The organism is Pseudodesulfovibrio thermohalotolerans, from assembly GCF_021353295.2.
GTDB classification, from domain to species: domain Bacteria; phylum Desulfobacterota; class Desulfovibrionia; order Desulfovibrionales; family Desulfovibrionaceae; genus Pseudodesulfovibrio; species Pseudodesulfovibrio thermohalotolerans.
Window position 1 is genome coordinate 3,019,182 of record NZ_CP120635.1, and the last position, 56,173, is coordinate 3,075,354.

At 61.7% G+C, this 56,173-nt stretch carries 58 protein-coding genes, 1 tRNA gene and 1 pseudogene (1 of these 60 running past the window's edge); 19 read left to right on the forward strand and 41 right to left on the reverse strand.

Annotation, left to right across the window (positions count from 1 at the left end; all coding sequences use genetic code 11):
• The 18 genes from LF599_RS14115 to LF599_RS14205 all read right to left on the reverse strand — a co-directional run.
• Positions 1–1,519, reverse strand: partial view of an ATP-binding protein gene (locus LF599_RS14115; RefSeq protein WP_279521222.1) — the 5' portion only. The gene continues 425 nt to the left of window position 1, outside the view; 1,519 of the gene's 1,944 nt are visible here — the first part of the coding sequence; the start codon lies at positions 1,517–1,519; its stop codon lies off the left edge, out of view.
• 150 nt (positions 1,520–1,669) lie between these two features.
• Positions 1,670–2,365: a DUF1573 domain-containing protein gene (locus LF599_RS14120; RefSeq protein ID WP_279521223.1), complete on the reverse strand. Its 696-nt coding sequence runs from the start codon at positions 2,363–2,365 to the stop codon at positions 1,670–1,672.
• Between the two features lie 137 nt (positions 2,366–2,502).
• Positions 2,503–3,198: a DUF1573 domain-containing protein gene (locus LF599_RS14125; protein WP_404823712.1), complete on the reverse strand. Its 696-nt coding sequence runs from the start codon at positions 3,196–3,198 to the stop codon at positions 2,503–2,505.
• A gap of 9 nt (positions 3,199–3,207) precedes the next feature.
• Complete coding sequence (locus LF599_RS14135) at positions 3,208–3,669, reverse strand: cytochrome c family protein (protein ID WP_279521224.1); 462 nt, start codon at positions 3,667–3,669, stop codon at positions 3,208–3,210.
• A gap of 13 nt (positions 3,670–3,682) precedes the next feature.
• Complete coding sequence (locus tag LF599_RS14140) at positions 3,683–3,979, reverse strand: ComEA family DNA-binding protein (protein ID WP_279521225.1); 297 nt, start codon at positions 3,977–3,979, stop codon at positions 3,683–3,685.
• A 19-nt stretch (positions 3,980–3,998) separates the two neighbouring features.
• Complete coding sequence (locus tag LF599_RS14145) at positions 3,999–4,202, reverse strand: hypothetical protein (RefSeq protein ID WP_269943524.1); 204 nt, start codon at positions 4,200–4,202, stop codon at positions 3,999–4,001.
• Positions 4,203–4,211: 9 nt separating this feature from the next.
• Entirely contained in the window at positions 4,212–4,364 is a 153-nt protein-coding gene (locus LF599_RS14150; protein ID WP_269943523.1) for a hypothetical protein, read from the reverse strand.
• Between the two features lie 13 nt (positions 4,365–4,377).
• Entirely contained in the window at positions 4,378–5,538 is a 1,161-nt protein-coding gene (locus LF599_RS14155; protein ID WP_269943522.1) for a putative sulfate exporter family transporter, read from the reverse strand.
• Positions 5,539–5,568: 30 nt separating this feature from the next.
• Positions 5,569–8,475, reverse strand: coding sequence for a hypothetical protein (locus LF599_RS14160; RefSeq protein WP_269943521.1), 2,907 nt, complete (start codon positions 8,473–8,475; stop codon positions 5,569–5,571).
• 304 nt (positions 8,476–8,779) lie between these two features.
• Complete coding sequence (locus LF599_RS14165) at positions 8,780–10,078, reverse strand: (Fe-S)-binding protein (RefSeq protein ID WP_279521226.1); 1,299 nt, start codon at positions 10,076–10,078, stop codon at positions 8,780–8,782.
• A gap of 95 nt (positions 10,079–10,173) precedes the next feature.
• Positions 10,174–11,079 (reverse strand): universal stress protein, encoded by a 906-nt coding sequence (locus tag LF599_RS14170; RefSeq protein WP_269943520.1) that lies wholly within the window; start codon positions 11,077–11,079, stop codon positions 10,174–10,176.
• Positions 11,080–11,103: 24 nt separating this feature from the next.
• The gene (locus LF599_RS14175) at positions 11,104–12,024 is read right to left on the reverse strand and encodes a CoB--CoM heterodisulfide reductase iron-sulfur subunit B family protein (protein ID WP_279521227.1); all 921 of its coding nucleotides are present in this window, start codon (positions 12,022–12,024) and stop codon (positions 11,104–11,106) included.
• Positions 12,021–12,590, reverse strand: coding sequence for a 4Fe-4S dicluster domain-containing protein (locus tag LF599_RS14180; protein ID WP_279521228.1), 570 nt, complete (start codon positions 12,588–12,590; stop codon positions 12,021–12,023). Before LF599_RS14180 ends, LF599_RS14175 begins: the two co-directional genes overlap by 4 nt.
• 31 nt (positions 12,591–12,621) lie before the next feature.
• On the reverse strand, positions 12,622–16,053 hold the full coding sequence (locus tag LF599_RS14185) for a 4Fe-4S binding protein (RefSeq protein WP_279521229.1): 3,432 nt from the start codon (positions 16,051–16,053) through the stop codon (positions 12,622–12,624).
• A 16-nt stretch (positions 16,054–16,069) separates the two neighbouring features.
• A complete protein-coding gene (locus tag LF599_RS14190; RefSeq protein ID WP_279521230.1) occupies positions 16,070–17,200 on the reverse strand; it encodes a Coenzyme F420 hydrogenase/dehydrogenase, beta subunit C-terminal domain in 1,131 nt (376 codons plus the stop codon).
• A gap of 18 nt (positions 17,201–17,218) precedes the next feature.
• Positions 17,219–17,644, reverse strand: a complete 426-nt coding sequence (locus tag LF599_RS14195; RefSeq protein ID WP_269943514.1) for a hydrogenase iron-sulfur subunit — start codon at positions 17,642–17,644, stop codon at positions 17,219–17,221.
• A complete protein-coding gene (locus LF599_RS14200; protein WP_279521231.1) occupies positions 17,634–19,679 on the reverse strand; it encodes a CoB--CoM heterodisulfide reductase iron-sulfur subunit A family protein in 2,046 nt (681 codons plus the stop codon). The genes LF599_RS14195 and LF599_RS14200 overlap by 11 nt, the downstream gene beginning before the upstream one ends.
• Before the next feature lie 25 nt (positions 19,680–19,704).
• Complete coding sequence (locus tag LF599_RS14205) at positions 19,705–19,974, reverse strand: transposase (RefSeq protein WP_269943513.1); 270 nt, start codon at positions 19,972–19,974, stop codon at positions 19,705–19,707.
• A gap of 588 nt (positions 19,975–20,562) precedes the next feature.
• On the opposite strand from LF599_RS14205, the gene LF599_RS14210 reads away from it, so the two are divergent.
• Complete coding sequence (locus LF599_RS14210; RefSeq protein ID WP_279521232.1) at positions 20,563–21,972, forward strand: sigma-54-dependent transcriptional regulator; 1,410 nt, start codon at positions 20,563–20,565, stop codon at positions 21,970–21,972.
• Between the two features lie 39 nt (positions 21,973–22,011).
• On the opposite strand, the gene LF599_RS14215 is transcribed toward LF599_RS14210, so the two are convergent.
• Positions 22,012–23,337 (reverse strand): amidohydrolase, encoded by a 1,326-nt coding sequence (locus LF599_RS14215; protein ID WP_279521233.1) that lies wholly within the window; start codon positions 23,335–23,337, stop codon positions 22,012–22,014.
• A 213-nt stretch (positions 23,338–23,550) separates the two neighbouring features.
• Between LF599_RS14215 and LF599_RS14220 the strand changes: the two genes are divergently transcribed.
• Entirely contained in the window at positions 23,551–23,892 is a 342-nt protein-coding gene (locus LF599_RS14220; protein WP_269943508.1) for a hypothetical protein, read from the forward strand.
• A gap of 122 nt (positions 23,893–24,014) precedes the next feature.
• Here the strand turns inward: LF599_RS14220 and LF599_RS14225 are convergent.
• The 11 genes and pseudogenes from LF599_RS14225 to LF599_RS14275 all read right to left on the reverse strand — a co-directional run.
• Positions 24,015–24,326 (reverse strand): annotated as a pseudogene (locus tag LF599_RS14225) (Spx/MgsR family RNA polymerase-binding regulatory protein); the annotation flags it as partial.
• A gap of 297 nt (positions 24,327–24,623) precedes the next feature.
• Entirely contained in the window at positions 24,624–25,301 is a 678-nt protein-coding gene (locus LF599_RS14230) for a polyphosphate polymerase domain-containing protein (RefSeq protein ID WP_279521234.1), read from the reverse strand.
• A complete protein-coding gene (locus tag LF599_RS14235; protein WP_279521235.1) occupies positions 25,301–26,233 on the reverse strand; it encodes a DUF4956 domain-containing protein in 933 nt (310 codons plus the stop codon). The genes LF599_RS14230 and LF599_RS14235 overlap by 1 nt, the downstream gene beginning before the upstream one ends.
• The gene (locus tag LF599_RS14240; RefSeq protein ID WP_279521236.1) at positions 26,230–28,314 is read right to left on the reverse strand and encodes a CotH kinase family protein; all 2,085 of its coding nucleotides are present in this window, start codon (positions 28,312–28,314) and stop codon (positions 26,230–26,232) included. Before LF599_RS14240 ends, LF599_RS14235 begins: the two co-directional genes overlap by 4 nt.
• Positions 28,315–28,614: 300 nt before the next feature.
• A complete protein-coding gene (locus LF599_RS14245; RefSeq protein WP_269943500.1) occupies positions 28,615–28,746 on the reverse strand; it encodes a hypothetical protein in 132 nt (43 codons plus the stop codon).
• 53 nt (positions 28,747–28,799) lie between these two features.
• Positions 28,800–29,459, reverse strand: a complete 660-nt coding sequence (locus LF599_RS14250) for a DUF362 domain-containing protein (protein ID WP_279523104.1) — start codon at positions 29,457–29,459, stop codon at positions 28,800–28,802.
• Entirely contained in the window at positions 29,363–29,764 is a 402-nt protein-coding gene (locus tag LF599_RS14255; protein ID WP_279521237.1) for a cupin domain-containing protein, read from the reverse strand. The genes LF599_RS14250 and LF599_RS14255 overlap by 97 nt, the downstream gene beginning before the upstream one ends.
• A gap of 140 nt (positions 29,765–29,904) precedes the next feature.
• Entirely contained in the window at positions 29,905–30,486 is a 582-nt protein-coding gene (locus LF599_RS14260) for an aldo/keto reductase (RefSeq protein ID WP_279521238.1), read from the reverse strand.
• A gap of 131 nt (positions 30,487–30,617) precedes the next feature.
• Positions 30,618–31,355: a carboxymuconolactone decarboxylase family protein gene (locus LF599_RS14265; RefSeq protein WP_279521239.1), complete on the reverse strand. Its 738-nt coding sequence runs from the start codon at positions 31,353–31,355 to the stop codon at positions 30,618–30,620.
• Between the two features lie 9 nt (positions 31,356–31,364).
• Positions 31,365–31,841: a (R)-mandelonitrile lyase gene (locus tag LF599_RS14270; RefSeq protein WP_269943495.1), complete on the reverse strand. Its 477-nt coding sequence runs from the start codon at positions 31,839–31,841 to the stop codon at positions 31,365–31,367.
• 109 nt (positions 31,842–31,950) lie between these two features.
• A complete protein-coding gene (locus tag LF599_RS14275) occupies positions 31,951–33,138 on the reverse strand; it encodes an iron-containing alcohol dehydrogenase (protein WP_279521240.1) in 1,188 nt (395 codons plus the stop codon).
• A 227-nt stretch (positions 33,139–33,365) separates the two neighbouring features.
• On the opposite strand from LF599_RS14275, the gene LF599_RS14280 reads away from it, so the two are divergent.
• Complete coding sequence (locus tag LF599_RS14280; RefSeq protein WP_279521241.1) at positions 33,366–34,304, forward strand: AraC family transcriptional regulator; 939 nt, start codon at positions 33,366–33,368, stop codon at positions 34,302–34,304.
• 519 nt (positions 34,305–34,823) lie between these two features.
• Here LF599_RS14280 and LF599_RS14285 read toward each other — a convergent pair.
• The 4 genes from LF599_RS14285 to LF599_RS14300 form a co-directional block, all read right to left on the reverse strand.
• A complete protein-coding gene (locus LF599_RS14285) occupies positions 34,824–35,075 on the reverse strand; it encodes an HlyD family secretion protein (protein ID WP_269943492.1) in 252 nt (83 codons plus the stop codon).
• A gap of 134 nt (positions 35,076–35,209) precedes the next feature.
• The gene (locus tag LF599_RS14290) at positions 35,210–35,488 is read right to left on the reverse strand and encodes a hypothetical protein (protein ID WP_269943491.1); all 279 of its coding nucleotides are present in this window, start codon (positions 35,486–35,488) and stop codon (positions 35,210–35,212) included.
• A gap of 1,262 nt (positions 35,489–36,750) precedes the next feature.
• A complete protein-coding gene (locus tag LF599_RS14295; RefSeq protein WP_279521242.1) occupies positions 36,751–38,055 on the reverse strand; it encodes an RHS repeat domain-containing protein in 1,305 nt (434 codons plus the stop codon).
• A 38-nt stretch (positions 38,056–38,093) separates the two neighbouring features.
• Positions 38,094–38,537: a hypothetical protein gene (locus LF599_RS14300; RefSeq protein ID WP_279521243.1), complete on the reverse strand. Its 444-nt coding sequence runs from the start codon at positions 38,535–38,537 to the stop codon at positions 38,094–38,096.
• 407 nt (positions 38,538–38,944) lie between these two features.
• Here LF599_RS14300 and LF599_RS14305 point away from each other — a divergent pair, with 407 nt between their 5' ends.
• Entirely contained in the window at positions 38,945–39,874 is a 930-nt protein-coding gene (locus LF599_RS14305) for a site-specific integrase (protein ID WP_279521244.1), read from the forward strand.
• A gap of 77 nt (positions 39,875–39,951) precedes the next feature.
• Here the strand turns inward: LF599_RS14305 and LF599_RS14310 are convergent.
• Positions 39,952–40,027, reverse strand: a tRNA-Ala gene (locus tag LF599_RS14310).
• Between the two features lie 137 nt (positions 40,028–40,164).
• On the opposite strand from LF599_RS14310, the gene LF599_RS14315 reads away from it, so the two are divergent.
• From LF599_RS14315 to LF599_RS14345, 7 genes are all read left to right on the forward strand, one after another.
• The gene (locus LF599_RS14315) at positions 40,165–41,163 is read left to right on the forward strand and encodes an ABC transporter permease (protein ID WP_279523105.1); all 999 of its coding nucleotides are present in this window, start codon (positions 40,165–40,167) and stop codon (positions 41,161–41,163) included.
• Positions 41,160–42,002: an ABC transporter permease gene (locus tag LF599_RS14320; protein ID WP_269943636.1), complete on the forward strand. Its 843-nt coding sequence runs from the start codon at positions 41,160–41,162 to the stop codon at positions 42,000–42,002. Before LF599_RS14315 ends, LF599_RS14320 begins: the two co-directional genes overlap by 4 nt.
• A complete protein-coding gene (locus LF599_RS14325; protein ID WP_279521245.1) occupies positions 41,999–42,472 on the forward strand; it encodes a GNAT family N-acetyltransferase in 474 nt (157 codons plus the stop codon). Before LF599_RS14320 ends, LF599_RS14325 begins: the two co-directional genes overlap by 4 nt.
• A 253-nt stretch (positions 42,473–42,725) precedes the next feature.
• On the forward strand, positions 42,726–44,339 hold the full coding sequence (locus LF599_RS14330) for a DNA repair protein RecN (RefSeq protein ID WP_279521246.1): 1,614 nt from the start codon (positions 42,726–42,728) through the stop codon (positions 44,337–44,339).
• Between the two features lie 71 nt (positions 44,340–44,410).
• Positions 44,411–45,001, forward strand: coding sequence for a MarC family protein (locus LF599_RS14335; RefSeq protein WP_279521247.1), 591 nt, complete (start codon positions 44,411–44,413; stop codon positions 44,999–45,001).
• Between the two features lie 87 nt (positions 45,002–45,088).
• A complete protein-coding gene (locus LF599_RS14340; RefSeq protein ID WP_269943485.1) occupies positions 45,089–45,850 on the forward strand; it encodes an acyl-[acyl-carrier-protein] thioesterase in 762 nt (253 codons plus the stop codon).
• Positions 45,847–46,278 carry a GNAT family N-acetyltransferase gene (locus LF599_RS14345; protein WP_279521248.1) on the forward strand — a complete coding sequence of 144 codons (432 nt, stop codon included), beginning with the start codon at positions 45,847–45,849 and terminating at the stop codon, positions 46,276–46,278. The genes LF599_RS14340 and LF599_RS14345 overlap by 4 nt, the downstream gene beginning before the upstream one ends.
• Here the strand turns inward: LF599_RS14345 and LF599_RS14350 are convergent.
• The 6 genes from LF599_RS14350 to LF599_RS14375 form a co-directional block, all read right to left on the reverse strand.
• Positions 46,268–47,263: an HD-GYP domain-containing protein gene (locus LF599_RS14350; protein ID WP_269943483.1), complete on the reverse strand. Its 996-nt coding sequence runs from the start codon at positions 47,261–47,263 to the stop codon at positions 46,268–46,270. The two genes, LF599_RS14345 and LF599_RS14350, sit on opposite strands and share 11 nt — an antisense overlap.
• A gap of 172 nt (positions 47,264–47,435) precedes the next feature.
• A complete protein-coding gene (locus LF599_RS14355; protein ID WP_279521249.1) occupies positions 47,436–48,350 on the reverse strand; it encodes a hypothetical protein in 915 nt (304 codons plus the stop codon).
• Between the two features lie 25 nt (positions 48,351–48,375).
• Positions 48,376–49,332: a tetratricopeptide repeat protein gene (locus LF599_RS14360; protein WP_269943481.1), complete on the reverse strand. Its 957-nt coding sequence runs from the start codon at positions 49,330–49,332 to the stop codon at positions 48,376–48,378.
• Between the two features lie 91 nt (positions 49,333–49,423).
• Entirely contained in the window at positions 49,424–50,200 is a 777-nt protein-coding gene (locus tag LF599_RS14365; RefSeq protein WP_279521250.1) for a hypothetical protein, read from the reverse strand.
• Positions 50,184–50,756 (reverse strand): glycogen-binding domain-containing protein, encoded by a 573-nt coding sequence (locus LF599_RS14370; RefSeq protein ID WP_279521251.1) that lies wholly within the window; start codon positions 50,754–50,756, stop codon positions 50,184–50,186. The genes LF599_RS14365 and LF599_RS14370 overlap by 17 nt, the downstream gene beginning before the upstream one ends.
• On the reverse strand, positions 50,749–51,306 hold the full coding sequence (locus LF599_RS14375) for an RNA polymerase sigma factor (RefSeq protein WP_279521252.1): 558 nt from the start codon (positions 51,304–51,306) through the stop codon (positions 50,749–50,751). The genes LF599_RS14370 and LF599_RS14375 overlap by 8 nt, the downstream gene beginning before the upstream one ends.
• A 143-nt stretch (positions 51,307–51,449) precedes the next feature.
• Here LF599_RS14375 and LF599_RS14380 point away from each other — a divergent pair, with 143 nt between their 5' ends.
• The 8 genes from LF599_RS14380 (at position 51,450) to obgE (ending at position 56,057) form a co-directional block, all read left to right on the forward strand.
• Positions 51,450–51,971, forward strand: a complete 522-nt coding sequence (locus LF599_RS14380) for a nitroreductase family protein (RefSeq protein WP_279521253.1) — start codon at positions 51,450–51,452, stop codon at positions 51,969–51,971.
• Positions 51,971–52,591, forward strand: coding sequence for an MBL fold metallo-hydrolase (locus LF599_RS14385; RefSeq protein ID WP_279521254.1), 621 nt, complete (start codon positions 51,971–51,973; stop codon positions 52,589–52,591). The genes LF599_RS14380 and LF599_RS14385 overlap by 1 nt, the downstream gene beginning before the upstream one ends.
• Before the next feature lie 47 nt (positions 52,592–52,638).
• Positions 52,639–52,836, forward strand: a complete 198-nt coding sequence (locus LF599_RS14390) for a hypothetical protein (protein ID WP_269943477.1) — start codon at positions 52,639–52,641, stop codon at positions 52,834–52,836.
• The gene (locus LF599_RS14395) at positions 52,837–53,448 is read left to right on the forward strand and encodes a flavodoxin family protein (protein WP_279521255.1); all 612 of its coding nucleotides are present in this window, start codon (positions 52,837–52,839) and stop codon (positions 53,446–53,448) included.
• 8 nt (positions 53,449–53,456) lie between these two features.
• Complete coding sequence (locus LF599_RS14400) at positions 53,457–54,185, forward strand: ComF family protein (RefSeq protein ID WP_279521256.1); 729 nt, start codon at positions 53,457–53,459, stop codon at positions 54,183–54,185.
• 134 nt (positions 54,186–54,319) lie between these two features.
• Entirely contained in the window at positions 54,320–54,631 is a 312-nt protein-coding gene (gene rplU, locus LF599_RS14405; RefSeq protein ID WP_279521257.1) for a 50S ribosomal protein L21, read from the forward strand.
• 20 nt (positions 54,632–54,651) lie between these two features.
• Positions 54,652–54,921, forward strand: a complete 270-nt coding sequence (gene rpmA / locus LF599_RS14410) for a 50S ribosomal protein L27 (protein ID WP_269943475.1) — start codon at positions 54,652–54,654, stop codon at positions 54,919–54,921.
• Positions 54,922–55,028: 107 nt separating this feature from the next.
• Complete coding sequence (obgE, locus tag LF599_RS14415) at positions 55,029–56,057, forward strand: GTPase ObgE (RefSeq protein WP_269943474.1); 1,029 nt, start codon at positions 55,029–55,031, stop codon at positions 56,055–56,057.
• Positions 56,058–56,173: the final 116 nt, after the last annotated feature.

Consider the following 56,173-nt stretch of genomic DNA (forward strand, 5'->3'; position numbering starts at 1 on the left):
CGTCCCGGATCAAGTCGCTCACCTCAAGGGTCCCCATGCTCATGGGCTTGGGCGTGGCCGCTTCGAGCAGCCCCTTCGTGATCTCGCCCGCGCGGATGGCGTTGCGCTGCACGGCCAGAAGCCCGTCCTTGACGTCCGACGCAAGGCCCTCCTCGAACATGAGGTCCTCGGCATTGGCCTGAATGACCCCCAGCGGATTGTTGATCTCGTGAGCCAGGGAAGCCGCCATCTTGCCTATGATGCCCAGCCGCTCAGACTGGATGAGTTCCTCCTCCATGCGATTGCGCTCGGTCACGTTGCGCGCGAACAAACAGGCCAAGAGTTGTGTCCGGACCGGCCCCTGGATAATCCGCCCGGCCACCTCCACCTCCATGGGCTGGCCCGCTGTGCCGACCATTTCCAGTTCGTGCTTGTCGCAGCCGTCATTGAAAACCTTCTTCAGGAAGGCCCCGATCTCGTCGGCATACTCGCGGGTGGTCAACTGTTGCAGGTACACCTCGCCCCCGGGCTCCGGGAAACGGAGCGAATGCCGGGCGCGCTCGTTGGCGTGGAGCACATGCCCCTCCTCGTTGACGAGGAAGATCATATCCGGCGAGGACTCGATCAGGTCGCGGTAACGCTGTTCTGTGCGGCGGAGGTCCTGTGTCACCCGGTCCACCCGCCTCTTCAGGGCGACGTTCCAGACAACGATGGCGATAAAAATGATCCCGGCGGCGGCGGACACTATGGCCACGTACTTGGCGTACCGCCGGACGCCGTCGGTGATGGTCGGCTTGCCGAACCACTTGTCGCGCAACTGGTCGGCCAGCCCCGCCTCCTGAAGACGATGGTAGGCGTCCCGGATTTTCGGCGCCAGATCGGGGTCCCGCCGGGAAACGATGATGCCCAGGGGGCTCTCCCCGAGGACCACGCCCTTCTTGAGGATGTTCGGGATCTGGTAGCGGTCGATGAGATCGTCGGCCACCCGCTCGGACGGAGCCACGAACACGTCCATGACCCCCTGGCTGACCATTGTCAGGGCCTCCAGGGGCGAACTAAGCCAGATAACGTCGTCGTTCAGCTTGATCTCCGAACTGTAAGGCGCGGAGGAGATGGCCACGACCTTCTTGTTCTCAAGATCGCGCAGACAGGTCACGGAACGACAGTTCTGGTTGACATAGAGATGGTGGCGCAGGCTGATGCCCACCGGAATCCAGACGGCGTTCAACGCCCGTGCCGTCTCCTCCGAATCGTGGGCCAGGATGTCCACCGTGCCCTTCATGAACATCTCGCGCCGCTTGCCCAGATCGTGAATGGCGCGAAATTCCATGTCCACGCCCATCAACTTGCCGAGCATGACCATCTCGTCCACGGAATAACCCCGCACCCCCTGCTTGCCGTCCTTGACGGCAAGAAAGGAAAAAGGCGGGGAGATGGCCCGGGTGCCGACGTGATAGACCGAACGGGCAAAGGCCTGCCCCTGGAAAAAAATCGGGAACAAGGCCAGGAAAAGCAAAATGGGGAAAACGATGCGTCGCATGGAAGTGAACTTATCGCAAAGCGGCCCGACGCGCCACCGTGGCGGGACAGGGTCCCGAAAACGCCGGAGCCCCCCGGCAGAAGGAGTGCCGGGGGAGCTCGGTGAGAGGAGGTTGATGATGTGTCGGTTCATCATTGTTCTCATGAAACGCTATTTCACGGCGCCGATCAGCACCGCCTTGTATCCCTTGCCGATGTCGTTGCGCGCATCGGAGTAAACCAGGACCATGTCCAGGAACCGCCCGGGCTTCAGCCCTTCCAGGGTGACGGCGATGTCGGCGGACTGTCCGGCCGGAACGGTCAGCTTGCCCTCCCAATACGTCTTCTTGAACTTTTGGGACTTGAGGGCCGTGACCTTCATGGGCGCGTCGCCCGCGTTGGTCACTGTCAGCGACACCTTGTTGGGCTTGGCTGCGGTCAGGGTCCCGAGCTCGACCTTGCGCGGGTTGACCTCCATGACCCCCATGGGGATCGGGTCGACGTAACCCACGATATGGATAACGTCCTCGGTCTTGCCGTTGTCGCCGCTAAACACATGGACGGTCTTGTCGAACTTTCCGGGATACTTAAATGTATGATACGTGATGACCATGGTGGCCGTCTCGCCCGGGGCCAGCCTGGTCTTGTCCAGCTTCGTGGAGGTGCAGGCGCAACTGGTGGAAACGTTGGCCACCACGGCTTCGGTCGAGGACGCGTTGGTCAGGGTGACGGTCTTTTGCGCGTCCGGGCCTTCCTGCATGTTGCCGAATTCGACTTTGAGGTCGCTTATCCTGAGCTGGCCCGCCGAAGCGGTTCCGGCCAGACAGACAACAAGGGCGAAAGCCAGTGCGATAATACGATGTTTCATGATGATCTCCTTTGTTGGCCCCGGCGTTCACAGTTCGGGCCTCTCGGTCCTCGTCTCCCCGGCGCGGATTGCGCCGGGGAGGTAACGCCGTGAACAAAGTTCATGAAACACGGAGTTCGGCACTGCTTTGCCGGGAGTTATTCCACGTTGCCTATGAGGACCGCCTTGTACCCCTTGCCGATGTCGTTGCGCGCATCGGAGTAAACCAGGACCATGTCCAGGAACCGCCCGGGCTTCAGCCCTTCCAGGGTGACGGCGATGTCGGCGGACTGTCCTGCGGGCACGGTCAGCTCGCCCTCCCAATACGTCTTCTTGAACTTTCGGGACTTGATGGCCGTGACCTTCATGGGCGCGTCGCCCGCGTTGGCCACCTTCAGGGACACCTTGTTGGGCTTGTCGGCGGCCAGGGTCCCGAGTTCGACCTTGCGCGGGTTGACCTCCATGACCCCCATGGGGATCGGGTCGACATAACCCACGATATGGATGACGTCCTCGGTCTTGCCGTTGTCGCCGCTGAACACGTGAACGGTCTTGTCGAACTTTCCGGGATACTTGAATGTGTTGTAGTTGATGACCATTTCCGTAGCTTCACCGGGGTTGAGGCGGCTCTTTCCAAGAGCAGTGGTGGTGCAGCTTCAGGACGTGGTCACGTTGCTGATGACGAGGACCTCCTTGCCCGCATTGGTCAAAGTGACCGTCTTGGAGGCCACCGGGCCTTCGGTCATGGACCCGAAGTCCACTTTCGCCTCGCTGACGACAAGCGGTTGGGCCGCGGCCGCGCCCGCCATGCAGACGAGCATGGCAAGGGCCAGGGCAATGGATTGCAAACGCATAATAGCTCCTTATTCTCCCCCGTGAACGAAACGGGATTTAACCTTGTAGTCGAAGTTCTTGTCCTGCCCCTCGGTATGGCAAGTCCGGCACAGGGCCTCGTCGGGATGGACCTTGAGGTCGGCCGGATCGCCGGACTGCGAATGCGCCAGGCCGGGGCCGTGGCAGGACTCGCACTGTACGTCTTTGAGTTCGGGGGTCAGATCCATATCGATAAAACCGCCGTCCGCATCCATGGCCACCACGTGGCAGCGCACGCAGCCCGGAACGGACTGCTTTTCCTCGCCCTGGTGCTTGAGGTCCTCGAAAGCGCGGGCATGGGGGGTTGTCTTCCACCCCTTCACGATCTCAGGGTGACACTCGCCACAGGCGGTGTAGCCCACGAAATCGCCGAACAGCTCGGCTTGGGCGGCGGCAGCGGCCAGGGAGACTGCGAAGCAGGCGACGGCTATGATGAGCAGCAGACGGTTCATGACCTACCTCCGGCTAGCAGTTGCAGTCCGATGCTGCCTCTATGAAGATAAACTTGTCGAGCTTCCGCAGCAGGGAGTTGTCCACGCCGTCGATGTCGAGCAGTTCGGACATGTCCACGAACTCGCCGTTTTCCTCTCGGACGTTGACAATTTCCTGAGCCAGCTCATGGCTGATGCCTTCGATGGCTTCGAGCTGCTCGACGGTAGCTACGTTCAGGTTGAGCTTGCCGTCATTGTCGGCGGCGAAGACGGTGGAAGCGGACAGGGCCAGAGCCAGCAGCAGTGCGAAAGCGATGCAGATCTTTTTCATGATCGTTGCTCCTAATGGGTTACCAGCCAAGATAGTGGTGGCTGTACATGAAGAACCAGGCCAGACAGGAGATGGCTCCGCTGGCGATGCCGGAAACGGTTTTCCTGAAAGGCGAAGCCGACTCGCGGTCCGCCTTGAACACACCCATGTACAGGGCCGCAGTGGTCAGGAGGACCAGCAGGACCGCGAACAGGGGCAGGATGACGTAATAGATGCCGTGCATGATAGCCTCCTAAAGCAGGCCAAGGTACTGGCTGACGGTGATGACGGCCATGATGGCCACGGCGAACAGAATGCCCAGGGTATCCCGGTCCTGCTCTTCCACGCCCTTGTTGGCCATGTAGTCGAAGCCGGTTTCATCGGTGGTGTGCGTATGTCTTGTCATCTCGATACTCCTATTAGGCCGCGAGAAGGCCGGTTTTGGCGCACAGGGCGATGGCGGCGAGCAGCAGGACGATGCGCAGGACACCGGCAACGGCGGTCACCGCGACGCCCTTGAAGCCGTGCTGGGTGATCTCGCGGAAGGACATGGACAGGCCGAGTGCGCCCGCGGCCAGGGAAAAGTCCCACTTGACCATCTCGAAGATGGCGTGGTGAGCGGGCTCCTTGAACAGGTGCAGGCAGGTCAGGACCCACAGGAAGACGAACACGCCGAGCCAGATCGGGAAGGTCTTGATGCCCCGGGTTGCCATCACGGTTTCGTCGTCGCGCCGCCTGAGCTTGCGCACGAACATGACGATGAAGACGTACAGGAATCCGGCGGGCATGATGACATGGCGGCCGACGTCGTACCAGGTGGCCCAGCGTCCGGCCTCGTAGCTGCTGCCGAAAGCGGCGAACAACGACTGGGCGTTGTTGCCCACGCCCACAACGGACGCGAGGCCCATGGCCTTGGGGGTCAGCCCGATCCAGTCGCCCAGCACGGGCAGCAGGAACATGGAGACGAGCCCGAAGCCGATGACGCAGGCAGTGGAATGCACGACCTGACCGCCCTTGGCCTTGATGAGCGGCATGAGAATGGCGCAGACGTGGGGATCGCCGGTGGCCAGGCCGCCCGCGATGATGGAGCCGTGGCGGTCATCGAGCTTGAACAGCTTCGAGATCCACAGGGTCATGGTCGCAGTCAGGAACAGGAACACTGTGCAGATCAGGATGGGGGCCGCGCCGAGTTTGAAGGCGTGGCCGATCATGAAATGCGGAGCCAGCATGATGATGCCCAGGGGCATGAGCATGTGGATATAAGACAGGCCGCGCTTCCAGCAGTCCGGCACGCCGAAGACGTTGCCGATTATCAGGCCGAGCAGCAGCGGATTCCACACGAAGTTGGAGTTGAGCACCTGAAAGAAGGACTGGTGGTGCACCGGGCCGATGACCCCGTCCAGCCAGGCGAACAGGTTCTGCAGGGTGAACGGGTTGGGCACCCCTGCCAGGTTGTTGCTGAAGATGGCGACGAAGAACATCGCCAACAGGCCGGGCAGGACCGCCTTCAGTCCGTAGAGGGCGCTGAACCAGGATTTACGGCCCAGGTCGTAGTTTATTGCCATGCTATCGGTATTCATTGCATTTCCTCGTAATGTCTTAACAACCCGCTAGCGGCGGATGTGGGCGGAACCGCCGGTGTTCACAGAACCGCTGACCTTCTCTTGCGGGGCCTTGGAGCCGACGCGCCAATGATCCATGAAGCCGAGGCGCGGGAGCATGGACAGACGCAGGAAGCCTTCGATGGTCCCGTTCACGCCGACCAGCACGTCCACGTTGTTGCGCGGGCGGAAGGCCAGGTTGTCGGTCTTGTGCACCTCGCCCTTGTATTCGGTCTCGATATGCCACGCGTGGACCATCTCGCCGTCGAAGCTGTCGAGCACGATGCGGAACAGCGGCTCGCCCTTCTCGTTCTTCGGGCCGTCGTACACGGGGTGATCCTTGTCCAGAATGATCGGCTCGGGGTTGTCGAGAAGCACCTCGTTGAGCTGGTAGCAGTGGCCGCACACGTCCGGGCGGACCATGAAGCGCGGGTCGTACTCGAAGGGAGTGTCGCGCTCCAGTTCCTGGATGCCGGTGAACAGCCAGAGGTTGGCCTTGCCGCCCTTGTAGGGATGCTTGAGATCCATCTCGGCCATGACCGAACCGACCTTGAACTGCATCATGCGGGCGGTTTCCATGTGCTGGGGCAGAAGCTCGCGAGCCTTGTCGTTCAGCGGCCCGACGGTCTTGGCTGCGACGACCTTGCCGGCCTTGTCCATCAGGGAGAGGTCGATGGTCCCGGCCTGCGTGTCGAGGCCGTCGCAGCGCAGGGTGTACTTGCCGAGCGGGGCGGTTTCACCCGCACCGAGGGCCAGCCCCTTGGGCTTCTTGTAGGTGTAGCTGATGCTTTGCAGCGAAGGAGTGCCGAACTCCTTGATCTTCACGTAGTTGGAGCCGATATACTCGGGCTGGATGTAGGTCGCGCCCTCGGAGAAGAGATCGGGCATGAAGTAACGGTCGTCGGCCGACTTGTCTTCGCTCAGTCCCTGGGCCAGGTAGAAGTGCGCGCCCCAGCGGTTGCCGGAGTACTTCATCAGCGACAGGGAGGCCACGGGACGGTCATCCAGATAGGTCTGGCCGGTGTAGCGCAGCGCCTTGTTGCGCACGCCGAGCAGCTCGTCCTGCCAGTACATCAGGTTGCCGTCGCCCATGGGCTGGTTCTTCCAGAAGTCCAGGTCGAAGTTCTTGCGAACGAAGGTCCCGGAGGTGAAAGTGGTCAGGTAGGCCCGCTTGCCCAGCAGGAAGAAGCTCTCCCCGGCCAGGGTGCGGATGTTGCGCGCGTTGCGCGAGGTGTAGCACAAGCCTGCGGGCGGAATGACGATCCGGTTATTGCGATAGTCCACGTAGGAGCCGCGAACCATGACGGCCTCGGCCGACAGAAGGCGTTCCTTCTTGCGGTTTCGCGTAACCTTGCGCATGAGGCCCTTGAGCCTGGGCACGAAAGGCGCGGTATGATCGGGCTCGTAGAAGGAGGCGTCGGACACGGCCTTGGGGTAGGAGGTGAACTTGGACTCCTCGACCACGGTGCCGTAGGAGGAATCCGCCAGCCGGGTCAGGAAGGAACGCTCGATCATCGGCTCAAGCACAGGCGAGGAGCCGAGGAAGAAGTCGATATCGTTCTTTCCCTCTTCGGGCCACATGACCATGTTGTCCGTGCGCATGAAGTAGTAGTCGCGCACGTACAGATCGCGGACCACATCCCCGTCGATACCGTCGACCACCACCTTGAAGGCCTCGCGATTCCAGATATCCGAGTACTTGACCGGACCGTCATAGGAAGTCGTGTCCTTGTCGAAAACGATCTCGCGATTGTTTTCGAGAAGCAGGCGATGGAGCATCCCGGTCTTGAGATTGGGTTCGAGAACCACGTTGTACCGGTCATCCAGAGGCCAGGGCTGGCCGTTCTTGACGGTGACCAGATCGCGGTAGACCACGAAGGAGAAACGACCTGAGGAATAGCCGTGGGACTTGCCCGTGGACCAGGGCACGAAGTCCGAGTCCTTGAGGAAGGAAGGATCGATTACGATTTCCACCCGCATGTCCAGCTCGGGGATGGTCAGGCTGTACTTGTCCAGCTCGCCCGGGCGGGTCTTGTATTCCTGGGCGGTGGTCGGCTTGACCAGTTTCTCGGCCAGGACCTCGCTGCCGGTGAAGTTGGTCACGCGGACCAAAAACCCGTCAGGCTGCCTGAAGGCGTAAATGCGCTTGTTGAAATAGTAGCGGTAGTCCTCCTGGCGCAATTCCAGGATGATGGGCCGCTGGAGGGAGAAGGTGGCCTCGGTGATCTCCGGGAACTCGATGGAGGCGAATTCTGCCTCGTCGAAGTCCACGTTCCGGGCGACGTATTTGCTGGCACCGAAATAATAGGTGTTGTCCAGGTAGAACTTCTCCAACTGGGGATTGAGCCCTTCTTCGAGGCTGATCTTCCGGACCTCCTCCCGCTTGGGGAACTTGGAGGCGATGGGGAACTCCAGCGGGAAGCCGCCCGAGGGCGAGATGACCGCGAACTCGGCGTAGGGCACGTCGTAGTGGTCGGTGGAATAGTCGAACCACAGCCGGTAGCCCGAGTCGCCCAGCGGAGAGCGGTCGCCCTTCTTCAGGGCCACGTCGCGGAAAGTCCGCATGGAGGTCTTGAGGTCCACCAGATAGGTGTGTTCGCCCAGAACCAGGAACGGGTCGCGCATGAGCGGCCTAGCGTCGTGGGACGTCTCGGACAGGTAGAACAGCCCGCCGGGCTGCACCGTGGCCTTGCCCTCCGCGATCTCGCTGCCGCGCAGCACGATCGCCTCGGTCAGGCTCTTTTTCTGTCCGAACTGGTTCTTGAAGACCTTGTTCCGGAGACCCGCCAGATGCGGCAGGAAGGTCATGTCCGCGGACGGCGACAGGCCGTGCGGATCGGTTGCGGCCGTCCCGGCGCCCGGAAGCGCGAGGAGCAGTGCCATGGCAAGGGCCAGTACTCTGAATGTGTGTTGCATATCCCTGTTTCCTGAAAAGCTGAGTTCAACGTCCTATGGACAACCTGCCCTTCCTGGAAACAAGAAGCGTACCAACCCGACGTTTTTCCACTTTCTCCTTCTTTTTCAGACTATTATAAAAAAACGACAAAAAGGCCGCTCAACGCTTGTGTGCGATTGGCCGCACAGCAAAAACCTCGTGTGTTTGACCCTACGCACACTCACGGGCGGGGCCGGATGCAAATGAGCCCGCCCGCCGCAGGGGTGCTTCGCGGCGGACGGGCAGGTGCCGGGACAGGCCCGGACTTGTCGACGTTGCGGCCGGTCAGAGCCCCACGTTCTTGAGATCCTCGCCCAGATACTCGCGCTCGTTCTCGCCGAGGATGCCGAGAGAGAGGCAGATGAGCGTCCACAGGTGGACCACCGGGAACCCGGCCTCGTAGTGTTCGCTCAGATCATGGATCTGGGAGTGGCAGTTGTGGCACGGCGCGATGCAGTAGTCGGCCTTGGTCCTGAGAATCTGCTCCAGCTTGATCTTGCCGTAGGCCCGCCGCTCCTCCGCGAAGCCGGATTGCAGGAATCCGCCCCCGCCGCCGCAGCAATAGTTGTTTGACTTGTTGGGCCACATGTCGATGAAGTTCTCCTCACCCACCACGGACTTGACCACGAAGCGCAGGTCCTCGGCCACCGGGTCGCGCAGGGACTTGCGGACCAATTGGCAGGGGTCCTGAACCGTGAAGGTCACGCCCAGGTCCTTGTTCCAGTCGGAATTGACCGGCAGCTTGCCCTCGCGAATCCACTTCGCGTACAGACGAATGATGGACTCCATCTCGAAGCTGTGCTCAACGTTGTATTTTTGCAGTCCGGCCCGGACCGCGTAGAATTCGTGTCCTCACTCCGTATTGAGCCAGACTTTGCACTCCAGGTCCTCCACCGCCTTGGCCTTGTTCCGGACCACCTTCTCCCACGAATCGTCGTCGGCCAGGAACATGCAGTAGTTCTCGGCGGCCCACCCCTTGGTGGAGTAGGTCCAGTCCGCGCCGACAAGATTGAGTATCTTCCACAGCGGGACCATCTCATCCGGCTCGGTTACCGGCTCGCGCGAATTCTGGTTAAGGAAGTAATAGGCCCCCTTCCTGTCGATGGACACCTCCAGGTTCTCCATGCCCGGCTGGGTCTCGCGGACCTCTTCGAGGACATCCTCGACCACGAACTTGAAGTCCTCGCTGGACGCGCCCATGGCGCTGTTGCCCGGCGTGGACAGGGCCTGCTCGCAGGACCCGAGAATCCCCTTGGGACGCTCCTCGCGGGGCCAGGACTGGCGGCAGTAGTAGACCAACTGCGGGATATCCACCTCCATGGGACAGGCGTGGACGCACCGCCGGCACATGGTGCACAGCCAGACCCACGGCGTGGACCGGATTTCCTCCTCCTGGCCGTAGAGGGCCAGGCGCAGGAACCTGCGCGGGTCCATGTCGTGCATCCCCGTGGCCGGGCAGCCCGAGGAGCAGGCACCGCAGGCCAGGCACATGTTCAGATTGCCGCCCTCGGGCAACAGTTCCTTGACCTTATCCACCAACGCCGACCGCTTCGGCTCGATCAGCAGTTCCGCAGCTTCGCCCATGGTTCACTCCTTTCGCGCCGCCTGGCGCATCGTGTGCCGCGTGACGTTCCGGGGACGGAAGGCCGTCCCCGGAACAGGTTTTGTCCGTGGCCGGATCAGACCATGGCCTCGGCCTCGACCACCGCGCCGGCCTGGTCGTACATGAGACCGCAGCGCAGGTCGAAGTGCCGGTTGACGCTCATGGTCGGACACGGCGCGTTAAGGGCCACCTGGGTCACGGTGGAGCCCAGGAACGCCTTCTCGGGGTCGCGCTCCTTGGAATGGTGAGCCATGATGAGCAAGTCCGCGCCGCCCTGCCGGGCCGTGCGCAGAATCTCCATGGCAGGCTCGCCCATGTCCGCCTTGAAGGAACAGTTGGGGATGCCGTCCAGCCGCTTGCCGTACTCGGTCTCCAGACGGTTCACGCATTCGCCCTGGCCCGGCCCGCCGGGCTCGCTGACGTGCATGACCACCAGATTGGCCTTGTACTGACGGGCCATCTGACCGCCGTAGGACACGGCGCATTCGGCCTGATCCGAGAAATCCGTGGCGACCACGATGTTCTCGAACAGCGGCTCCTTGCACTCCACATCCTCGTGCACGATCATGACCGGGCACCGGGCGCGCTGGCTGACGCGCTCAAGAGTGCTGCCCGCCATGCCCCACATCTTTGAACGGCGCTCCTCGTATTCCTTGGTATGCGGCCCCATGACGATGAGGTCCGTATTCTTCTGCCGCGCCAGACGCAGCAGCTCGTTGTGCGGGATGCCCGGCACGACCACGATCTGCGCACTCGGGATGGTTCCCAGGTGTTCCTCGTACATTTCACGAATCTTGCCGCTGAGCTGATCGGTTTCGCCCGAAGGCGCGAGGTGCTCGATAGAGCCCCAGCCCTGCGCCATCCCGGCCACATGGGCCAGATAGAGCTTGGACTCGAACTTGACGGCAAATTCGACCGCCGCCTTGACCGCACAGGCATCAATGCCGGTGGGCGTGACGCCCACGATAATGTCCTTGAACATGACTAGCCCCCTTTCCTTACTGGTTTATCCGTTCAAACCCGCTGTTTCGTCCTCGTCTCCGGGCGCGGGCACGGCCCACGCCCTGTCTGCAATCCCCCGCCTGACCGCCGGGGTCATGGTCAGATTGGCGGCCAGTTGCACGTCCTTTTCGTCCAGCCCCATGGCCAGCCCCAGAAGCTGGGTCAGGTAGAGCACCGGCACGGACTGCCCGCCCGCCTTGCGCGCCTTGGCCTGATAGGCCTCCAGGTTCATCTGGCACAGGGGACACACCGTGACGATGGCGTCCGCTCCGGCCGCGTCGTTCAAAATCTCGGCCACGGACCGGATGGCCACCTCGGGATGGCCCATCATCAGCGAGGCCCCGCAACACCTGTTGGACATGTCGAAACGGTAGACCTCGCCGCCCATGGCCTCGATGAACGGCTCCATGGAAACCGGCCTGCCCGGATCGTCGAAAACCGGATAGGGCCGCAGTATCTGGCACCCGTAATAGGGCGCGACCTTCATGCCCTGAAGCCCGTCGGTGATCTTCTGCTCCACGATCTTGGCCCCCACGTCATTCTTGAGCACATCGAGGAGATGGCGCACCAGGACCTCGCCCCGGTAGTGCAGGCCCGAGGCGGCCAGGACCTCGTTGACCCGGCCATGCAGACGGCGGTCGCCGACCACCTCGCGGTTGACCTTCAACAGGTTGAGGTAACAGGCCGAGCACGGTGCGAGCACGTCCAGCCCGTCCATCTCCTGCTCCACGATGGCCAGGTTGCGGGCGGGCAGGGCGTAGTTCATGAGCCTGCTGACAGGCTCGGCCGCGCTCGCCCCGCAGCAGGTCCAATCCGGAATCTCGATAAGCTCGCAGCCGAGCCGCTCCATGACCAGACGAGTGGAAACGTCGAACTCGCAGGCGCTCTCCGTCAGCGAGCATCCGGGATAATATGCGTACTTCATGACAGCCCCTCCATTTCACGGGCCTTTGCGAACATGGGCCTGAGCACGTCCCCCCGCCCCTTGCCGGGCAGGTGCACCTTGCCCTTGCCGATCATGCGCACGCCCAAGGGAAGGAAGGAGAGCGGCAGCATGGGATCGCGGCTCTTGATGAAGTACCGCTGCATCATGCTCGTCTCCTGCACCCGGCCGTGGGCCTCCACGTCGTCCATGAAGGCCGCGTAGAAGGCCTGGTTCCGCCGGGCGGACCGGCTTCCCTCGACTCCGGCCAGCCGCTTCAGACCGGCCATGGCCGAGGTCAGCTTGAGGCCGCGCGGACAGCGCAGCGTGCACATGTAGCAGGCCGAGCACATCCAGAAGGTCTTGCTTTCGAGTATCCGGTCGAGCATTCCGAACTGAATCATCCGCCACATGGCCCGGGGGGTGATGTCCATGGCGTGCCAATTGGGGCAGGAGGCCGTGCAGGTGCCGCACTGCATACACGCACCCACGGTTTCCCTGAGCTCCTTGAGCACCATCTGATCGGCCTCCGACGCCGGGCTCCACGTCTCCCTGACTGCTCCGTTCATGCGATATCTCCTTGGCAATGTGTTGCCCGGCCTAGGCCGGTTCCTCCAGGGCCGCGTCGATGACGGACAGCATGGGTCCGTCGTGGAACCCCTTGAGCACGGTGGCGCTGTTGGGGCAGACCGCGGCGCACGCGCCGCACCCCTGGCAGAGGATCTCGTCCACGATGATCTTCTCTTCGGTGATGTCCAGGCTCCTGGCCCCGTAAGGACAGGCGCTCACGCAGGCCTGGCACAGGGAGCACAGGGAGTGACGCACCGAGGCCACCACGGTCTCGCGCGGAATCTTTTCGGCATTGAGGATGCGCAGGGACCGCTGGGCCGCGGCCTTGGCCGAGGCGACGGTCTCCGGCATACGTCGGGGCGAATGGGCGATGCCGCACATGTAGATGCCCTGCTTGAGGAAATCCATGGGCCGCCACTTGAAGTCCGCCTCGCGGTAGAAGCCGTCCTCGTCGATCTCCACTTCGAAGACTTCCAGCAAATCCTCCACGTCGTTGGGCTCGACGCCGCTGGCCAGGGACAGGATGTCCGGCCGCAGCTCGACCTGGCCGCGCAGAACGGGATCGAATCCCCGGACCACGGGCCGGCCGTCCTCGAAGGTCACCTGGGGCGAGGTCAGGTCGTCGTAGCGGATGAAGATGACCCCGGCCTGGCGCGCCTTGGTGTAGTAGGTCTCCAGGAACCCCTGGGCCATGATGTCCCGGTAGAAGACATAGATGGGCAGGTCCGGGTTGCGTTCCTTGAGGGCGAGCACGTTCTTGAGCATCTCGGGGCAGCAGACCTTGCTGCAATAGGTCCGGTCCTCGCCGCCGTTGCGCCAGCACTGGATCATGACCACGGAGGAAAGGGCCTTGGCGTCGAGCTGGCCGGTGGCGAGCTGCTCTTCCAAAGTCAGATGGGTCATGACCGACTTGTGCACGCACAGCCCGGACTCGTAGACCTTGGCCTCGTGCCCGCCGGTGGCCAGGATGGTCACGCCGTGCTCCAGGGGAAAGACGCCCCGGGGGCTGGCAATGGCCGACCGGAAGTGCCCCGCGTTGCCGCGCGACAGGACCACCCGGGAGTCCTTGAACACCTTGATGTTCGGATGCTTCTCCACCTGGGCGATAAGCTCTTCCATGTAGGCGCGCGGGTCGGAGCCGTCCAACTGGGTGTGCAGCCGCATGGCCGTGCCGCCCAGCTCCTCCTCGCTCTCCACCAGACAGACCCCGTAGCCCTGGTCCGCGATGGCCATGGCCGCGGTCATGCCCGCCAGGCCGCCGCCGACCACCAGGGCCGAGCGGATCACGTCCACGGTCACGGCCGGACCGGACGGGTCAGCGCCCTGCAACCGGGCAACGGCCGTGGACAGAGAGGCGTATATCTTGCGCTCGGTTCCGCCCTCGCTCGCTTCGCCCACCGTGGGCGTGTAGATGTCCACCACGTCCATGAGCGCGGGGTTGAGGCCGATGGTCCGCCCCAGCTCCTTGAGCCTGGGAATGTATGCGTACGGCATACACGCCCCGATCAGGATGCGGTTGGGCTTGAACTCCATGGCCGCGTCCTCGATGTCCTTCCATCCCTGCGGAGTGCAGGCGCTGCCCACCCGCATGACCTTGCAGACCGAGTGGACCCGCTGCATACGCTCGGCGAGCCCGTCAAGGTCCACGGCCTGCTCCAGGGTCGGACAGGAGGTGCAGATGGTCACCAGGGTCCGCGCCGGGTCCCTGGACACGTCGGGATATTCCGGCTCGTGCTCGACCTCGATCCCGGCCAGGACGTCATACGCCTTGATGATTCTCGATGCGGCCTGGGCCGCGGCCCCGGCCTGAATGACCGACTCGGAGATGTCCCGCGGTTCGCCGCAGGCTCCGGCCGCGAACACCCCCACCCGGCTGGTCCGCTCGGGCCGGTAGGGTTGGGTGTCCACGAAACCCCACTCGTTCAGGTCCACGTCCATGGTCAGGGCGAACTTGTCGGTCCCGTTCGGCGGCCGCGCCCCCACGGCCAGGACGACCATGTCGAAGTCCTCGGAGACCAGCTTTCCGGAATCCGTCAGGTATTCGAGCCTGAGGCCCCCGCCCTCGTCGGCGGGCAGGACAGTGTGCGGGCGGCTGCGCACAAAGCGCACGCCGTATTCCTTTTCCGCCCCGATCCTGTACCGCTGGTACTCCTTGCCCGAGGTACGCATATCCATATAGAAGATGGAGGTCTCCACCTCGCCGCCCGTGGCCTTCTTGGCCAGCAGGGCCTCCTTGATGGAAAACATGCAGCACACGCCGGAACAGAAATCCGCGTTCTTGTGCACGTCGCGCGAGCCCACGCATTGCAGCCAGGCGATACGCTCCACCGGCTTTCCGTCCCCGGGCCGGAGCAGCTTGCCGCCGGTCGGTCCGGTGCCGGAAAGCAGCCGCTCGAATTCCACGGCAGTCAGCACGCCCGGATGGTTATAGGCCCAGATGTCCTCTCCGCCCTCGGGGTCCATGGTCGGGTTGTAGCAGTCGAAGCCCCCGGCCAGGACCACGGCCCCGACCTCCAGCTTCTCCACGTTGTCGGACAGAATGCGCACGTAGAGCTTGTCCAGCCACGGCACGAACGTCTTGCCCGCGAGCGGCTTGACCAGATGCTCGCGCGCGCCCTGCACCACCAGTTCGGCGGCCTGCTCCACGTTTTCCGGTTCGGCCAGAACGACCACAGGCAGATCGGGCCGCAATTCCCTGGCCCGAGTCAGCACCCTCTCGGCGTCCATGTCTTCCAGGTTCATGCCCAGCAGAAGCAGCCCCACCGGCTCGTCGGAGGCGAGCCGGTCCACGGCATCGCGGCCGGTCCCGGCGAAATGCAGCGGGAAGTTCTGCTCCTTGAGCTCCTCCTCCATCATGGCCCGAAGGCCGGAATCCGCGTCGGCCACCAGAATGTGGAAGTCCTTGCGCTCCTCGAACTTGAAGTCGATGGCGCCGGTGGGACAGGCCTCATGACACTTCCAACAGCGGATGCAGTTGTCCAGGTCGAGGACATAGTGGTTGGGGATGGCGTGCGGCACGGGCAGATAGACCGCCGTGCGCTCGGTCAGCCCGGCGTTGAACTCGCTGGGCACGCGCACGGGGCAAACCTCGGAGCACTTGCCGCAACTGATGCACTTGGTCGGATCGATGAGCGTGGACTTGCGCCGAAGGGAGATCAGGAACTTGCCCGGCTCGCCTTCCAGATCCTCCACCTCGGTGGAGAGCATGATGTCGATATTGTCGTGAAAGAGCCCCTTGCGCAGACAGTACTGGCTGGAGGAATCCCGCGCCATCAGCGGCAACATGCGGCACATGCCGCAGTGATCCGTCGGAAACTGATGGTCCAGTTGGCTGAGAATCCCGCCGTGACTCGGTCTTCGGTCTATGAGGGCCACTTTATGCCCGGTGACGGCCAGGTCCAGGGCCGCGCGGATTCCGCCGATCCCGGCTCCGACCACCAATGCGCCGTATTGCTTTCTCATGTCTTCCTCCCTGCGATCAGGCCATGTGGGAAACCGCGTCCTGGAACTCGTCTTCCTTGAACACCGACAGCGGCGGCGGCTCGTCCAGGCTGCGTCCCGGCACGTAGTCGAAGCTCTCCTGGGTGCGCGCGGCCACGGTGCGGAACAGCTCCATGACCGGAATGTCGTTGGGGCAGGCGTTGGAGCACTGGCCGCAGCCGACGCAGGCCATGGACATGTGCGCCATGCGCGTCAGATGGTAGAAGACCGTGTCCGTGGGCATCTTGAGCGAGCCCTTGCGCTTGGCCCAGCCCATGTACTGCCACGGCTTGTGCTCGAACACGTCGGTGTTGAAGACGCACTCCTTGCAGTAGCAGACGGGACAGGCCACACGGCAATTGTAGCAATTGACGCAGGAAGCCAGGTACTCGGACAGGTCGGTCAACGTGCCGGTGACGGCGCGGGTCCGCTCGAACATCTCGTCCCGGTTGGCCGTGCGCGTCTCGATCATGGCCGCGAGCGCCTTGTCGCGGCCGTTGGCCGATTCCGCCTCGGGCAGCCCCAGGCCGTTGAGCAGGGACTCGCCGCGCGGGCTGGAGGCCATGACCGGGATGTGCCCGGCCAGGTCCGCCCCGGCCAGCCCCAGCACCAGGTCCGCATTCTCCGGCGCCGGATATTCGCACGCCTTGCAGGCTTGGGCGATGTCCGCCCCGCCGTTGCCGATCCGGCCAAGAAAGTCCTGGGTGGTCTCGAACGGGTCGCGGTCCTCTCTGAACGCCTTGTAGCCGGTGTTGTCGAAAGCCCCCATACAGTCCAGGCCGACCAGAATGACGTCGTCCAGGCTGCCCTGGTTGAGCTTGACCAGCTCAACGAAGGCCCGAATCTCGCAGGGCCGCATGACCGCCGCGATACGCTCGCCCGACTGCCCCCTGGTGAGCCGGGCCAACAGCTTCGCGCTGTTCATGGGAAAAGCCGGAGCCAGCGGATCGGCCCCGGAAAGCTGCTTGGGGTCCGTAACCAGCGTCGGCATGGGGATACCCTTGCCGAACAGATGCATGGGCACCAGCACCCCGCCGATACTCTCGTTTTCCATCAGCCCGCGCAGGAAGTCCTGCACTGCGGCGATCGGGTTGCCCCCGTCGATCATAATCTTAGCCGTGGTCGCCATATCGCACCTCCCCGTCCCCTAGATCACGGCCATGGAACGCGCTTCCATGGGACCGAGCTCTCTGATTTCGTTAATGAAGTTGTTGACCGTCGCGGCGAATTCGTTGCCCTCGCTCGCTCCCACCCAGGTCAGCTTGACCCGTTCCTTCTCAATGCCGAACTGGGGCAGGATTTCGTTGAGCAGCTTGACCCGCCGCCGGGCCTTGTAGTTGCCGTTGATGTAGTGGCAGTCGCCGGGGTGGCAGCCCGAGACGAGCACGCCGTCCGCCCCGGAAAGCAGGGATTTGACGATGTACTTGGGGTCCACCATGCCGGTGCACATCATGCGCACCATGCGCAGGTTGGGCTGCTGGATCATCCGCGAAGTCCCGGCCAGATCGGCGGCCGTGAAGGTGCACCAGTTGCAGACAAAGGCCAGAATGGTCGGTTCGAACTCATGACTCATGACGTGCCTCCTCGGGCCGGGCCGCCCGCTCCACTGGAATCTCCACCGGCTGTGCCCCGCCCGCCTCGGGCGGCAGCCAGCCGGGGACCATCCCTAGCAGCCCGTCGATTTCGTTGAATATCTGTGTCTCGTTGAAGTGCTTGATCTGGGCCGCTCCGCTCGGGCAGTATCCGGCGCACGAGCCGCACCCCTTGCACATGGCCTCGTTGATGACGGCCACGTTGCGGCGCTCGTCGAACTCGATGGCCGAGTAGGCGCACAGCCCCACGCAGACCCGACAGCCCACGCAAACGTCCGGATTGATCCAGGACGTGGTCGGAGAAATGGAGACCGTGCCCTTGGCCGCCAGGGCCAAAGCCTGGGCCGCTCCGCCCGAGGCGTGAGAAACCGCGTCCGGAATGTCCTTGGGTCCCTGGCAGGTCCCGGCGAGGAAGACGCCGTCCGTGGCAGTGGAGACCGGCCCGAGCTTGGGGTGCTCTTCGAGGAAGAAGCCGTCCTGGCCCTGGGCGATGCCGAAGACGCGCGCCACCTCGACGGCGTCCGGCCTCGGCTCCATGGCCGTGCACAGGATGACCATGTCCACGGGCAGGCGCACGTTCACCCCGAGCAGGGTGTCCTCGCCCACCACCACGAGCTTGCCGTCCTCCTCCACTATCTCGGCGGGCCTGCCCCGGATGAAGGTCACGCCCTCTTCCTGGACCCGGCGGTAGAATTCCTCGTACCCCTTACCGAAACAGCGCATGTCGATGTAGAAATTGTAGACCTTGGTGTCGTGGCCGACCTTGTCCTTGATGAGGTGGTCGTACTTGAGCGCGTACATGCAGCAGGTCCGCGAGCAGTATTCGTGGTAGTTCCTGTCGCGGCTGCCTACGCAATGGATGATGGCCACGCTTTCCGGCTTCTCGCCGTTCTTCATGACGATGCGTCCTTCGGTGGGACCGACCGCGTTGTTCAGCCGCTCGAACTGAAGGGCGGTGTAGACCTCGTCGTACTTGCCGAACCCGTATTCCCTGAGCGGGGTCGGGTCCATGGCGTCATAGCCGGTGGCCAGGACGATGGAGCCGACGTGGAAGACTTCGCGGGTCTCCTTCATGTCGTAATCGATGGCCCCGGTAGGGCATATCTTCTGGCAGACGCCGCACTTGTCCTTGGTGATCTTCTTGCACACCGTCCCGTCGATGACCGGGGTGTTGGGCACGGCCTGCGGGGAATTGCGGTAGATGGCCTTGCGGACACCCAGCCCCTCGTTGAATTCGCTGATAGCCTTGGTCGGGCACTTCTCCAGGCACGCGCCGCAGCCGGTACAGACGTCCTCATGGACATAGCGCGGCTTATGCATGACCGTGACCGTGTAGTTGCCCACGAACCCGGTGACTTCCTCCACCTCGGACCAGGTCATCAGGTTGATGTTCGGCTCCTGGCTCACGGCCACCATTTTGGGCGTGGAGATACAGGCCGCGCAGTCCAGGGTGGGGAACGTCTTGTCGAACTGGGCCATGTGCCCGCCGATGGACGGGCTCTTCTCCACCAGATGAACCTTGTGGCCGGACTTGGCGATATCCAGGGCGGCCTGGATGCCCGCGATGCCCGCGCCCACCACCATGACGTCGGGCAGGACCGCCACCTCGCGGGAATAGAGCTTCTGGTGGTCGGCCACCCGCTCCACCGCCGCCTCGACGATATGCCGCGCCTTGACCGTGGCCTCCACCGGGTCCGCCGTGGTCCAGGAGCAATGTTCGCGGATGCAGCAGTGCTGCATGAGGTACGGATTGAGCCCGGCCCTGGCGCACGCCTGCTGGAAAGTCTTCTCGTGCAGCCTGGGCGAACAGGAAGCGACCACGACCCGGTCGAGGCCGTACTCCCGGATGTCCCTGATAATCATCTCCTGCCCCGGGTCCGAACACATGAACTGATAATCCCGGGCCACGGCCACATCCTTGAGGCCGCCCGCAAACTCGGCCACCTCCCGGCAATCGACCTTGCCCGCGATATTGGACCCGCAGTGACAGACATAGACACCGATCTTTCTGGACATGTCCCATCCTCCGTGAAAACCGTGATCAACGCGCGGGCTTTCCGCTGGTCAATTCCAACGTCAACTCGCCCACCAACTTCTTGAGTTCCTCGTTCTCGGCCGCCAGCTCCATGTCGTTCGGCGCCATGGGCGGCTTTTCGAACACCCGGTAGCTGTTCTCCAGAAAATGCCCCCGCCACTTGTAGTATTGGCCCGGGCGCAGGTCATGAGCCCTGCAGAGGTCGTTGACGCATTCGCCCATCAACCCCGCCAGCACGATCCTGGCCTTGGTCTTCGCATCCCACTTTCGCCTCATCCGCAGACCCTCCTGCCGATCTTCCCGGTCTCGCCAATAGTGCCGCCTCCTCCGGGAGAGCTGGTGACTCACGAACTCTCCCGCCCGACTGTCGCCCGGCCAACATAATCTTGGCCAACCACCTGAATCAGAAGACGAAATCAGTGAAAATCAACATGGACTCCAAACATACGCAGGCAACTCACTTTCTCTCCAAGTCAAAATACATGCCGTTTCAAACATAGAGAGGAATATGAGGATGATAATGTGGAGACATGTCCACAGAGACAGCATAAATACTGTAAAATTCGGGCATTTTTCGTCTTGCCGCGCAAGACGGTTCTTGCCGGACAAGACGGAACACCCCTTCGAAGAGAGTTGAGAACTTATTTCATCGGGAGTTTCAGCCTTGTTGCGGCATGAAACACTCTCCTGGTCTCCAGGGGTTTTTCGCCCCGAAACAATCTCGCCCGGCAAGACAACCGAGCGGGGCGGGATGAAATGGATTTATTTTTTTCAGGAATCCCGGTCGACAAAAGACATTGCCCATAGACAGGAAAAAATGCTACGCGTGAGAATATATTCATACTGTAAGGGGAGAGGCACCCCATGACAGACATTCTCATCGTAGACGGCGATGCGGCCTTTGCCGAAAAGCTGGCCGAATCGCTCTTGGAGCACGGCTTTCCGTCGGACTCCTGTGATTCGCTGTCCAAGGCCCTGGGCATACTGCACACGGGCACGTTCAAGGCGGTCCTGCTCGGGGATGATCTGCCCGAAGGCGACGCCGTGAATCACCTAGCTCTCATCAGGGAGGTGCCTTCCTTTCCCGAAACCATCATCGTCACCCACAGGCGGGACCCGGATATCGCCGAACGCGCCATCCAGAGCGGAGCCTGGAACTACATCACCAAGCCCCTGAACCTGCAACGCCTTCTGGTCCTTCTGGAACGGGTCATAACCTACCACACGAAGGTCCACTCCGGCTTCTGCCCGGTGTCCCTCAGACGTCAGGGGATCATCGGCAACAGCCGGGCCATGCTCTCCTGTCTCGACTCGGTGGCCCAGGCCGCCACCAGTGACATAAACGTCCTGCTCATCGGCGAAACAGGCACGGGCAAGGAACTTTTCGCCCGGTCCATCCACAAGAATTCGACTAGACAGAACAAGCCGTTCGTGGTCGTCGACTGCGCCGCCATGCCCGAGAACCTGGCCGAAAGCCTGCTCTTCGGGCATGAACGGGGAGCCTTCACCAGCGCGGACGCCCCCACGGTTGGGTTAATCAAACAGGCTGACCAGGGGACCCTGTTCCTGGACGAGGTGGGCGAGTTGCCCATGTCCCTCCAAAAGGTCTTCCTCCGGGTGCTCGAAGGACGCAGTTTCCGGCTCGTGGGCGGGACAAGGGAGATCACCAGCGACTTCAGGCTGGTGGCGGCGACCAACAGGGACCTGGAGCGCATGGTCGAGAACGAGGAGTTCCGGCGCGATCTCTATTTCCGGCTGCGCGGTATGCACATCCGGCTTCCCGCGCTCCGGGACATAGCCGAAGACATAAACGAGATGACCTGCAAGTTCATCCAGCGTCACTGTGAAAAGCTCAATATGTCCACCAAGGGGTTCTCGCCGGACTTTCTGGACGAACTCATGCACTACGACTGGCCGGGAAACGTCCGGGAGCTGATCCACACCCTGGAACAGGCGTTGTCCAGGGCGGGCAACGACGCGGTGCTTTTCCCGCGCCACCTGCCCAAGGCCATCCGCGCCCGCATCGCCCGGCGCGCCATGGAGCCCGCCGCGCCGGACACGAAACCGACCCACCATCACGAGATAGCCCCGCCGGAAACCTTCCCGGACCTGCGCACCTATCGGGACCAGCAGATCGCCCAGAGCGAGGAGCGGTATCTCAAGAACCTCATGGAGATTACGGGCGGCGACATCCCCGCTTCCTGCGACATCTCCGGCCTGTCGCGGGCGCGGCTATACGCCCTGCTCAAGCTATACGGCGTTCCACGCAAGTAGGCGGCGCGACGGAGCCGAACTCCCGACGCCCCGGCCGTATCAGGCCCGGACCCGCGCGGGCAGGGTCATGCAGTCGAAAACGCAGCGAACGAACAACTCCACGCCGGGAGCCAGACTGCGTTCGTCGAAATCGAAATGGAAACTGTGGTGCCCGGATGCGAGATCGCTGCCAATCATGACATAGGTGCCCGTGCCGCCCTGCCGTCGGACCTCGGCCAGCATGACGGCGAAGTCCTCGCTGCCGCGCAGGTCCACGGAGTCGACTATTCCCGAAGGCTCGAAAAATGGCATCCCTTCGGCGATCCGCCTGACCCGGGCCGCCAGCTCGGGGTCGCTTCCCCCGCTCGCGCTCCGGCCGACCACGGCGACGGCATGGTCCACGCCGTACATGTGCGCGGCCCCGGCCGCCACGTCCTTTGCGCGGGCGAAGACATAGTCGTTTATTTCGGTGGTCTCGCCCCGGGACTCGGCCTTGAGCAGGCCGTTCGGGGGGATGACGTTGCGCGCCTGGCCCGCGTTGAGAACGCCCACGGTGATCCGCGAGCCGCCTTGCCCATGACGGGGGATGGCGTGCATGTTCAGGGCCGCGCAGGCGGCGGCAAGCAAGGCGTTGCGCCCCTGCTCCGGAGCCGCTCCGGCATGGGCCGGAACCCCGGTGAAGGTCACGTCGAACTTGGTGGTGGCCAGAAATTTATCGGTGCCGCAGACAAGCTGTCCGGTCTTCCTCGCCTGGAAGCCGATATGGCCTCCAAGGAGGTAGTCCACCCCGTCGAGCGCCCCGGCGTCCACCATGGGACCGGCCCCGCGCACGCCCTCTTCGCCGGGCTGAAAGATCAAGCGGACCGTGCCGTTCAGCCGGTCCCTGAGCGCGGCCAGGGCCTCGGCAACTCCCAGGCCGATGGCGACGTGCCCGTCGTGGCCGCAGGCGTGCATCGCCCCCGGATTAACCGAATCGAATCCCTCGCGGTGCGGCCGATGCGCGTCGTCGCGGGCCTCGTCCATGTCGTTGGCGTCCATGTCGAACCGCAGGGCCACGACCGGCCCTTCGCCGCATTTAAGCTCCCCGACCACTCCGGTCAGGCCGCCCGCCATGCGCCCGATCAGCGCGGGATCGCCCCACTGGGCCTCGGCCCGTTCCATGTGGGCGGCTAGCTCCTCAGCCGGGGGCACGCCCAACATGCTCTCGCGGCGCACGGCCTCCCCGCCGAGGCGCAGTTCATACCCGGCGTCAGCAAGCGCGCCCGCCACCAGGGAAGCGGTTCGGAACTCGGTCCAGGCCGTCTCCGGGTAACGGTGCAGGTCGCGCCGTCTCGCAACGAGCCTGTCCGCCATTCCGGCCGCCAATCGCGCAATATCGTCTGTCATGCGTTCCTCCGGGAATACGTTCTCCTGTTCTGGCCCAACGGGCGGCCAAACACAAAGGCGGACAAGGGCTTGCCGCCCCGCCGAGCCGGGGTTTCCGTCGCCGCCAAGCAAAAAGGCCCGGAAGGACCCCCCGCCGAGCCGCAAACGTCCGGTCTCGCGCCGAACGATTTCTTGCGCCGAAAGCCATTCTTCCGGCCGGAACGCAGGCTAATCGTGGCTGTGGTCGTGACCGTCGCCGCCGTCGTGGGCATGGTCGGCATCATGGCTGTGCGCGCCGTGGCCGTGCTCATGCTCCGCCCCGGCCCCGTGCTCGTGGCCGTGGCTATGGGAATGACTGTGCAGATGGCTGTGCTCATGGGTATGGGTGGTCCCGTCCTCGTGAGTATGCTCATGCACATGGGAGTGCTGATGCTCGTGCTCATGTTGGTGGCTGTCCTTGCCGCCGTGGGCGTGCTGATGGGCAGCCCGGTCCTTGCCGAGATTGCAACCGCAGTTCTTGCACATGATTGGGCTCCTTTAGGGGATGTATTGTATTCGCTTGAACATAGTATGTAACCTATCTCTTGGCGGCACAAGCCCCGCAACAAAACATTTTCACGCCGCGATCACAACGGCTGCCCGAAGCGACAACAAAACCCCTATAAAACGGGATGTTATGCGATGATATCACCAAACAACTACGACAGGGCCGCTTCCCAATCAGCCTGTTTAAAACCTATCAGGACAAAATCGCCGCCCACGAGGATGGGCCGTTTGACGAGCATCCCGTCCGTGGCCAGCACGTCGAACAGCGCCTCGTCCGACATGGCGTCGATAGTGTCCTTCAATCCGAGTTCCTTGTATTTCTTGCCGTTTGTGTTGACGAACCGCTTCCTGTCAACACCGGCGATTTCTTTCCACGCCAGAAACTCTTCGCGGGTCGGGGTTTCCTTGACTATATGCCGGATCTCGAATTCCACGCCGTTGTCCTCAAGCCAAGCCTTGGCCTTGCGCGACGTGGTTCAACTTGGATAATGCAGCAGAATCAGGGACATTTTCTCTCCATAGGATTCAGTGTTGGTCGTGCGCCCTGCTCCGGGTCGTTCGCCTCGCCGGGGCCGTCATCAGGCGGCACCATCCCCATACCGCGCCGCCCGCGTCAAGCCCGTCCCGGCAGATTCGGCCGAACAAACAAAAAAAGCTTCGAACGCTCGTCCGAAGCCCTTCGACCAACCGTTAATACTCAGGCCGGGAAAATGTGGTCCATAGCCGCATTTATGCGTTCACCACCGGACCCTCCACTCGGATCAGCAGTTGTAGACCGTGCTTATGCCGGTCACATACTTGGATTTCCTGGACAACTGCAATGGGATGTCGGACGTCACATAGGCGGCGTCGCAATCGGCCTCATGGGCGTATTTGAGTTCCAGCACGGCCATTCTGTCCGGGCTTCCCATGCAGGCGCCCCGGCTCAACACGCTGGGATGGCTGTAGTGAAGGCTGTGATCGATGGTCATGCGGAACCGGCCGTCCGCCGACAGGAAATACCGCCTCTTGTACTTGTTGAACAAGGTGGGGCGCAGCTCGCTCAATTCGAACCGCACATCATCGGGCAGGGGCAGCTCTTCCAGAAAGCGGAACCCCATCACATCGCCATTCTCCAGCGTGAGCGGGTACACGTTTTTGGCGCCCACCAGTCCACTTTTGCGCTTGATCTCCAAGCGGCATTTCCCGGACAGGGGACCGTCGGCATACCAACGGATGCGGACTTTCTTCCGATCCGCAACCCCCTGCACGTTTTCGTGATAAAACCGGAACATGGGAGTATCGAAATAGACGTTGAGCACATTCCGTTCGGCGTAAATCTCGCGAAAGCCGAACCGGCTCCTGCGGAGGATGGCCCCAAGATTGGGCAGCATGTGAAAGGGAACGACGTACTTCCGCTCGTAGCGATACGAAAGGGTTCCGTCGGTGTTGCCCGCCACTATACGAGACTCCTGGCCTGAATCATGGTCATGTTGGTCCCGGGATACTCCTGCCTGAAGTGCCTGTTCAGCGCCTCCAGGGCTCCTGCGCTGTCGATCTCCACGAGGAAACTGACATGGCTGGAATCGTCGGTGGTCTCCAGGCGGGTGAACTCATACGGGAGCTTCCGTTCATCCAGGAACCGGCTCATGGAGGACAGAAGGTCCTTTTCCGGGCCGTACACGGTCACGAGGTAGGCGTTCTCCATATGCTTGGCCGACTGGATGCGGCGGAACATGATGAAACCCACGCTGATGGCCCAGAAGGCCGTCAACGTAATGCCGAACCTTCCCGCGCCGAACCCAAGGCCAATGGCCACGGTGAAGAACAGAAAGGCCAGCTCCTCCGGTTCCTTGATGGCCGTCCTGAAACGGATGATGGACAGAGCGCCGACCAGGCCCAGGGACAGGGCCAGGGACGCCTTGACCACCGAGATGACCAGCATAATGGTCAGGGCCAGCATGACAAAGGTGTTGGCGAACCGCTTGCGGTTGGACAGGGAGGCTCCGAAAACGGTGTACACCGCCCCTACCAGCCGGGCGCAGCCGCCGCTGAAGACGAACCCGATGCCGAAATTCACATACGTGGAAGGCAGGGGAAAGAGAGGCAGCCACAGGCTCAGGGTGCCGAGGTTGAACCAGGTCAAACCGGCCCACAACTCGTCGCCCTGCTGTCGCTCCAGCCTCGGCAGCACATAGCGCATGGCCAGATAATACAGGACGCCGAGAGCGAGGCCGATACCCGCCGCAACGGGCAGTTCCCTGGTCAGCCGGGAGAGTTCAGCGTGCTCGACGGCCGAATCAATGACCGTGGCCGCCGCCGTGGAAACGGCCGCGAGCAAACACCCCGCAATTCGGGATTTGGTGCTGTTGAACCAAGGACTGTCTTTCATTCTTTTTCCCTTTGCTTGTTGTCAGGCTCGAAAATTGCGGTGTCAATGAAGGTCTGCCCCGCCCTCACACTGATTTGCGGTCCGCTCTCCGGGTGATCGCGCCAGCCCTTGAAAACAAATCCCGGCTCAGGCTCGGCGCTAACGTGGATGACCAGGGAACGCGGAACGGGACCTTCCAGCCGCCCGTCGTCGAGCGGAACTTTTTCCGCCAGGACACGCCCACGCCCCTGCCGGGCAATGCGTATGCGAATATCCTGAGCCTTCCCCACCCCGAACCGTTTGTCGAGAATGTTCAGCATGGCCTGCGGCCGTTCGCGGCAATAGTCGCGCAACTGATCGAGGTAGGCTTCCCAGCGATTCACGCTCATGAACAGCCGCTCAAAATTCCAGCTCCAGCGCCAGCGGTCGATGTGTCGTTCCATTTCCGGTCTGAGGTCCCCGGCGATGCGGTCCAGAATGGCCAGCCCCCTCTCCGGGGCGAAGGAGGTCAGCATGTGGACGGTCAGCCGGGCGCAGATATCCCGGACAAAACCGGGGTTTTTGGCCAGCTCCCGGAACATGAGCCCTTCCCCGCCGTGCCGCCGGTACAGGATGTCGAAGGGATCTTCGTCCACGGACTTGCCGCGCTTGCCGTCAAAACCCCGATCCAGATCGAAAAGAATCCATTGCCACTTGATGGCCTTGGACCTGGGCCGCCAGCACTTGATGTTGCCGTCGGGCCAATCGGGATTGCCCGAATACAACTCAACGGCCAGATAATCCAGAAAAGCGTCGATATCAAGGGCCTCCAGAGCGGGACGGTAGTCCCCTTCCTCGGGCACGGCGGGCATGTCGGCGAAAGGCCCCTTGTCGGACCCCACTTCGCGTCCGCCGTCCATGACGTCGATAGGCTGGACAGGCAGGCCGTGCCGGGCCAGCAGATTCTTGCGGCTCATGTATTCCCGCATACCGTAGATGCCCCAGTACCGCCCATTGAGATACGCGATGACGGGCTGGTAGTCCAAGGTGTCGCAGGCCACCCGTCCCCGGACCATTTCCTGCTGAAAGGCGTCGCGGATTCCCGTGCGCAGCCAGGCGTCGCCGCCGTTGCGCAAAATGATCCCGGCGTAGGCATCGCGGGGATTGCCCGGGAACAGCCGATGCCTGATGCCGTACGGCTCCTCCTGGCTCGTGGCATATATGACAAAAGACTTCTGGGGACGCGCCCTGGAGGCTCCCCCGTAGATGCGCATCTTGCCATCCACCTGCCAATCGCCGGTTTCCGCCAGAAAATCCAGGTGCACGGGCCGCCGCCAGTTGTGACGCCAATTCTGGGAATTGCCCACGCCTTCCTTGTCGGTGAAGCCCTCCGCGTAGATGCCCACCTCCCGGTCCCACAAATTCTTGGGGTCCGAGACCACCGAAACCACGGGCAGCCGTGTGCGCTCGTTCAGGATATAGGACCGGGTGAAGACCGCATGGGCCCGGCCCTCGGGATTCACGGCCGAAGCTCGCAGGATGGAGGTCTCCTCGATACGCAGGGGCGCGTCGTAAAGGGGCGACTTGGCGTCGGGCAGGGAACCGTCCAAGGTATAGCGAATCCGCATCCCTTCGGGAGCGGTCAGGATCAGATCAAAGGGGGTGTCGTATCGGCCGGATGGCCGGGAAAAGGAAATCGGAGCCTCGCGCGTGCTCCGCATGGGATTCAGGCCCTCCGGATTGGCGCTCCCCCGGGTCGGATCGTCGTAAACGAAGAACTCACCCGTTCCATCGGGCCAACGCCCCAGGGAAGAGAACCGGGGAAGATCGTCATAGACCAGGGAGTCGGCCAGTCCGCCGTCCGGCCGGAACAACCCGACCTCGCCCGAAATGCTATCCAGCCCGAACCCCGCGTGATCGTGAAAGCCCCTATTGTCGCAGTTGAATAGCTTGAAGCCGCCAGGCTTGATAATGAAGTCTACCGGAATAACCCAACGCCGCTCTTCCAGATTATCGGTCAGCGCGTATCCCTTGAGGGACACCGGCTTGTCCCCCTTGTTATACAATTCTATCCAGTCTGTATAATTGGATGAACCATCCACGAAAATCTCGTTGATGACCACCGGCGAGTCCGAACATCAGGCGCAGGACAAGAGCGGTAGCGCCCACGACAAGCCCAACGCAACGGCCCAGGCCGCTAATTTAGGAATAATGGATAGTCTCCACACTACTTTTCCCGATAATTCCATCACGAAGAATCAGTGTGTAACGTGATCCCCGAAACATGTAAATATGTCGCCCATAACGTCCGGTGCGGGACAAAGCCCTCATGAGCGACCTCCCCAGTCCCATCCAACGCGCCAAGGCCATGACTTTCAAAAACCAGGCTGGAGAAGACGTGAATCAGATAGTAATCGATATGGTCAATGCCGAATTTTTCGAGCCGGACGTTCGGCGTCCATGTCCTCGCGGCTCCTGACGAGCCAGGTGGGCAGCTTGGTGGCGATCCTGCCATCGGCCAAGGGCAGACGCATACAGCTGAACCGGACAAACAAGAACGGCCGCTCCCCCGCCGGGCATGGCGGAAAAACGACCGTTCAAAATATTGTTATGCGTCGATGCCGATCAAAGTATACTGTTGGCGGCCTATCCCAAGAGCCTCGGCGCGGTCCAGCGTATGCGTGGCGTGCTTTTCTTCCATGCGTCGGCGCAGGGAAGCGCTCTTTTCCTCGTCGGCGGCGTAGATCAGGTCCACGCAGGCACGGTCGAGGGCGACCGGGTCCATGGAGGCCAGGATACCGATATCGGCCAGCTCCGGCGGGGCCGGGTTGCTGTCGCAATCGCAATCGATGGACAGGTTGTTCATCAGGTTGACGTACACAATCCTGTCGGCGCCGAGCTTGTCTATGACCGATCCGGCAGCCTCGGCCATGGACTCCAAGAACAGGTCCTGTTCCGTCTTGAAGCACAGGGCGAAGTCGTCGAGGTTTCGGGTAACGCCCGCAGTATGAATCCACATCTTTCCTTCGCCGGAGGCAATGCCGATGGACATGTTCTTGATGCACCGCCGAATCCGCCCATGGCGTGTCCCTTGAAATGGGACCGCATGAACGATCCTCCCCGATTCTTGCCCGATCAGCCGGAAGTCCTCGGAAAAGGAAATTGCCGGGCCTACCGGAGTCCGTCGTAATCCTCGTCGCCCACGGGTTCGAGCCAGATGGCCGGTCCCTTTTCCGGGGCGACCTCGATGGCGACGTGGGAGAACCAGCTGTCCCTGGCCGCGCCGTGCCAGTGTTTGACGTCGGCGGGGATGTCCACCGTGTCGCCGGGGCGGAGTTCCCGGGCGGGTTTTCCCCACTCCTGGTAGTAGCCTCGGCCGGTGGTGACGAGCAGGACCTGGCCGCCCTGGTGCTTGTGCCAGTTGTTGCGGCACCCCGGCTCGAAGGTCACGTTGTAGACCGGCAGGGCCGCCCCCGCCGGAATCAGCGGATGCAGCCAGACCGTTTTGTTGAACCACTCGCTTTCGAATTTTTCCCCGACGGGGAAGATGGCGCTCTTTTCCTGATCGTTCATGATGCTGTTCTCCTTATGTCTCGGGCCGAACTGGCCCTCTCTGTTATCTTCGCCTACCGGCCCGCGCGCTCGGCATATTCCGCCGGGTAGCGATCCCCGGAAATCTCGATGCGGGACAACGCCTCGTTCAAGTCGACCAGTTACGCAGCGGTCATTTCGACATTCACCGCACCAAGGTTCTCCTCCATGCGGCGCAGCTTGGTGGTGCCGGGGATGGGCGCGATCCAGGCCTTTTGAGCCAGCACCCAGGCCAGGGCGACCTGCGCCGGTGTCGCGCCCTTGTCCGCCGCAATGCCTTTCGCCAATTCAACCAACACTTGGTTGGCGTCGAGATTCTCCGGGGTGAAGCGCGGCACGATACTACGGAAGTCGTCTTTGCCGAAGGTGGCGGTCTTGTCGAAACGGCCGGTCAGAAATTCCTTGCCCAACGGGCTAAAGGGAACGAACCCGATGCCCAGCTCCTCCAGAAGAGGCAGCAATTCCTCTTCGGGCTGCCGCCACATCATGGAGTATTCGCTCTGGATGGCGGTCACGGGCCTGCTGTCCAGCGTCTGCTTTCCGTCCCTGATTTGGATGCCGAACTTGGTGGCGATGACCGCCTCTCCCTTGAACGGGGCAAGCGCCTCGCCCAGCAGTTCTTCATTGGTGAACGGTCCATAGACCTCGGCGGTATCGAAAAAGGTCACGCCCCAATCGAACGCCTTTCGAATCAAGTCGATCATTTTCTATTTGTCCGCCGCCGGACCATAGGCAAAGCTCATGCCCATGCATCCCAAACCCAGGGCGGAAACTTCCAACCCGCCATTTCCCAATTGTCTTTTCTGCATATGCGCCTCCCGGCGACATGAATTTGCTATTGCTTGCGCGCGTCCAGAACGGCCGTAAGTTCCGCTTTGGCGCTTTCGCCTTCCTCATGCCCGACCCTCATCTCAATGACTTCGGTGAAATCCCGAAGCTGGGACGGCGTCAGTCCGGCATTGAGCGAGATGCCCAAATGGCTGCGAAGTTGGGATTGCGTCCCCCGCATGGCGGCGAGCGCACCGATGGTCGCCAGCTCACGCTCGCGGTGATTGAGCACATCCCGGGCAAAAATATCCGCGAAAAGGTGTTCCTTGAGGAAAATGTCGATGGTCGGGGAAAACACCTGCCACGGCAGGCCGGAGATATCCTTTTCCAGTCCGACCAGTTGCGCCCGGACCTTCGCGCCGTAGGCGTCCTTGTCCATATCCGCAGGTACCGGACTGGCCTCCCGGCCGACTTCGTCCACGATTCCCCTGGCCTTCCGTTCATCCGTCACCGCGTTGAATGTGCCCAAGCCGTTGAGGCTGCGCGGGAAGCCCGCATAGGCATACATCTGAACCAGGACTTCCTTGATTTCGTTGACAGTCAAGCCCGCGTCCAGCCCTGCGTTCAACGCGGGCTTGAGACGCTCCAGGTCGCCGCTCGCCGTGAAGGCGGAGATGACGACGATACTTTTCTCCCGTTCGGTCAATGCCGTTTCATCAGTCATAGTTCCAGCCTCCGTTTGGACTGCCGTTCCAAGGGAAAGGACCAGGACAGCCAGCACGGGAATAATGGTTCGTAAAAGCATGATTCCCTCCTATTTTCCCAGGTATTGTTCGTCGGTGACCTTTTCCTTCCATACAACCGCCTCACCGTCCCGGCTGCCCGTGACGACCAGGTGCTTCATAGAAGCATCCGGCGTCGCGCCGTGCCAATGGTCGATGCCGGACGGGCACCAGACCGTTTCGCCGGGATTGAACCTGATGATCTTTCCATCCCGCGTTCCGGTCAGGGCGACGCCCTCGATGACGACCATGTGCTGTCCGGCGGGATGCAGATGCCATGCAGTCCTGGCACCGGGCTGGAAGGTCACGTATGCGCCGGAATACTGCGCCGTATTGTTGGAGGGAAACAGCATCTCGACCCACACGTCGCCGGTGAACAAGTTTTCAGCCCCTTTGAAGGCCTTTTGAGAATCAGCGGAATAAAGCACCTGGGACCGGCCGTCGTCCGCGGCAAAAGCGCCGGTTGCGGCGAACAGCGACAGGACCAGCATCATTGTAATTTTTCTCATCGGATACCCCTTTTGCTGAAATTGGCTTATTCTGGGCGGAGCCGCCGCGGGCGGCTCCGCCCCCTGAATCATTCATTTCTCTTTCGGATCGGACGGCCAACGGACAACCCTACAGTGCCGAGCGAAGCACCTCGACGATATCGTCCCCGGTCATGGGCGGACGGCCCAACAGGTTGCCGTTTGCGTCGTGAACAACAAGGGCCGCGTCCTTGGCATACTGCTCGAACAGCTCGTCGCTGACGCCCACTTCGGACAGGGTCGTGGGGCAGCCGATCTCCTTCAGGAAGGCGATGTAGGCGTCGATGCCTTCCGCGGCCAGGGTCTCGGGAGTCTTGCCCTCGGGTGACAGGCCGAAGACGCGCTCGGCGAACTGGGCGAACCGCTCGGGACGATGGTTGGCGGCAAACCGCATCCAGGCGGGACCGACGATGGCCAACCCCGCGCCGTGGGTGATATTGTGATGGGCGGACAGGGCGTGCTCGATCATGTGCATGGGAGCGACCATGTGGACGCCCGCCTGAATCCAGCCGTTGAGAGCCACAATGGAGGCCCACTGCACCTGAGTGCGGGCTTCGAGATCCCCGCCGTCGGCCACGGCCTTGCGGCCCCATTCCACGGCGTTGATGATGACGCCCTCGGCAAAACGGTCCTGAATGGGCGTTCCGTCCACGCCGTTGAAGTATCCCTCCATCACGTGGGTGATGATATCGCACACGCCGTAGGCGGTCTGATCCTTGGGGACGGACAGGGTCAGCAAGGGATCGACGATGGCGAACTTGGGGAACAGGCTCTCGGTCTGGGCAAAGGACTTCACCTTGGTCTCGTCGTTGGAGATGACCGCGCCGCAGTTCATCTCGGAGCCGGTGGCGGCCAGGGTCGGCACGGTGATGACGGGCAACGCTTCGGCCGGGATATGCCAGTCCTCCTGGCCATGGGCGATCAGGTTCCACGGATCGCCGTCGTACAACGCAGCAGCCGCGATGACCTTGGAGGCGTCCATGGTGGAACCGCCGCCGAGCGCGACGATCACGTCGCAGCCTTCCCTGCGCACTATTTCCGCGCCCCGGGCCACGGACGAGATTTGCGGATTCGGCTCGACTCCGGCGCATTCGGCAAATTCGACGCCTGCCGCCTTGAGGCTCTCGATTGCACGATCGAACGTGCCGCTGCGCTTGACACTTCCGCCGCCGGTAACGACCAGCGCCTTTTTACCAAGACCGGCGACAACTTCGCCGAGTCGGGAAAGAGAGCCTGCGCCAAAGACCAATCGGGTTGGATTGTAAAAATCGAAATTCATGTCCATCTCCTTTATAGGTAGGTGTCGGTTTATTGTATGCCGCCCCGACTCAGGAAGCCTCGGGCTCCAGGCGGTCGCATTCGTTTTCCCCTATTTTATAGGGCCAACACACTCGGGCGAGATAGACCGATCCTCTTTTATTCTTGCACGATCGTCCGAAAGGCTCAGACCGCCCCTTGTCCATAATTTTCGAATACTGTTAAGGATAAATTGAAAGGAGGCGTCCAATGAGCAAAAATGAAACAAACCCCATCGGCACGGCGCGAACGGCCCTTGCAAAAAATATCTACCGATGGACGGAAGAAAACGACCATCTGGAACCGGGAATTCCCGGCCTTATGCTGGTCAGATATGAAGCGCCCACGGAACCGATGAGCGCCATGTACGAGCCATGCATCTGCCTGGTCGCCCAAGGAGCCAAAAAGGTTCAGTTGGGTAATGAGGAATATATCTATGACAAAAACAACCTCCTGCTCACCTCGGTGGGGTTGCCGGGCGTTGCCCAGGTCATCCAGGCGAGCAAGGAAAAGCCGCTTCTCAGCCTGGTCCTGAAAATAGACCTGCGCATGGTGGCCCAGCTCATGGTGGACTCCAACCTGCCGGTCGCACGCAACCAGCAGCCGGGCCGGGGCATGGCCGTGTCCGAGGTGTCCGGGCCGCTGCTCGACAGTTTTCAGCGGCTGCTCGACCTGCTGGACACCCCTGAGGACATCCCCATCCTTTCTCCGCTGATCCTCAAGGAAATCCTCTATCGTCTTCTCATGGGGGAACTAGGGCCGCGCCTGCGCAGCATCGCCACGGCCGGAAGCCACGGGCAGCAGGTCGCCAAAGCCGTGGGTTGGCTCAAGGAGAACTACGCCAAGCAACTCAAGGTGGAGGGATTGGCCAGGAAAACCGGCATGAGCGTTTCAACCTTCCATCACCATTTCCGCGCCATGACGGCCATGAGCCCCCTCCAGTTCCAGAAATGGCTCCGGCTGCACGAAGCCCGGCGGCTCATGCTGACCGAAAATCAGGACGCCACCACCGCGGCACTGCAAGTGGGCTACGAAAGCCCGTCCCAGTTCAGCCGCGAATACAAACGCCAGTTCGGTGCCCCGCCGCTGCGCGACATCAAGAGCCTGCACAAAAAAGGAAAGACGGAGGTAGTCTCCGGGGCGGCGTAGGGAATGACCGATCCACCCCCGGACTTTGCCCAAGATGGAGTCATGAAAGCGGCCCTCGCATTAGGGTGCGGGGGCCGCTTTCGTTCGGCCAAACTCCAGTATCCCTTTCATCGGCCTTGCCGCCCGCGCACCTGATTGACTGCGGACTGCACCGCCTCGACAAAAAGCCCGCACGTTCCCGATCAATCATTTACGATATATACTTATCAGCCGCCGTCACAGGGAGATTCGCCCGACGGGAGAAGCACTACGAGCCACATGTCATCCACGAACAGCCTCAGATCAAACTCCAGACGATAGGCGCGAGAGGGTCCCGAGCGGTATGGGCCAGCAGGAACGAGTGAGGGGAACCACAGGCGTCCCCCTCGTTGCACCCGGCAACCAAGCCCTCTGAAAAAGATCGCGCTCAAACCTTTATCGTTGCCGGGGCGAGCCGCTTTGAGCGGCGCCAGCGGTTTTTCCGAACGTGAAGATCGCCAATATGTCCCTGTAAAGTCCCTGTCCGACGGAAGAGTCTGCCTACAAGGCGTTTTTCGCATCCTGCCCGTCGAGGACGGTCACCGTCGCCGTCCGGCCCACGATCAAGCGTATTTCCTGGGGATTGTCGTCAATGACGATCCGCACGGGGATTCGCGGGGCGAGACGGACCCAGGAAAAGGTCGGAGAGGTGGCCGCCAGCAACCCGGAGTGGGAATTGTCCCGGTCCTGGATGCCGCTGGCGATGCTTTCCACCAATTTCCCGATCATCTCGTACTTTTCAGAATCCGTCATATCCTTCACAATCCCCTGTGTCTGCAAGCTTTTTTCATTTGATCCTTTTATTTCCTTTTTCCTTTCCTTCGCCCGACAGGGCGGGGATCCTTTGCCGCCCCCGCCAGGGAGACGGCCGATCCTTTCCGAGCACCTCAGTCGTCCCACATCGACGAAGACATGTCGTCGCCGAGCGAGGAGTCGTTCCAATCGAAACTGCTGTCATCCCCTATCGAATCGTCATGGTGAATGTTGCCAATCAGGCATAATTTTGCAGGGTCCATAATGTCATCGAAAATGCCGACAACGTCGTCATCGTCCCGCCTACCGTTCGCGATGGTCCGGTTGCCATCCCCGCCGCCGAAGAAAACTGCCAAGGCAATCATCCCCAGGATGTATCCTGCGGGCAGAATTATCCAAATTGCTCCCATCATGGTGCTCCCTCCATTTCCGTTGAACCAAAGTGCATTGTTGCGCGTCTCCGCGAGAGAGCCCAGCGTTTTCTGCAGATTTTATGGCACAACCCTCTCTTTTTACTCCTTTTTCATCTTTTATGGCCGCGCACGGCAAATCCGATCGTCCGGGGGTGAGGCGAGATGGTTGGGAGCACCCTCTCCGGCGGGGGGGGGGGGGAAAGATTGTCTCGCGTTGCGCGCCAACGGCTTCCGGTTTTGCCGATACCGATTTGCTCGGAGGCGTCCGAACAGTTGATGACAATCTTTGAATCCTTTTCTTGGGGTTGCTGACAACACTTCCAGATCCCTGGATCGGACAATGAAAAACTGGTCATTTTTGATCAAAAACGACCATTTTCCATGAACTGGGTGCATTTGCCGGAACCGGACCGAAAGCCGTGTTTCGGTCCCGTCTGGGCAAATTCGATAAGTTCTTGGAAAACGCCGTTTTTCGGAGAGGTCGGCTAGGAATAAAAAAGAAGGGCTGCGGAAGCAGCCCTTTCAAAATCGGCATTTCAAAAAATGGCGATTTTATCATTTGTTGTTCCCCTTGTTGCGGGATGGCGAGCGAAGGAACCAGGCCAATACGGGAACTGATACTCCTACCCCAATGAGCATCCATGCGAACAGCTTCGGATACATGATCGGGACACCAAAATGGTGCATGGTTCCATCCAGTAAACCAAACACCCCGGCTACCACGAAGATCATCCCCAGGCCTAGTTCAGACACTTTCACTCGCATTATTTCTTTTTTCTCCAATCGTCATATTCATCATACGCTTTGCGTGTCCCACTGCCCCAATAGCCAGGCCAAGACGCAGGGGGCGGGCCTGGGTCCAGGGCACCGGAAGCAAAGTCCTCTGCCGCTTTTGAACCCGCGGCAAGTTTATCCGGATGCTGCATCGCGGCCGCCGCAGCCGCGGGAGCCGCCTTTGCCGCACCTGCCGCTCCGAAAATGCCGGAGTTGATCCCGATAACCCTACCTATGGCACGGGGTTATATGAGCTAACCGCCCCACCAATCCGGCAGGGCGGTTGTATCATTTGTTATTTCCCTGGTTGCGGGACGGAGAACGAAGGAACCAGGACAGGACAGGAATTGCAATCCCCCCGCTCAAGATAATGTATTCGACCCAGCCGTACACAGGAAACCCCTTAAAATAGGATTCACCCGAACTAAGACTGAGGATACTTGTTATTATCATTGCCAGGCTGATTGCGATTTCCGCTGGCTTGATTCTCATTTTTTCTTCCTTCTTTTATATTCATTGCTTCCCTTACCGGCCAAGCCTCCTAAATAGCCCGGCCAGGAAGCTGGCGGCGGGCTTTCGTCGAAGTAACCGGAAGCAAAGTCCGCTGCCGCTTTTGAACCCGCAGCAAGTTTATCCGGATGCTGCATCGCGGCCGCCGCTGCCGCGGGAGCCGCCTTTGCCGCACCTGCCGCTCCGACAATGCCGGAATTGATCCCGATAACCTTGCCCATGGCATCATGGACGCCCTCGGTGGCCGTGGGCTTGTCCTTGCCGTAATCCTTGTCGGTCTTCTTGCCGAACCAATCCGCGGCCTTGGCCGACAGATACGATCCGGTGGCGCTGATGGCGGTCGCACCTGCCATGCCTGCCGCAAAGGGCAGGAGAAACGGCAGCAGCCCTGTCGGATCGTTGGCATTGACCGGATCATCAAGGCAGTACCCATACCAGTCCGGATCACCACCCCTGTCTCCGATGGGGTCGGGCGCGGTCCACCGGCCGGTGAACGGATCGTAATCCCGCCAGCCGAAGCGGACGAATCCCAGATCCCGGTCGTGCAGGCCGCCCGCAAAGCCGAGGGGTACGCGCAGGCCCGGATTGGTGTCCGCTATTATTCCGCCGAAGGGATCGTAGAGAACTTCCTTTATCACGTTGCCGTCCGCGTCGGCAACCACGCGCAGGGAGCCGACCTGGTCATAGCGCAGGGTGAATACGGCCCCGTCCTCGCGCCGCATGGCCGAGGGCAGTCGCTCGTCGTCACCGTACCCGAACTCGTAGCCCATGCGCCCGTCGTGGAACGCGCCGAGCCGGATGAAGTCGAGCCATTGGTAGGCCTCGACGAGTTGGCCGTTGAAATACTTGGCGGCCCGCCGGCCCTGCTCGTCGTGGCGAAAGGTGTAAACACGATTTTGATTCTCCTCTTCCATCTTGAGCAGCCGGTAGTCTGGCGCGTACTCGTACAGGTGGTACGTGCCGCCGTTCGACCAGATGGACCGGAACCCGTTTTCGTCGTGCGTGAACCCGTTATTTCCCGCGCTCATAAGCCGGTTGTCCAGGTTGTACCGGTAGTCGCGGTAGCTGGACCCCACGGTCGCCGGGAAGCAGTCCCGCTGGCGGCGGCCGTCCCGGTCGTAATAGCACTGGCAGATAAGCCGATTGTCCAGGTGCGCCTCGAAAAGCCTCCCGGCCTTGTCGTAGGCATACTTCCAGACTACAGGCCGACCGGCCACGATTTCGGTTTTCTCCACGATTCGACCGTTCCGGTCGTGCTTCAGCCTCATATCAAATACGCTCATAGGATATCCTCCGGGCCACTGAGCTGACGGCCCTGTTTTTATTTGCGGAGAGCGTACCATGGGTTTTTCGGCCCAAATGGGCGAAACACGGCGGTGTCGGTGGAATGCAGCCGAATGTCGGTCGAATGCATGGTACGGTCGGCGAAATACACCAAAAAAACCGTATCTTCCGCTTGACAGGTTTCACCAAAGGGGCTGGTGGGGCGAAATGGTTGGGAGCCCCCTTTCCGGCGAGGGGAAAGATTGTCTCGCGTTGTGCGCCAATGGTTTCCGGTTTTGCCGATACCGATTTGCTCGGGGGCGTCCGAACAGTTGATGACAATCTTTGAATCCTTTGTTTGAGGCTTGCTGACAACACTTTCAGATCCCTGGATCGGACAATGAAAAAACGGTTGTTTTTGATCAAAAACGACCGTTTTTCGTAAAACGCATCCTTTTGGCCAGACATGAGCGGAATTGAATTCCCGGCTCGTTTTGATCAATCGGAACCGTTTTGTACAAATTAGGCCCAAAGGCATCCGATCTATTCAGGCTAGGCATGAGACACAAGGAAAGGTGGCCACTGAGAACGGCTGGGAAATGGTTGGGGCGGACTCAGAGATGTCTTTCGGTATATATTCCTCATCTGCTCCCGAGAGGCCGCCCCCGGATTGCCGGCTCCCTCCATGACATGGCTCATGACTTGCTGGCCGCTTTTCCGACTTCGGCCAACCCAACCAGCCAGATTCTTCCGGTGGCCACCTCCAGAGGTTTTCCTCCTTTTCAGTCCTTTTTGTTTTTTTCAAAAAAAAACATCCGCCCCCCTTCCGACATTTGACTTTCATTTCTCCGGCGGTGTCAAACTGGACTGTTGGCCGAGTTTTGATGAGCAACCTCAACCGAAGGGGAAGTGGAAACTGAGGGAAGGGAAATATCCCAGGCGAGCCATGCCGGGTACGGCTACCTGCTAGCCCCCATCTTAAAGGAATGGGCGCACACCCTGCTCCATGATCTCGACGAAGACACCATTCGGGACTACCGCATCCGTGTCGCGGAACAGACCAAGGCGAAGCTGGTAGCCAGGGGCGAAGAAGGCAAGAACTGCAACGTCCTTGCGAACCGACGCCTGTTCGTCATCAAGCAGGTGTTCGCCCAGGCTGCAAAGCACGGCTTGATCGAAAAGGACATTGCGTGGGACATCCTCTCTCTGTCGGAAAAGGACAGTGAACGGAAGAACGCCCAGAAGCCACTTGAAATTGAAGAACTGCTTGCGGCGGCCCGTCAGCGCAGGGCGAAACATTATCTGCCCCTGGCGATCCTCTTGGCGGTCGAGCACGGATGCAGCACCCAAGAAGTCCTCAGCCTCAAGTGTGCCGATGTGGACCTTGCGGAAAATCACATCACGTTCCACCGGACAAAAAACGGGGTGACCCGAACCCACCGGATCATGCCCCGTACCCGGAATGCGCTCATCGCTCGATTCGAACATGTCGCACAATATCGGAAAAAGCGCGGCGTGAAAGTCAAGGGGGATTACGTGATCGGCAACATGGATGGCACCCCGTTCAAGTCGATCAGGACCGCATGGGATGGACTGTGTAACGACCACGACTTCGACGACCTGCACTTCCATGACCACCGCCACACCTACTGCACCAATGCGCTTAAAGCGGGCTGTACGCTCAAGGAAACCAGCGTCATGATCGGCCACAAGACCCTGCGCATGACGGACCGCTACAGCCTCCTTGAAGGCGTGATGGACGATGGCCCGCAGGACCGTCTGGCCGCCCGCTACGCCATGGCCACAGAAAACGGCCCGTCGGAAGCGGCGGACACATAGCGGACATATTCCTGAAATCCGCCATCAGGCACGAAAAAAGGACTTCAAGCAATCGCTTGAAGTCCTTAACTTTCTAGTGGTGGAGCTGGAGGGAATCGAACCCACGACCTCTTGAATGCCATTCAAGCGCTCTCCCAACTGAGCTACAGCCCCACGTCGTTGGGTGGAGGGGTATTTATCCAAGGGACGGGTGGATGTCAACCTGAAAAATTATGGAAATCTCTTGTTGATTGATTCGAGGGCGGTCTTGCAGTAAGAAATGAGGACTGTTGGAATCATTGGGAGAATCCATGGGGCAGGTCCTCAAGAAAATATTCATCAAACTGTTGTGGGTATGCGTGGTCTTTTTGGGGATCACGATCATCAGTTTCTGGGTCATCCATCTGGCTCCGGGATCGCCCACGGATTTGCAGACCACGCTGAATCCCGAGGCGGGCGTGGAGGCGAGGTTGCAGCTCGAAAAGCTCTACGGCCTCGACCAACCTCTGCACGTGCAGTACGCGAACTGGCTCAAGCGGCTGGTCCATCTCGACTTCGGCCAGTCCATGTCCGGCGACCACAGGCCCGTGTGGGACAAGATCCGTGAACGGCTGCCCCTCACCTTCGGCATGAACGTGGCCTCCATGATCCTGACCCTGCTGATCGCCGTGCCCATAGGCGTGGCCGCGGCATGGTGGCGGGGCGGCGCCTTCGACAAGATTTCCACGGTCATCGTCTTCATAGGATTCGCCATGCCCGGTTTCTGGCTGGCGCTCCTGCTCATGCTCTGGCTCGGCATCGCCTGGCCCGTGCTGCCCATCTCGGGACTGACCTCCATGGGCTTTGAATCCATGACCGCCCCGCAGCAGTGGTGGGACGTGACCAAGCATCTGATCCTGCCCATCTTCATTTATACGTCCGGCTCGTGGGCGGGCATGTCCCGGTTCATGCGCTCCTCCATGCTCGAAGTCCTGCGCCAGGATTACATCATGACCGCGCGGGCCAAGGGGCTGCCCAGCCGGGTCGTCCTGTTCAAGCACGCCCTGCGCAACGCGCTCATGCCGGTCATCACCATTCTCGGCCTGTCGGTCCCGGCCCTCATCGGCGGATCGGTCATCATCGAATCAATCTTCGCCCTGCCCGGCCTTGGCCAGCTCTTCTATCAGGCGGTCATGGCCCGCGACTACCCGCTGATAATGGGCAGTCTGGTATTCGGCGCGGTGCTGACCCTGGCGGGCAACCTTCTTGCCGACGTGGGCTACGGCCTGGCCGACCCGCGCATCCGCATAGGCAAGGGGGGAAGCCGATGAAACGCCGTCCGCTCAAACGCGTCCCGCCGTGGGCGCGGCACGCCCTGCTCCTGATCGGCGCGCTCATCGTCGGCGTCATGTCCGTGGGGGCTGTCTTCGCCCCGTTCATCGCACCCTACGATCCGAATTTCATCAACGTGGACGCCCTGCTTCTGCCGCCGAGCGGCACCCACCTCATGGGCACGGACGCCCTGGGCCGCGATGTGTTTTCGCGCATCCTCTACGGCGGGCGCGTGTCCCTATGGGTCGGATTCGTGGCCGTGGGCCTCGCCACCTCCATCGGCCTGGTCCTGGGACTCGTCGCGGGCTACTTCGGCCGCGTGGTGGACGAAATCATCATGCGCGGCGTGGATGTCATGCTCTGCTTCCCGTCCTTCTTTCTCATCCTGGCGGTCATCGCCTTCCTGGAGCCGAGCCTGACCAACATCATGATCGTCATCGGGCTGACCGGCTGGATGGGCGTGGCGCGACTGGTGCGGGCCGAGACCCTGTCCATCCGCGAGCGGGACTACGTCCTGGCCGCCCGGGCCGCCGGAGCCGGACCAACGCGGATCATCTTCCGCCACATCATGCCCAACGCCCTGGCGCCCGTACTCGTGTCCGCCACCCTGGGCGTGGCCGGAGCCATCCTGACGGAATCCTCGCTTTCCTTCCTGGGCCTGGGCGTCCAGCCGCCGGACGCCTCCTGGGGCAACATCCTGATGGAAGGCAAGGAAGTGCTGGGCATCGCGTGGTGGCTTTCCGTTTTCCCGGGCCTGGCCATCCTGCTGACCGTCCTCGGCTACAACCTGCTCGGCGAATCCCTGCGCGACCTCCTGGACCCGCGTCTCAAGCAATGATCCGCATCCGCCCCGCCACGCACGCCGACGAAGGACTCGTCGAAGAGATCATCCGCGCCTCCATGCTGGCGAGCTACGCCCATTTTCTGCCGGCCCCCCTCTTTCAAACGATCCTCGACCAGGACCGGCCGGGCCGGGTGGCTCGGGACGACGCCCCGCGCTTCAGCGTGGCCGAGGCGGACGGCGTGGCTGCGGGGATCATGCTCCTCAAGGACAACTACGTGGACCACCTGTGGGTAAGGCCTGAATTCATGGGGATGGGCATCGGCTCCGTCCTGCTCGAACATGCGGAGGAACGCGCGGGCCATGCCGGATTCGACCGATTGATCCTGGATTGCTTCGAAAAGAATGAAAAAGCCCTGGCGTTCTACCGAACCAGAGGTTTCACAGTGGAGCGGATCAGCGATGCCTCCGAGTACCTGCCCGGCGAAAACGCCTGCCGACTGTCCAAGCCCCTCGTTTCGGCCTAACCGCCACAGCCATCGCCGACCGGGCGTAGGTTCCCCTTTTCCGCCGCGCTGCTCTGGTGTATAACGGCACTCGTTATCCTGTTTGCCCGGACAAGCCCGCTCGCCCGGCAACCTTGCTGCATTGCGTACTGACTACGAACCAACCGACCGCCCCTTTCCTCCTGTGAAGCGGCCATGACAAACGCGGAAAGGGATGGAGGTCGGGGGAAGAGCGCACCTTTTCCGCCACTTCCCCGGCCGCCGGAGGCATCACATGCTCGAACTGCTGCGCATCCGAAATCTGGCGCTCATTGAGGACGCCGAACTGGAGTTCTCGCCCGGCCTGAACACCCTGACCGGCGAAACCGGCGCAGGCAAATCCTTCATCCTGCGGGCCGTGGACTTCCTCATGGGCGAACGCATGGACAAGAAGCTTGTCCGCCCCGGCGCGAACAAGGCCACGGTCGAGGCGCTCTTCGTCCTGCCCGACGGCGAAACCGTGATCCGACGCGAGCTCTCCGCCGAGACCGGACGCAGCAGGGTGTACGTCAACGACGTCCTGTCCTCCCAGCCAACCATCCGCGACATGGGCGCGCGGCTGGTCATCCACACCTCGCAGCACGGCCAGCAGAAGCTCCTCTCCCCGGCCTTCCAATCCGAAATTCTCGACTCGTTCCTGCCGGACCAGTCCCTCCCGGCCGAGAAAAACGACCGCCTCGCCGCGCTCAACGACGTGCTCGAACGCAAGAAACGGCTCTCCGAGAAATTCAAGGATTTGCAAAAACAGCGGGACTTCCTGGAATACCAAAGGAAGGAGATCGACAACGTTGACCCGCAGCCGGATGAGGAAAACGAGCTTGAAGCGCGCAAGAAAATCCTCAAGGACCGCGAGCAGGCGGGCGAATGCCTGCAAAACGCCCTGAACGTCCTGCACGGCGAGATCGGGCTGCTCGACGCCATGACCCTGCTCAACCGCGAGATGGAGATCATCGCCCGGCTCTTCCCCGGTTTCGACGAGGACCGCGAAGCCATCGAGGAACTCCGGATGCGGCTGCACGACCTGGACTCCCGGCTACGGCGCGGCCCCAAGGATTTCGACGATGACGACCCCATGTCCCTGGACGACATCGAGGCCCGCCTTTTCGAGTTGGCCAAGCTCAAGCGGAAACTCAGGCGCGGCCTGGATGAGATCGTTGACATGAAGACTGAAATCGACGATAGCCTCTCCTTCCTGGACGCCTGCGCCCTGGACATGAAGAACCTGGGCCGCGAGGAAAGCGAGGCCGCCGCCGCGCTCAAGGAGACCCTGGCCAAACTCAACCGCGCCCGAAAGAAGGCCGCCGGAGAGCTGGCCATCCGCATCGTGGACGAGCTGACCGACCTCGGTTTCTCCGAGCACGTCAAGGTCCACTTCGATTTCGACGCCCGCGAGCTCTACCCCGGCTGCGACGACATGCGCGGACGCCTCATGTGGGTGCCCAACCCCGGCCAGCCCGCCCAGCCCCTGGACAAGATAGCCTCGGGCGGCGAGCTCTCCCGGTTCCTGCTGGCGCTCGTGACCATGCGCGGCCAAGACGGCAGGGAAGCGGACGCCGCCCCTTCGCTCATCTTCGACGAAGTGGACGCGGGCATCGGCGGGCTCACGCTCAACTCGGTGGGCAACAAGCTGCGGGCACTGGCCGACCGCCAGCAGATGCTGCTCATCACCCACTGGCCGCAGCTCGCCCGTATGGCCGACCGGCACTTCCTTATCAAGAAGGAAGTCGTCGACAACGCCACCTACACCCGTTGCGAACGGCTTGAGGGCGGCGAAATCAAATGCGAGCTGGCCCGCATGGCCGGCGGCGGCGAGCAGGGCGCGGCCCTGGCAGAAAAACTGTGCAGGTAGAGGGGGTCCCGTACCCCCCATCCCCTCTTCCTCCTGAAACTTTTTAGTACGCGCAACGCGCGGGGTATGTTGTGAACCTGTTTATCTCCCTGTATATCAAGCTCTTTTTTCTCCTGACTCCATTTTTCGTGCTCTCCGTGTTTCTGTCCATGACCGAAGGCATGGAAAAAAAGGAGCAGCGCAAGCTGGCCGTGCGGACAATCTCGGCGGTACTGGTCATCGCGCTGACCCTCTATTTCGCGGGCAACCCGATCTTCTCCACCCTGGGCATCACCCTGGACGGCTTCCGGGTGGGAGCCGGGGCGCTGCTGTTCCTGTCCGCCGTGTCCCTGGTCTCCGGCAAACGCCAGCGGCCCGAGACGGACGACGACTCGGACGTGGCCGTCGTACCGCTGGCCATTCCCATCACCGTGGGACCGGCCTCCATCGGTACCCTGCTCATTCTCGGCGCGGAACTGTCCACCACCCAGCATAAGCTCATCGGCGCGGCGGCCCTGATCTGCGCCTGCCTGTCCGTGGGCCTGCTCCTGATAACCGCCTCCACGGCCATGCGCGTCATCGGCAAAATGGGAATCAACGTGCTGACCAAGATCACCGGGCTGGTTCTCTCGGCCATGGCCGCCCAGATCATCTTCGCGGGCGTGCGCAACTTCCTGTCCTGATTTCTTCCGGCAACGGGGCCGCCTGAACACGCTCGGTGTCGGCCCCCTCTTTACACAAGACCGGATCTGCCCTAGGAATTGGTTGCCATGACAACCAATTCAGCATTCACATTCGAACACGGCTATGACATCCGCTCCTACGAACCGCGCCCGGACGGCCGCGTGTCCGTCACCGCCATCTGCGACCAGCTCCAGGACATCGCTTCGCGCCATGCCGACAAACTCGGCTTCGGCTACCACGACCTGGAGCAGAGCGGACATTTCTGGATTCTCGCCCGCCTCCACCTCATGATGGACAGACTCCCGGGGTTTGGAGAACGGACCTCGATCCTGACCTGGCCTTCGGGCAAAGAACGGCTGGTGGCCCTGCGCGACTTCGTGATCTCCGACGGGAACGGGCAAATGGGGACGGCCACCACATCCTGGGTTACGCTGAACACCCGAACCCACCGAGCTGATCCGCCCGACGCCGTTCTCCCTGAACGGAGCATTCCCGAGCGCGAACATGCCCTGGTCTTCCCGACCAAGGCCGTGACGCGGCTCAAAGACGGCGAACACACCGCGCAACTGACGGCCCGACGCTCGGACATGGACATCAACGGTCATGTCAACAACGTGAAGTATCTGGAATACTGCTTTGAATCCGTGCCCAAGGACTGGGTCAGGGAGAACCGCTGCCACGGGGTGGACATCCAGTTCCGCAGCGAATCCTTTCCCGGCGACGAATATATCTCGGCCTGTACCATGGACGCCCCCGACCAGGGCATGGACACCTTCCTGCACACCCTGACCAGAATTTCCGACAACAAGGAAATCGTGCGTATGCGCTCCTGGTGGAAACGTCCATGAGCGCGTCCGTCTCGTTGCGCTTCGACACGGACGGCGTGGACTGGGAACGGGCGGCGGCAATTTTCGAAGAAGCCCCCCTGGGCGTCCGCGAACCCGACGTTCTTCGCCGAACCTTCGAGAACAGCGACCTGGTCTGCTTCGCCCGGGACGGGGAAACGCTGGTGGGCATGGGACGCGCCTTGAGCGACGGCACGGTGCAATCGGTCATCTACGACCTGTGCATGACCCCGGAACACCAGGGCAAGGGGCTTGGAACGCGAATGATGGAAGCCATGCTCGAACGGCTGCGCACGCCCAACGTGGTCCTTTGGTCCGTGCCGGGCAAGGAACCGTTCTACGCCCGCCTCGGATTCAAGCCCATGCGCACCGCCATGGCCCGTTTCGAAAACCCCGAGCGGTCCGCATCGCAGGGGTACATCATTCTTTGATCCGCTCGGCCATGATACCGGCCAGCAGAGCGGTCAGGTCCGAATCATAGCGTCTGCCGTCCTCAGCCAGCATCCGCACTGCCTCCGACATGTCGCGGGCCGAACGGTGCGGCCTGTCGCCTATGATGGCCGAGAACGAGTCCGCAATGGCGCAGAGCCTGCCTTCGGCGGAAATGTCCTTGTCGAACCGGCGGGCGGGATAGCCCGAGCCGTCCAGCCGCTCATGGTGCTGCTCAACGCAATCCAGAATGACCTGATCGCGGACCTTTAGCCGCCTGAGCATGTTCAACCCCGCCTCGATATGCCGCTCAAGGGACTCGCGGTCACGCCGAACCAGATACTGTTCCTTGTCACGGATGAATTTCGGAACCATGACCATGCCGAGGTCGTGCAGCAGCAGACCGAGGCTCAGACTGACGAGCCCGGCCTTTTCCACCTGGCCGCCGGTCTGACGAAGATGCAGGGCCAGGCCGATGAACATGGTGTTCACCGAATGGACGGACAGGTCGTATTCCCGCTCCAGGGTATGGGTCAGAAAATCCACCCGGCTCGGATCGATCCAGATGTATTCGGCCAGGATGCTCACGTCCGTGCGCAAGTCTTCGTAAGTGTCCTCCGTGGGCCGGTTCAGGAACTCGTCCATGCGGTTGCGGAAGGCGATGAAGAATATCTCGGCCACCTCCAAAGGCAAAAAGCCCTCTTCCACAAGCAACAGGCCGAGTTCCCGGCTCAGGTGCTCGGCATAGACGCGATAGTCGTCCCGCAGGAGGTAGAGGCGTCCTTCCTCGGCGAAACGCGCCACCTCGTCCTGTCCCTCCCGGGAGAGCCGTTCCCCGGCCCGAAGGTAAGGCCCGGTGCGGGCCACATCCGGATCATAGAAGTAAAGGTCCACCGGCGGCCTGAACTTGGGAAAACTCGCCAGAATATTCGGGCTGATCTGAAGATAAGTCTCGGACAGGGAGGCTGAGTCGGTGTTGTCTGCCATTCGTTCACCTTGGTTTGTTCCGCCATGAACCAGACCCATACCCGGATTTTCCCTTGTTTTGAAGAGCAGGAGAATACAGCGGCCCCGAAAATGCGTTTGAAACGGATAAGCCAAAAAAAAGGCGGTCCCCGAACATCGGGGACCGCCTGGTCTAAAGCCGTTTGGGAAAAGACTAGTGGCCCTTGCCCTTGCCGTTGCCGCCGGCATTGGAATTGCCCTTGCCCTTGCCCTTGCCGTTGCCGCCTGCGTTGGAGTTGCCCGAATTGCCGCGGCCCGAGGAATCCTTGCCCTTGGAGGAGTTGGAGTTCACGGCTCCGGACTTGGCCTTGTCCGAAGCGCGGCTCAGCCCCACGGCCTTGGAGCCCTTGCCCCCGCTCACGCCGGGGGTGCGGGACACGCCGGACTTGATATTGCGGCCGGTGGCGTTGCCGGGCTGGGCGGCCTTGGCGACCATGGACCGGCCATGCTCGCGATTGTTGGCCCGGGCCTGGGTCTTGTTCTGCTGCTTCATGTGCCCGAGACCGAGAGTGCTCGGATGCACACCCAGTTCCTGGGCGATCACACCCCAGCCCATGTCCTGGGCCCGCATGGACGCGATGGATTCAACAGACACGGACGCCGCTTCGGAGATGGCCTGCTCGGCGTTCTCCTGGGCCTTCTGGAGGCCGGCCATGGCCGCGTCAAGTGCGGCCTGAGCCTGGGCCTCGGCTTCCGCATCCTCGGCCTGGCGGGCCGCTTCAACGGCGGCTGCGGCCGTATCCACGGCGGCCTGCGCCTCGGTCACGCCCTGCTCTGCTTCGGCAACGTTCCGGGCCGAGACTTCGGCCACGGCTGCGGCAAGGGCTTCAGCCTTGGCGGCCTGGGCCGGATTGGCAAAGGACGGGGCCTCGGCCTCATCGTCGCCCGTATCGCCGGTATCGCCGGTATCACCTGTATCGCCGGTGTCAGCGGTATCGCCGGTGTCGCCGGTCACCTGGGAACCGGCGTCCGAAGCCGAATCATCCGTCTGCGCCATGACGCGGGGAGCCCCAACCGCAAGGGCGAGGACCAAAATAAGGAGCAACAAACCGAATTTATTCTTCATCATGGACATATGCTTATTCTCCAATTGCTTATCGAACCTCGGTAATGAAGTTCACCGCCTGGTCCAGGGCGAACACGCTACCGCCCACTTCGACCTTTTCAGCCGTTCCGAACCAGCTCAACGGAAGCCTTGCCCGGCCTATGTCCGGGTTGCTGTTGAGCATGTAGTCGCGCAGGGCTGCGGCGCGGGCCTTCGCCAGAGAGGCATTGCCCTTCACGTAGGCGACTATGTGCACCGCCAAGTCCCTGTTGGCCTTCATCATCGCGCCGAGCACCGCCAGCGAAGCCCTGCCGTCGGCATCCGGGACGCTGGTTCCGGGCTTGAACGTCATGCTTTTCAACGTGACGTTCCGCTGCCCGATTATGTGATTGCGGTAGGAGAAGTCCCCTTGCAGATTGAGTTGTTCCGTGGCCGTCATGGCCATGCTCCCGTCGGGATAATACTCAAGGAACTGCTTCCATGCCGCAATCTCGCCGCTCTTCCTGTCAAGTTCCCCAAGGACCCGCGCCCTGTTGTACAGCGCTTCCGGATTGTACGGGTCCAATCCGAGGACCACGTCGTATTCCTTGAGGGCCTGCGCCCACTGTCCCCGGTCCACGAAGCCGTGCCCCAGGTAGAGGTGGGCGGAAATATGATTCGGGTCGAGGCTCACTGCCTTTTCGTAGGCGGCCCTTTCCCGGTCGAAATCCATCAAGGCCCAGTAGGCCACCCCGGTCCAGAAGACATAATCCGCGTTGCCCGGGGCGAGTTCAGCGGCCTTCTCCAGATAGGAAAGACCTTTCTCGGGCTCGTTCAAAGCCAGGTAGTAACGGCCCGTGTAATAGGCCGAATCGGCGTCATCGGGGTTCTCCTTGAACCGCTCGCCCATGACCCTGATTCCTTCCTTGTACTTTTCCTGCTGCAAATAATACGGCCCCACCACCTTGGCGCATCCGGCGGCGGCCAGAACGGATGCGACAAGCAGCATCGCGATAAACTTCTTCACTCAAAGGCTCCCATGGGTTTCCGGGTCTCTCGACCCCTCAAATGGATATACAGTCGATATGACCGCGAGGTCACATACAAATCGAGAAATATTAATCGGAACCGGCTCCCCCGGTCAGGCTGCGGCCGGTGATGCCAAGCCGGGCGTAGAGATCGCCCAGGGAGCCACGGTCGGACAGGACGATGACGGCGTGAGACGCGACGTGCTTGTCCTTGATGCCCCGCTCCCGGGCGAGAAGCACGAGGCGGATGAGGTAATTCCACTCCGGGGTCAGGGAATCCGAGGCGAATCCGGCCTCAAGCATGGTCCGGGTCAGGTCGTAATCGAACCGGACCTGACCGAGCAGGGAGACCATCTCGGCCCCGACCAGGAAGGGGATGCGACGCTGCACGGAGACGCCCCCGAACTCGGCGGCGTAGGCCTCGACATCCTCGCGCGGCACCCCCTTGCTCACTCCTTCGGCCAGGGCCTCCAGAGCGTGGATGTCCACCTTTTCCCTTGGCTCGGGCAGGAGATTGCGAACAAAGACATAGTCCTCGACCTTCTCCTGAAGCGCATGGGCGATAACCTGGGGCCGGACGTGTTTGGACAGGCCCTCTTCCAGCTTGTCCTCGAAAGGAGCCAGGGGAAGCTCCAGGCCGCAGGCCTCGACGAGCGGCAGGAGCAGGTCGGCCCCGTGAGCCCCGTCGATCTCGCCGGAGTCCACGGCGGCGTGAACGCGATCGACCGTTTCGGAATGAACGCCGCATTGGAGCGCGCGTTCCGACACGAAGGCGAGTTCATCCCCGGCCCCCGCCGGGCGTGCTGGGAAGGCCAGGCACAGCGCCAGCAGGAGAGCCAGGGTACGGAGGCTATAACGCTTGTTCATTTGTTCCGTTCACAAAGACTATCGAATTTCTGTGGCCGAACCCGTCGTCGCTGGTCATGGGGGCGTTGGGATCGGGCACAAACTGGGTTCCGTTCACCAGGAAGAGATATTCGTGATCGCCCGGCGGAAGCTGGGCTTCGAGTATCCAGGCTTTGGCTTTCGGACTGTACCACATTACCGAACGCTCCGCCCGCCAGTGGTTGAAGGACCCGACGACCGAGACGTTGCGGGCGTGCATCCCCGCATCGTGCAGCACGAAACGGACGGAGGCAAGCTCGGGCGCGCCCTTTTCCACGGGTTCGCGGACGGCCACGAACCCGAGCGCCAGCAGGGCGACGGCCAGGGTCATGGCCGGAATGGCCGTGACGGGCCGAACGGTCACCACCCAGGGCCGCAGGAACCACATCCGCAGCCGTATCCACAGGGACGGCCGCTTGGGATGCAGCCGGCCCATGATCCGGCAGGTCAGGTCAGCCGGAGGGTCGACCTCGGGCCCGTTCTGCACGGCGTTGATGATAACGTCTTCCATATGGGTTTTATTGCGTTTTTCAGTCATTGGTTCCCCCGTCGAATTGCTGCCGGACCATGTCCAGCCCTCTGCTCAGGCGCATTTTCGCCGCGCTGATTCCGATCCCCAGCGTCTCCGCGATCTCCTGCATGGAGAAATCGTGTCGATACCTGAGAATCAACGCCTCGCGATATTTCGAATCGAGATCCATCACGGCCGCGAAAGCCTTGGCCCCGTCGATCCGGTCGTTAACGGCCTTGGGCTCGTCCAGCCTGTCCTGTTCGCGAACAAGAACCGCCGCGTCCTCGACGAACACATGCCTGTCCCGGCCCTCCCGTCGGCCCCAATCCCGGGCCACGTTCAACGCCAGCGTGTACAGCCATGGGAAAAACCGTCTGCGCTGGTTGAACGAGGCCAACCTTTCATAGGCCCTGACAAAAGCGTCCTGGGCGAGATCGGCGGCAATGTCCTCGTCGCCTGTCATGCGAAGCATAAGGTTATACACGGGCCGCTGATACTCTCGTACCAGCACGCCATACGCCTGGACGTCGCCCAGCAGTATTTTTCGTATTATTTCCGCTTCGCGTTTGTCTTTCATTTCCTTTCCGGCGAGTCCCCCGAGGAGGCCGCAACTCATCTGCACCTACCTATACGCTCCCACAGCGGTTTAGGTCACACCCTCTTGCCCGGAGTTTTGTACTAGGCTAAAACTCTACACGAAGACCAAAGGAGAAAACAACCGTGCACTTACATGAGACTCCGGTGCTTGAAGCAATCCGGGAACGCCGCTCCATCCGCCGGTTCACGAACGAACCCGTGACCCGGGAGGAACTCGCCGCCATCCTGGAAGCGGGCCGATGGGCCCCCAGCGGCCTGAACAACCAGCCCTGGCGGTTCCTGGTGATCGCCCGCGATGATCCGCGCCGCGAGAAGCTGGCCGGATGCACCAAGTACGCGCGCATCGTCCGCGCCTCGGCCGCCTGTGTATGCGTATTCCTCGAAAAGGCGTCCATGTACAGCGAGATGAAGGACCACCAGGGAGCTGGCGCATGTATCCAGAACATGCTTCTCGCCGCTCACGCCCTGGGACTCGGCGCGGTCTGGCTCGGCCAGATCGTCAACGACCAGCCCGCGGCCCTGTCGGCCCTGGGACTTTCCGAATCCGAATTCGAACTCCAGGCAGTTATCGCCCTGGGACACCCGGACCAAAAGGGCGATTCCACCCGCAAACCTCTCTCCGAACTGATGTTGGAGGATTATTAATGAATATAACCACCATCCCCCTGGGGCCCCTGCAGACCAACTGCTACATTCTGGCCAACGGCAAGGAAGCCCTGGTCGTGGACCCCGGCGGCGACCCCGCGCCCGTGCTTGAATACCTTGAGAACGAAGGGCTGACCCTGACCGTCATCCTGAACACCCATCTGCATTTCGACCATACCGCCGGCAACAAGGCGCTCTCCGACGCCACGGGCGCGCCCATCATGGCCAACGACGCGGACGGCTACCTCATGGACACCTGGCTGGGCAAAGGCGGAGACATGGGCCTGCCGCCCATCGCCCCCTACAAATGGCAAAACCTCGAACAGGGCGAAACCGCCTTTGCCGGGGCGGCCTGCCGCGTCCTCCATACGCCGGGCCATTCACCGGGCAGCCTGACCTTCCATTTCCCGGACGCCGGGACCGCCTTCGTGGGCGACCTGATCTTCTACCGCTCCATCGGGCGCACCGACTTTCCGGGCGGCGACATCGAGGCGCTCAAGCGGTCTGTCAACGAACACATATTCACCATGCCGCCCGAAACCCGGCTGCTTTCCGGCCACGGCCCGGAAACTTCGGTCGGAGACGAGCGCAACCACAATCCGTTTTTCGGGGGATTCTGACAATGAGCGAACCCGTTAGCATCGACATTCGCGACAAGTGTTGAGGGGTGGGACTGGAGGTAGGTTGGTACCTCCGTTTCGCCCGCGCCGACAGGATTGAAGCCCTGGTCTCCCTCAAGGGAGTCGCCCAGGTGCGCCACGAGGAGCACGTGTTCCCGGACTGGACCTTCGAGATCGAAGAATTCGAGGACCACGCCAGGGCGGTCATGACCAGGAAGAAACCAGTATACGACAAGGAGCCGTAAATGAGCCGCGCCGCCGTCTTCGCCTGCTCCCACCGCCGGGGGGGAAACTCCGACAGGGCCGCCGAGCTCCTGGCCGAAGGCGTACGCCGGGCCGGGGGCGAGGCCGACGTCTTCTACGTGCGCAACTACGAAGTCCTGGCCTGCCTGGCCTGCGGATACTGTGACGTCGCCGAGCGGCAGGGCATCACGCGGTGCGTCCTGGGCCCCAAGGATCAGGCCTGGGATCTGTTCGAGCACTGCCTGACCGCCAGGACCATCCTCTTCGCCTCGCCCATCTACTTCTATCATCTGCCGTCCCGGCTCAAGACGTGGATAGACCGGGGCCAGCAGTTCTGGCGGGCGAGGCTGGACAACGAGCCGTGGATCGCGGGCCTGCCCCGGCGCACGGCCCACGCGGTCCTTGTCGCCGGTCAGCCATCAGGGGAAAAGCTCTTCGACGGAGCTCGGCTGACGCTCAAATACTTCGTCCAGAATTTCAATATGGACCTGGCCGCCCCCCTGACCTTCCGGGGACTGGACACCCGCGAAGATCTCCACGCCGAGTCCGACTCCGCCCGACGGATCGCGGAGCTGGGCGAAAGGGCCTGGACCACGGCCTTAGAAGAGGCCTGACGGCATCCATGCGCCGATCCATCCCGGCCCTCTTCCGGAAACTCGGCCTCGGGGCCGGGCGCTGCGCGGTCTGCGGCGCCGTCATGACGGACGGCTCGCAAGTCCTGTGCGACGCCTGCGCCGAGGGACTGCCCTTGCGCACCGGCGGTCTGTGCCCGACATGCGGCGCCATGTCCGGCCACGAAACCGATCCGCCCTCCCAATGTCCGGATTGCCGCCTGGAACCGCCGCCCTGGGACGAACTCTATTTCCACGGCCCCTACGCGGGAAGAATGCGCGAACTCATCATCGGGTACAAGTTCGGGAACAGATACGACCGCAACCGGCTCCTGGCCACGCTTGGAATCGAGGCCTTCGAAGCGCGCCCGGGGCGCACTCCCGACGCCGTGGTTCCGGTCCCCCTGCACGGCAGGCGGCTCGTCTGGCGCGGATTCAACCAAAGCGCGGAAATCGGCAGGGGACTGGCTCGGCGGCTCAAGCTGCCTCTGCTCCTCCACGGCCTTGAGCGCACCCGGAACACGCCGCCCCAGACCAGCTTCGGATTCAAGGAACGGCAAATCAACATCAAGGGGGCCTTTGCCGCGAACCCGGCCCGGATCGAAGGCAGGCGGGTGCTTCTGGTGGACGATGTCTACACCACCGGATCGACCCTGCGCGAATGCGCCCGGACCTTGCGGCGCGCGGGCTGCGCGGCGGTGGACGTCCTGGTCCTGGCCCGAACCCGACGAGACCTCTAACCCATAAATAATGTTGATGTTGCCCGGCTCACGGTGATAGCATAAAAAAATTGCGAAAAAACGCTACGCAAGGCTTGACTTCCTCCGCGTATTGCGGCTAGTTTGCCTCCTCTTACGAATTGGAGGTTTTTATTATGTTCGCTATCATCGAGACCGGCGGAAAACAGTACCGCGTTGAGGAAGGTCTTGAACTCAATGTAGATTTGCTGAAGGCTGATGCCGGCGACGCGCTGAGCATCGATTCCGTTCTCCTGGTTGACAAGGACGGCGACACCAAGATCGGCGCTCCTTATGTAGAGGGGGCGAAGGTCGAGTGCGAAGTTCTGGGCCATCTCCGCGGCGAAAAAGTCGTGGTCTTCCATAAGCTGTCCAAGAAAGACGCTCGCAAGACCCAGGGTCATCGCCAGGATTACACCAAACTGAAAGTCAATTCCATCAAGGCCTAAGGCCTGGAAGGGAGGATAACATGGCTCATAAGAAAGCTGGTGGTAGCTCCAGAAACGGTCGCGACAGTGCCGGACAACGGCGCGGCGTGAAGCGTTTCGGCGGACAGGAAGTGCTCGCCGGAAACATCCTCGTGCGTCAGCTCGGAACCAAATTTCATCCCGGCGAAGGTGTCGGCATGGGCAAGGACTACACCCTGTTCGCCCTGGTCGACGGCGTTGTCAAATTTGAAAAGTTCACTCGCAAGAAGATCGTCAAGACTCGCGTGAGTGTTACGCCTTCCGAGGCATAGTTCCCGATTGCGCGTGTTTTTTTGCCGGGCAGGGAGCTCAATTGCTCCCTGCCCGTTTTTTGCGTTGAAGTGAAGCGTGCCCATTCGGGAGCGGCAAGAGGAAAGACATGAAATTCGTAGACGAAGCGACCATCAAAGTGGCGTCCGGCAAGGGCGGCAACGGTTGCGCCAGCCTGCGGCGCGAAGCCAACCTGCCCAAGGGCGGGCCTGACGGCGGCGACGGCGGCAAGGGCGGCGACGTGATCTTTCGCGGCTCCGGCAGGCTGATCTCCCTCTACGATTTCCGTCTGAAACGCCACTATGCCGCAAGAAACGGCCAGCCCGGCATGGGCCGCGACCGCTACGGCAAGGCCGCCGAAGACCTGATCGTGGAACTGCCCGTGGGCACCCTCGTCTTCGAGATCATCGAGGAAGAGGACGGCACCACCCGCGAAGAACTCATCGCCGACCTGGTCGAGGACGGCACCGAGATCGTCATCTGCGAAGGCGGACGAGGCGGACGCGGCAACCTTCACTTCAAATCCTCGGTCAACCGCACCCCGCGATACGCCGAACCCGGCTTTCCGGGCGAGGAAAAGCAGATACGCCTGGAGCTGAAGATCCTGGCGGATGTGGGACTGCTCGGCCTGCCCTCGGCAGGCAAGTCCACCTTCATCTCCAAGGTGTCAGCGGCCCGGCCCAAGATCGCGGCCTACCCGTTCACCACGCTTGTGCCCAACCTCGGCGTCATCGAAGACGACGACTTCACGCGCATGGTTATCGCCGACATCCCCGGCCTCATCGAAGGGGCCAGCGAGGGACGCGGCCTGGGCATCACCTTCCTCAAGCATGTGGAGCGCACCCGCTTCCTGGTACACATCCTGGCCGCCGAGGACGTCAATCGCGACGATCCGACAGGCGGCTACGCCATGCTCAACCAGGAGCTGTCCCAGTACAACGCCGAGATGGGTAGCAAGCCGCAGATCAAGGTCATCAACAAGATCGACACCCTGTCCGAGGAAGATCTGGCCGACATGAAGGCCAAGGTCGAGGCCTCGGGCGAGCGCGTCTTCTTCATCTCCGCCCTGACCGGCGAAGGCGTCGACGAGCTGATGGCCGAAATGTGGCGGCAACTCGCGCTGCTCGAAAAGGAATAACCCTCCACTTCCCCACGGCAGGACACCCTGTCCTCACCGCGCCTTTTGGGGCCTTCCCCACGACACCCAGCCCCGCACATGACGGGGCTTCCATTTATGAGCCGAAACAACGCGTT

Excerpts from the sequence above, each read along its gene's own strand:
- LF599_RS14120 (WP_279521223.1), bottom strand. The coding sequence starts at position 2,365 with ATGAAACATCGTATTATCGCACTGGCTTTCGCCCTTGTTGTCTGTCTG.
- LF599_RS14135 (WP_279521224.1), bottom strand. The coding sequence starts at position 3,669 with ATGAACCGTCTGCTGCTCATCATAGCCGTCGCCTGCTTCGCAGTCTCC.
- LF599_RS14140 (WP_279521225.1), bottom strand. The coding sequence starts at position 3,979 with ATGAAAAAGATCTGCATCGCTTTCGCACTGCTGCTGGCTCTGGCCCTG.
- LF599_RS14145 (WP_269943524.1), bottom strand. The coding sequence starts at position 4,202 with ATGCACGGCATCTATTACGTCATCCTGCCCCTGTTCGCGGTCCTGCTG.
- LF599_RS14150 (WP_269943523.1), bottom strand. The coding sequence starts at position 4,364 with ATGACAAGACATACGCACACCACCGATGAAACCGGCTTCGACTACATG.
- LF599_RS14155 (WP_269943522.1), bottom strand. The coding sequence starts at position 5,538 with ATGAATACCGATAGCATGGCAATAAACTACGACCTGGGCCGTAAATCC.
- LF599_RS14160 (WP_269943521.1), bottom strand. The coding sequence starts at position 8,475 with ATGCAACACACATTCAGAGTACTGGCCCTTGCCATGGCACTGCTCCTC.
- LF599_RS14170 (WP_269943520.1), bottom strand. The coding sequence starts at position 11,079 with ATGTTCAAGGACATTATCGTGGGCGTCACGCCCACCGGCATTGATGCC.
- LF599_RS14175 (WP_279521227.1), bottom strand. The coding sequence starts at position 12,024 with ATGAAGTACGCATATTATCCCGGATGCTCGCTGACGGAGAGCGCCTGC.
- LF599_RS14180 (WP_279521228.1), bottom strand. The coding sequence starts at position 12,590 with ATGAACGGAGCAGTCAGGGAGACGTGGAGCCCGGCGTCGGAGGCCGAT.
- LF599_RS14185 (WP_279521229.1), bottom strand. The coding sequence starts at position 16,053 with ATGAGAAAGCAATACGGCGCATTGGTGGTCGGAGCCGGGATCGGCGGA.
- LF599_RS14190 (WP_279521230.1), bottom strand. The coding sequence starts at position 17,200 with ATGGCGACCACGGCTAAGATTATGATCGACGGGGGCAACCCGATCGCC.
- LF599_RS14195 (WP_269943514.1), bottom strand. The coding sequence starts at position 17,644 with ATGAGTCATGAGTTCGAACCGACCATTCTGGCCTTTGTCTGCAACTGG.
- LF599_RS14200 (WP_279521231.1), bottom strand. The coding sequence starts at position 19,679 with ATGTCCAGAAAGATCGGTGTCTATGTCTGTCACTGCGGGTCCAATATC.
- LF599_RS14205 (WP_269943513.1), bottom strand. The coding sequence starts at position 19,974 with ATGAGGCGAAAGTGGGATGCGAAGACCAAGGCCAGGATCGTGCTGGCG.
- LF599_RS14210 (WP_279521232.1), top strand. The coding sequence starts at position 20,563 with ATGACAGACATTCTCATCGTAGACGGCGATGCGGCCTTTGCCGAAAAG.
- LF599_RS14215 (WP_279521233.1), bottom strand. The coding sequence starts at position 23,337 with ATGACAGACGATATTGCGCGATTGGCGGCCGGAATGGCGGACAGGCTC.
- LF599_RS14235 (WP_279521235.1), bottom strand. The coding sequence starts at position 26,233 with ATGAAAGACAGTCCTTGGTTCAACAGCACCAAATCCCGAATTGCGGGG.
- LF599_RS14255 (WP_279521237.1), bottom strand. The coding sequence starts at position 29,764 with ATGAACGATCAGGAAAAGAGCGCCATCTTCCCCGTCGGGGAAAAATTC.
- LF599_RS14260 (WP_279521238.1), bottom strand. The coding sequence starts at position 30,486 with ATGATCGACTTGATTCGAAAGGCGTTCGATTGGGGCGTGACCTTTTTC.
- LF599_RS14265 (WP_279521239.1), bottom strand. The coding sequence starts at position 31,355 with ATGCTTTTACGAACCATTATTCCCGTGCTGGCTGTCCTGGTCCTTTCC.
- LF599_RS14270 (WP_269943495.1), bottom strand. The coding sequence starts at position 31,841 with ATGAGAAAAATTACAATGATGCTGGTCCTGTCGCTGTTCGCCGCAACC.
- LF599_RS14275 (WP_279521240.1), bottom strand. The coding sequence starts at position 33,138 with ATGAATTTCGATTTTTACAATCCAACCCGATTGGTCTTTGGCGCAGGC.
- LF599_RS14280 (WP_279521241.1), top strand. The coding sequence starts at position 33,366 with ATGAGCAAAAATGAAACAAACCCCATCGGCACGGCGCGAACGGCCCTT.
- LF599_RS14285 (WP_269943492.1), bottom strand. The coding sequence starts at position 35,075 with ATGACGGATTCTGAAAAGTACGAGATGATCGGGAAATTGGTGGAAAGC.
- LF599_RS14290 (WP_269943491.1), bottom strand. The coding sequence starts at position 35,488 with ATGATGGGAGCAATTTGGATAATTCTGCCCGCAGGATACATCCTGGGG.
- LF599_RS14295 (WP_279521242.1), bottom strand. The coding sequence starts at position 38,055 with ATGAGCGTATTTGATATGAGGCTGAAGCACGACCGGAACGGTCGAATC.
- LF599_RS14315 (WP_279523105.1), top strand. The coding sequence starts at position 40,165 with ATGGGGCAGGTCCTCAAGAAAATATTCATCAAACTGTTGTGGGTATGC.
- LF599_RS14320 (WP_269943636.1), top strand. The coding sequence starts at position 41,160 with ATGAAACGCCGTCCGCTCAAACGCGTCCCGCCGTGGGCGCGGCACGCC.
- LF599_RS14325 (WP_279521245.1), top strand. The coding sequence starts at position 41,999 with ATGATCCGCATCCGCCCCGCCACGCACGCCGACGAAGGACTCGTCGAA.
- LF599_RS14330 (WP_279521246.1), top strand. The coding sequence starts at position 42,726 with ATGCTCGAACTGCTGCGCATCCGAAATCTGGCGCTCATTGAGGACGCC.
- LF599_RS14340 (WP_269943485.1), top strand. The coding sequence starts at position 45,089 with ATGACAACCAATTCAGCATTCACATTCGAACACGGCTATGACATCCGC.
- LF599_RS14345 (WP_279521248.1), top strand. The coding sequence starts at position 45,847 with ATGAGCGCGTCCGTCTCGTTGCGCTTCGACACGGACGGCGTGGACTGG.
- LF599_RS14350 (WP_269943483.1), bottom strand. The coding sequence starts at position 47,263 with ATGGCAGACAACACCGACTCAGCCTCCCTGTCCGAGACTTATCTTCAG.
- LF599_RS14355 (WP_279521249.1), bottom strand. The coding sequence starts at position 48,350 with ATGATGAAGAATAAATTCGGTTTGTTGCTCCTTATTTTGGTCCTCGCC.
- LF599_RS14365 (WP_279521250.1), bottom strand. The coding sequence starts at position 50,200 with ATGAACAAGCGTTATAGCCTCCGTACCCTGGCTCTCCTGCTGGCGCTG.
- LF599_RS14370 (WP_279521251.1), bottom strand. The coding sequence starts at position 50,756 with ATGACTGAAAAACGCAATAAAACCCATATGGAAGACGTTATCATCAAC.
- LF599_RS14375 (WP_279521252.1), bottom strand. The coding sequence starts at position 51,306 with ATGAAAGACAAACGCGAAGCGGAAATAATACGAAAAATACTGCTGGGC.
- LF599_RS14385 (WP_279521254.1), top strand. The coding sequence starts at position 51,971 with ATGAATATAACCACCATCCCCCTGGGGCCCCTGCAGACCAACTGCTAC.
- LF599_RS14395 (WP_279521255.1), top strand. The coding sequence starts at position 52,837 with ATGAGCCGCGCCGCCGTCTTCGCCTGCTCCCACCGCCGGGGGGGAAAC.
- LF599_RS14400 (WP_279521256.1), top strand. The coding sequence starts at position 53,457 with ATGCGCCGATCCATCCCGGCCCTCTTCCGGAAACTCGGCCTCGGGGCC.
- rplU (WP_279521257.1), top strand. The coding sequence starts at position 54,320 with ATGTTCGCTATCATCGAGACCGGCGGAAAACAGTACCGCGTTGAGGAA.
- rpmA (WP_269943475.1), top strand. The coding sequence starts at position 54,652 with ATGGCTCATAAGAAAGCTGGTGGTAGCTCCAGAAACGGTCGCGACAGT.
- obgE (WP_269943474.1), top strand. The coding sequence starts at position 55,029 with ATGAAATTCGTAGACGAAGCGACCATCAAAGTGGCGTCCGGCAAGGGC.